We start from the raw sequence: 54,054 nt of genomic DNA, 5'->3' as shown, positions 1-54,054 counted from the left end.
TTGGAAGAGGAAAAATTTCGGCGCTTAACCGGAGTTAAACGCAGTACATTTGAAAAGATGATAAAGATATTGAATGAAGCAGATAAATGTAAGCAAGGGAAAGGAGGTCGGAAACCCAAGCTGGGTTTAGAAGATCGCTTATTAATGGCCCTTGAGTATCTACGGGAATATCGCACTTATTTTCATGTTAGCCGAAGCGATGGGGTGAGTGAGAGCACCTGCTATGAAACGATTAAATGGATAGAAAATACGCTAATAAAGCATCCTGATTTTGCACTCCCTGGACGCAAAGCTTTATTAAAAAGTGATAGGGAGTATGAGCTCGTTCTTATTGATGCCACAGAAACGCCGATTGAACGTCCCCAAAAAAACAAAAGCAGTTTTACTCAGGAAAAAAGAAACGACCCACCTTAAAAACCCAAGTGATCGTCGATAAAAAAAGCAAAGCAGTCATCTGTACAAGCTTTACTCATGGGAGGCGTCATGATTTTAGGTTGTTCAAAGAGTCTGGCGTGCGAATACATCCTGAAATCAAAACAGTGACAGATACAGGTTACCAAGGGCTTGGCAAGATCCATTCAAACTCGGCGTTGCCTAAGAAAAAGACAAAGAAAAATCCCTTAACAAAAGAAGATAAACGCAACAATCGTGAGTTATCAAGCCAGCGTGTATTAAACGAAAATGTCATTGGTATGATTAAACGATTTAAAATCGTATCAGATCGTTATCGAAACAGGCGAAAACGTTTTGGATTACGATTTAATCTGATTGCAGCAATTTATAACATGGAAATTAGATAAATCAGAGTTTCCGAAGAGGTCTAATGAAAAGTGACTGGCAAGTTCCGCGCGCTTATGACTGTCTCCAGCCTGTTCCAGAACCCAGTTATTAAGCTGTTGTTTATCATCAAACTCATGAAATGTTTTATCACCACCTGGTTTGTATAAAATAATTTTTCCGTTGGCACCGTGAACCAACAGCATATCGTTTGCCGGATAGCCATAAATATCAAAGGTAGATAGGCTATTTTTTTGCGGTCAGAAAATTTTTTTCCAATTCTACCATGGAAATTTTCCGATCGTTCAGGGTGTCTCCTGCAGTTGTCTTCAGTACCAGCGCCAGCCCTTGCGCAGATAAATTCCCAGTCTCGTGCTGATGTCTGGCTGAGGCGATAAATAATCTTTTATTCACGATGCGAAAAGTATCTTCATTCGCTCTCCAGAATTCACGGAGTTTATCTATATATTTCTTGCTAAAGTTACTTTCGATTACTATTTTCATAAAATCAACGGGCAACAGGCGAACCTCATTGTGTTTGCCAAATTGTTGCTACTGAGTTCGTCGGAATTAAGGCGATCTTCGGCACCAAAATTGCCTAACAAACGTTCCGTTAATGTTTTTGATTCCACGGGAATACCATTATGCTCCCAGCCAATAAAAGTTTCAGATGAACTGGATGCATAATTAAATCTGTTAAAAAAAGTTTTATTGGGATTAATATCTAAACCATATTTTTCTTTAATAGCATCTTTGAGATATTTTGCGGCTGATGGGATTATTTGTGGGTAATTCTCTTTCAGTCTATTTACTTTTTCGATATAGCTTTTTCTGTCCCTGAGCAACAAATCTTCCTGAATAACGCCTTCAGCAGGCGCTGAGCAAGATGTACCAGCATTATATTCGCTGTAAGGTACCATATGCCATTCGGTTGTTAAGGCAAGAGCATCCTGAGATGGTTGCACATTAGTAGGTTTAGTTTGCATGTTTTTTTCTCTTAATATCAGGACTTACAAAAGCGTCGTTCCCTGTGAGGGATTTTTCAATTGCTGATAGAAAGAATCACCAAGCACTCCAAATTTAACTTGATGGAGAGTTCGTTTATTTTTTCTATTTATATCAGCGAGGTGTATTCAAAATAAAAAAGCACAAGTGATATGATTTGAATACATGCTTTACGGTGTTGACAGTGTTCAAGACCGGTTAATTGTTTAGATTTTCTTCTTACCATCAACCTATGGATCGTAAATACGGTAATCAATAATCCAGTGGCCTTGTGTGTTTGCATCAACATAGACACAAATTACCACCCCAATTCCCTTAATAATTCCCTTATATTACCACCTAACCAACTCAATGTGATGCAGGAAATTTTTATCAACGATATAGTAATCTTGTCGAACACGAGACAGCCATCATCATAAAGAAAGATCGAATCACGTATATTGCCCCACAGGAGTTGAGGTGTTATTTGTCGTTCCAAATCGGTTTATCGCATCGAACCGTCCAGTTTTTTTAACTGTTCGCATTAATGGTAGCTCGAATCTCCTCAGTCGTCACCGTTTCTAATTTATCAGTACAGATTCCTTCCATCACGGTGATGGTTGTTGCGTTCAGAACAAATGACTTGAAAGGCTATACTTCCTTATGCGCAATTTTATTTGTACCATGGATATGAGTTTGTACCAGTAGACGTTAAGCATCATTCCTCCATATTGTACAGTGAATAACCAGGCGGTACTCTAATCTAAAAGGCTCCCTCGGCAATTTTTTTTCTAATAGGGGCATCTAAAACCTTGTGAAGTACCACTTTAATGTGCGCTGATAGCCTTATTTTTTACACTGGTAGAGACAAACACGGGCCAATCTTAGAGGTGCCATCAGCGACGAAGGCAAAACACTGGCGTAGGCAAAGTAATTGATAGCCTGTAGCCATTCCACTAAATGATAAAAAAAGCATCCACCCGCGGGTGGATAATGCGAAGTGATGTACAATCCCAGATCATAAAAAATCCGCCATAATGAAATTTGGCACATAACTTTAGGATAAACGATGGCTAATTCCTCATTTTTTCTACAAGACAGTAATAGTAGACGTTTACTGATAGCCTTTATAATCACCACCTTATTTATGGTTGCAGAAGTCATTGGCGGTTTACTCTCTAGCTCGCTAGCACTATTAGCGGATGCGGGTCATATGGTAACTGATGCGATGGCGTTACTGCTCGCACTGGTTGCCGTTCACTTTGCACAGCGTAAACCCAATATGCGCCATACTTTTGGTTATCTGCGTTTGACCACCGTAGCGGCGTTCGTTAACGCCGGCGCTTTATTTTTGATCGTTTTATTGATTGTCTGGGAAGCGATGCACCGTTTTGTGGAACCACATGACGTACTGGGCGTTCCTATGCTAATAGTTGCTATCGCTGGATTTTTTGCTAATCTCTTCTCTTTCTGGATATTGCATCGTGGCACGGAAGAAAAAAATATCAACGTACGCGCTGCAACTTTGCACATACTTGGCGATTTATTGGGTTCAGTAGGTGCGATTGTCGCTGCGATTGTGATCCTAATGACGGGTTGGACACCGATAGATCCTATCTTGTCTATCTTAGTTTCAGTACTAGTATTACGTAGTGCCTGGCGTTTACTGAAAGAAAGCTTTCACGAATTGCTCGAAGGTGCCCCGCACGACGTAGATATCGATAAATTACGTCAGGCATTGTGCACTAACATCGATGAAGTTCGTGACGTTCATCATGTTCATTTGTGGCAAGCGGGTGAACAGCGTTTAATGACGCTACACGTGCAGGTTGCTCCACCCAATGATCACGATGATTTATTGCAGCGAATTCAACAGTATCTGTTAACACACTATAATATTGCCCACGCCACTATCCAGACAGAATATCAACATTGCAAGAAAGCAGATTGTGATATCGGCCAGTTAGTTAGCACTACCTGTAAGGTACATCATCATTAATTGACATTACGTCGAGCCATTACTTATCACTAATGTTACATGATAGGATGAAACCTTGTTCAAGCACACCTCAGCCCACCATCTTTGGCGGGCTTGTGGGCGGTGCTTACGACGATTTCGAACAGGTTCAATCAAAATCACTCAAATTAATGTCACGGTGCTTGCTACAGTTTTACTAAATAGACCTTTTGCATACCTACTGCGTGGTATGAACTCGGTGTTACATGGTGCTCACAATCCTCATGTTTGCGTGTGTACACTGCGGTTACTGTGCTTCGGGTGCATCGACTTCGCATAACGAATTACGGTTTTACAAGAAGTCTAATGTTTATTGACGCCCTGAATGACCAAAACCACCAGTGCCACGCTCACTATTGGTAAATTCTTCAACAATATTAAATCCAGCCTGTACCACAGGCACCAACACCATTTGAGCAACACGCTCACCAGGCTCGATAGTGAAAAATTTTTTACCGCGGTTCCATATAGATACCATCAATTGCCCTTGATAATCTGAGTCAATTAATCCGACCAGATTACCTAAAACAATGCCGTTCTTATGGCCTAATCCAGAGCGCGGCAAAATCATGGCAGTCAAGCTGCTGTCGGCGATATGAATAGCTAATCCGGTTGGCAATAACGTGGTTTCTCCTGGTGCTAAATCTAACGCTTCATCTAAACAGGCCCGCAAATCCAGCCCCGCCGAGCCGGCAGTTGCGTATGTCGGTAAGGGAAATTCTTTACCCATTCTAGGATCCATTATCTTAACGTCGATTTTTTTCTTCATAACGGCTAATAATCTCATCTAATAAACGTTGACCGAGGAGAGATTTATCGCTGTGCGATAAACGTTTTTCTCCTGTCGACCAAAAAAGGTGCAATGCATTGGTATCACTATTAAACCCATTTTTTTCAAGGGATACATCGTTAGCACAAATAAGATCCAGATTTTTTCGTACCAATTTTTGTCGAGCGTATTCTTCCACATTATCGGTTTCGGCGGCAAATCCAACGACAAATGGACGGTCATCCATCATTGATGCTACACCAGCAACGATATCTGGATTTCTGACCATTTTTAGCATGATTTCTTCGCCCTGTTTTTTGATTTTTTTATCTGATACCTGTTCAACACGATAATCAGCGACGGCGGCACAAGAAATAAAAATATGTTGTGTTGCCGCGTTTCGCTGCACAATTTGCTGCATCTCCAATGCATTGATCACATCAATACGTTTTACGCTTGGCGGCGTTGCTAAATGCACCACCCCAGAAATCAAGGTCACTTGTGCTCCACGTTTTGCCGCTGCTTGAGCGATAGAAAAACCCATTTTGCCTGAACTTTGATTACTGATAAAACGTACCGGGTCCAGTGCTTCACGTGTTGGTCCAGTAGTAATCATGATGCGTAGCTTCTTTAAGTCTTGCTTGCTAAAAAAATGACTCTGTACTAGAGCAACTATTTCACAAGGTTCAAGCATCCGACCAGGGCCAATATCACCGCAAGCTTGACTGCCACTACCTGGCCCCCACAGTAGAATCGCGCGACTTGCTAGCACTTGTAGATTAGCCTGAGTAGCGCTGGCATGGTACATCTGTTGGTTCATCGCGGGGATAGCGGCAACGGGAGCAGAACTGGCCAAACAAAGGGTTGTCAACAGATCATTCGCCATACCGGCAGCAACACGTGCCAGTAAATCCGCGCTAGCCGGCGCTATAACGATAAGATCAGCCCATTTAGCTAACTCAATATGCCCCATTGCCGTTTCTACGGCCTGATCGAGCAAATTGTCAGCGACGGCATAACCCGAAACCGCCTGTAATGTGAGTGGAGTAATAAAAGCCTTAGCCGCTTCGGTCATTACAACACGTACTACTGCACCCTTATCACGTAAACGGCGCACTAGCTCTGGGCATTTGTAAGCAGCAATCCCTCCACTAATACCGAGCACAATACGTTTGCCAGTGAGTTCGGTACGATTGTCGACGAACTCCATCATCACAATTATCCTTATCAGAGAAGAAAGAAACAATATGTTAGCATAATCGTTGAACAAATTTGCGAGGTACTTCGCATGTTCCTGTTAGGAAGATCGTCCTGGAAAATGTTCAATGTCATACTTATCAACCGATAATATTGAATCAATGTGGTGCTAAAAGGTCTTGAAGAGTACCGAATAATATTGAAAAGTTGCGGTGCGTAAAAAAACAGGAGTCATGGATGGACAGATGGTCTGGTGTTATGCCACCTCGGGAAAAATTACTAAAATTTGGGGCGGTGGCACTGACTGATACGGAACTGTTGGCTATTTTTTTGCGTACTGGAATGTCAGGACTGCACGTGGTGGCGATGGCTGAAAATCTGGTTACAGAGTTTGGTTCATTGTACAGTTTGATGTCTGCCGACTATCAGACGCTCTGTGCTCAAAAAGGGATGGGAAAATCTAAATATACGCAAATTCAGGCAATATCGGAGCTGGCGCGCCGCTGCTCCGCTTCCTATTTGGCGAAAGAAAGTGCGTTGTGTAACACTAAAGTCACCCGTGAGTTTCTACAAAGTATTCTTTCTCATCGCGATCGTGAAATTTTTTTAGTGATGTTTCTGGATAACCAGCATCGTGTTATTCGCCATGAGGAATTGTTTGCTGGTACCATCAGCAGTGTTGAAGTTCATCCACGAGAAATTGTGCGGGAAGCATTAAAATTTAATGCTGCAGCATTGATTTTGGCTCATAACCACCCATCAGGAAGGGCGGAACCGAGTAAAGCCGATCGTTTGATGACTGCACAAGTGATTAAAGCTTGTTCGCTGTTAGATATTAGGGTGCTAGATCATTTTGTTATCGGTCATGGTGAATGTGTCTCCTTTGCTGAACGTGGTTGGATGTAAAGATATTTTTCGCTGTCCTTCGAAGGTGTTTGCTCGTTCGGGACTTGAGCACTGACGTTGTAAGGCGTATACTACGCGACTTTTAGGAACTCTGGGTTCGGTGTGAAGGATCTATCTCTAGGTAGGTTTTTGACCCGTTTGGCTGTTTCTGATTTGATTAGACCTTTTGCGAAACTGTAGCGGAGGGAGAAAAGCATACGAAGTACAGCAAGCGGAATGTATACAGCAGAATACATGAAGATTGGGGATGCCTTGTGATGCAGGATCCACATTACGCAGCAAGTGGCCGGTTTCAAGTAGCCTTCGGCTTTTAGGTAACTTTCAGCTTTCGCAAGAGGCCTGTTCTAAAACCTGATGAGGCAGCTATATTCTGCTGTGAAGCTCGATCTGATTTGATTTTTGGAGAAATAAATATGTCTCAAGTCTGCCAAGTTACTGGCAAACGCCCGATGAGCGGTAATAAACGTTCTCATGCGATGAATGCGACTAAACGCCGTTTTCTACCTAACTTACATCGTCACCGTTTTTGGGTTGAACAGGAAAAACGCTTTATCACTTTGCGTGTGTCTGCTAAAGGTATGCGAGTTATTGATAAAAAGGGTGTCGAAACGGTTTTAATCGGCCTCGGCATCATCTCCGATCCCACAAAGAAAAATCTTGGAAAAAAAAGTATTGAGGAGCTGAATCATGGCTAAAAATGCTCGTGAAAAGATCAAACTCGTTTCTTCTGCTGGTACGGGGCATTTTTATACCACCACAAAGAACAAACGTACTAAGCCGGAAAAATTAGAATTGAAGAAATTTGATCCTACTGCAACTGTCCGTCGACACGTAATGTATAAAGAAGCGAAGATTAAGTAGTTTTGTTGGCGTAATGAAAACCCGGCCTTGGTCGGGTTTTTTTTCCATGTAGCATCAGTGTTATATTAGACTTTTTGCAAAACTGTCTGTTTGTTATGTGAAGTAAAAGCACACAGCAACCGCTGTGTACATACGAGTACGTGAGGATTGCTAGTATCACGTAACCTTGCATGCACACCATAGCGGGTTATGCGAGGTTTATTTTTTCTTAGAGCCTATTTAAAATCGTTATGAGCCACTATGTTACTTAGTATCCTTTATATTGTTGGCATCACCGCGGAAGCGATGACAGGTGCATTAGCTGCCGGTCGTCGTCAGATGGATACCTTTGGTGTCGTTATTATTGCTTCTGTAACCGCTATAGGCGGGGGATCAGTTAGAGATATGTTGTTAGGTCATTATCCTTTGAGCTGGGTCGAACATCCTAAATACATTGTTATTGTTGCCGTTGCCGCAATCATCACTACTTGGGTTGCCCCCCTGATGAAACATCTGCGGCGGCTGTTTCTGGTGCTTGACGCCATCGGATTAATTGTGTTTTCAATTATTGGTGCCCAGGTTGCTCTAGATATGGGGTACAGTAACATTATCGCAGCTATCTCTGCGGTGATCACCGGTGTTTTTGGCGGTGTATTACGTGATATGTTTTGCAACTGTATTCCCTTAGTATTCCAGAAGGAGATTTATGCGGGGATATCTTTTGCTGCGTCATGGATTTATATAGCACTTCAGTACACTGTTTTGCCACACAACTGGATTGTCTTTATTACCCTGGTAGTGGGGTTGAGCGCCCGATTACTTGCATTACGATTTCGTTTAGGCTTGCCTATTTTTAATTATGAACATCAGGATAGATAGATTCTTCGCTGTTTTTCAAGCTAGTTGTCGCCTTATTTCTAATTTTATGCAGCATTTGCTTCCGGATACAGCATCACTTCATGAATAAAATTCCAGTTACGACAGCCTTTGCTCCAACGTTCGGGTTTTTTAGCTCGAGCTAATCCATAGACGGCTTTCCGTTTGGCTGATATTTCTCTGTCTGCTCCCCTATGACGCTCATCTGGAGTAACCTATTTGATACCACTGTGTTTATGCTCAAGGTTGTACCAGTCCACGAACTGGGTTACCCAGGTTCTGGCATCATTGAGCAAGGTAAAACCCTCGGGCGGCCACTGGGGGCAATATTTCACCGTTCGAAACAATGATTCAGAATAAGGGTTATCATTACTGACTCGCGGGCGGGAATATGAACTAATTACCCCCAGATCGCACATTTTCGCCAACAGGGTATAACTGCGCATGGGACTACCATTAGCTGAGTGAAGAATAATTTTTTTGTCAGCGCATTTTTCTCTCCAGATGCATCGTTGCAGTAGCTCTGCAGCCTGTTCGCCGGATTCTTGTTCAAAAACATCTGCCCCCACAATTTTCCGACTGAAAATGTCCATCATCATGTAGAGGTAAAGATGCCGGCCTTTTATAGGTGTTGGTAAATAACTGATATCCCAGGACCATACTTGATTCGGTGCTGTCGTTTTTTGTGCGCATGGGCGCTTATAACTTCTCTCTCGACATCTAGGAGTGAACAATTTGTTAGCTTTGAGCACCCGATAAAACGTAGACTCAGATGCGATATAAATTCCCCTGTCAGCAGCAGATTGCGAAGAACCCGGCGCTGACTGAAGAAGTAGAACGGCCGATGATGGTTTTGATTTCTGCACAACGATAAAACAATAGTGGTGAACGGGCACTCTCGTCCACAGTGGAAAGATGGCCTTACGTGCTGCGGTTTCTGGCGTTGGCTTTGCTATTTTGTCGAGACAAGCCTGCCAGTCCAGTATTACCGATGGACGCTTAATGGAGGTTGAATTTGAACAGCCGGCGGCCCCATTACAATTGTTCGTACTTTATTCAAATCGTCGCTATTTGCCGGTAAAGACAAGGGCGCTTATTGATTTTATGCATCAGGGATTGGGTAACATATTAGAAGTAGTCAGATAGAATAGACTCCGCTTAGCCTGTTCTTCGTTCCATTGGCCCGTGCTGTACTATACCGCACCGCTATAGTAGTACAGGTTCCATCAATCGAAACACAAAGGTCAGCAAGATCAGTCAGGCTTTATCTTTTGTGTCCAGGCATAGTGTGATCGAAATGGAGGATGCAATGGGAAGATGTAATGCACGACGATAAAACTGATACCTACGCAAAACGATTTAATCCGGTATTTAACTACATCGAACGCCATCTAGATGATTCGCTCTCGTTGGAGAAGCTTAGTGAAGTGGCAAACTTTTCGCCGTATCACTTTCACCGGCAATTTTCCAGCTACTGCGGTATTCCGGTCTGGCGTTATATCCAATTGATGAGGCTAAAACATGCTTCGTATAGGCTGGCATTCAATCCGTCACGAGTTTCGCACTGTAATAAATGATGGTAAAAAGAGAGTAGAAAAAAAGATAAGAATGGTAATGAGATGTCAGGTTATCCATGTACGAAAGACCTTTATAAAGCATTTTTACAAGGGAGTATGGCAGGGGCCGTATAAGTTGATTATGAAAATCAGAAATAACATATTGATATTAATTAATATTTATTAACAAAAGTGATCACGTTACATGGCGCCTGCTATAGTGTGAGATATTCTGGTCTGGCGTTGTCAGAAGTGAGCCCGTCGAGGGTATCCCATGATAGCGTAATTCGCAGGTTAAAGAGCCGCTGTTTTCGTCCCAAAGAGTTGTGGCAACTTGTCACGCCCTCGATTGAGCGGGGAGCGCCTTGTTTACTGATTGCGGATGATACTGTGCTAGCAAAAAAACGGAGTAAGAAGATAGAGCTGTTTCATTGATGTAAAAGTTTGAATTTAATCTGACATTTCAATATATTTAATATTAAATGAAGGCGTGTTAGAAATGAATCAAACAGCAAAAATAATCAAACCGAAACTCGGCTTACTTGACCTGGCAAAACAGCTGTGTAATGTTCAGTCAGCGTGTAAAGTCATGGGCTACAGCAGAGACAGTTATTAGCGTTTTAAAAAGCTGTATGAGCAGGGAGGTGAGCCAGCCTTGGTGGAAATAAGCCGTAAAAAACCACTCGAAAAAAATCGAGTGGAGCCGCATATAGAACAAGCGGTGGTGAATATGGCTTACGACTATCCTGCTTATGGTCAGCACCGTGTGGCGAATGAACTTAACCGACAGGGGATAATGATTTCCGGCAGTGGTGTTCGCTCGGTTTGGTTGCACCCTTATATCTTGATTATTAACTTTCAAAGGTTGATGATCCCCAACTGATCATTGGGATGTCACCGGAGAGTTTGTTTGCGCCCTTAGGCTTAAAGCTTGTGCAGTCAGATAAAACCCCGGTGACATATTTATCGTCGCCTGTAAGACCGAACGGTATCTTGTGCTAAGAGCACGTATTTATAAGGAAGGTCGGGGCGATCATTTAATTATCTGTTTTTCATGGGAGAATCAGCCATGGACAAGACCGCAGTGGGTATTGATGTTGCCAAATTAAAATTCGATGTTGCAGTGTGGGTAGAGAGAAAAAAGTATAAAACAAAAGCATTCCCGAATACCCCCTCTGGATTTAGCCAACTACTGAAATGGCTTATCCCTTACGGGGATTGTCATATTTGTCTCGAAGCCACAGGGAGTTACAGTGTTCCACTGGCTATGTTCTTAGTTGATAATGGCATTGACGTCAGCCTAGAAAACCCATCACGTATTCATGCCTTTGGTGAGAGTGAACTGAGTCGGAACAAGACGGATCAGGGGGATGCAAAAATGATAGTGCGCTACTGCGCACTGCATACACCTGTCCTCTGGACTCCTCCTCCCTTGAGCGAACGTCAATTAACCGCGCTAGTACGCCATCTAAAGAGTTTAGAGGAAATGAGGCAAATGCAAGAAAATCGGCAATCAGTGGCTGACGATGTCGTTCAATCCTCACTGCTTGAAATCATTTCTGCACTTAAACAACAAATCCAGGCCACCAAAGAAAAAATAAAAAACCATATCGATAACGATCCTGACTTAAAGAAAAATAAAGCGTTGCTGGAGAGTATTCCTGGTATCGGTGAAATACTAAGTGCCAGTTTGCTGGCGTATGTGGGTAATGTGTCAAAATTCACTAACAGTAAGGCAGTGGTGGCCTATGCCGGGCTTAACCCAAAACTTTGTGAATCAGGTTTATTTAAAGGACGGAGCCGCCTATCAAAACGGGGTCATACCGAGCTCAGGAAAGCGTTGTATATGCCCGCTCTGGCTGCCCTTTCTTGTAATCCGATAGTGAAAGCACAGTGGCAACGACTCGTATCACGCCATAAAGGGGGTAAAATGGGCGTCTGTGCGGCAATGCGCAAATTACTCCAACTGGCGTATGGTGTGCTGAAATCAGGCATCCCATTCGATACAAAAATAGCACTTGCATCATGATGGGCAAGACGGTATCTGTTAAGCAGAAAATCCGTGATGTTGTCCGAAAAGGGCAGCACTGGGATTGGCCCACATTGGTGAAAGAAAAGGTAAACCCGATTCTTCGCGGATGGGGGAATTACTTCAAGACAGGTAATTCAAGGAAGCATTTCTTGAGCATAGCGAATTACACGATATGGACACTCTGCATCATGTTGCGGAAGAAGCACAAGAAACGGGGTAAGGGGTGGAGGGACCACCCGCCGTCCTGGTTCTACGATTACCACGGGCTGTTTAAGCTGTACAGCCTGTCCGTAACCGGAGATGAAGGGAGTCGGTATGCCCGACCTGTGCCGTCGTAACGCTGTGGAAAGAAGACAGTCGGAAAGCCGTGTGCGGGAAAACTGCAAGCACGGTTTGACGAGAGGTCGCTGGGGAGATGATGTCAAACCAGAGACCTACTCTACTGTTTTATAATCTTGTTGTAAATGTTTATGTTTTCATGGTATGTGACTCCGTTGGTTTATGATGCGATGCTAAGTTCTTTTTCGTGGGTGAAGTGCCCATTCCAATGGGTTTTCATTGGCAACTTATTTTTGCGGTAGAGGTCAAACAATCGGATTGCCCCTTTGCGCAGTAAAACGGGTTGGTACTTGATAAAGTCATCACCGCTATGAATGCTGATTTTATGTTGATGTTCCGTCAAATATCGGTCACGCGCATAAGAGGTTGCACGCCAGCGGATATGGGATTTACTTTCGTTATAAAGCCAATTTCTTTCTGCCAAACAGTGATTAATCTGTTGTATATTAATACCGTTGAGCATTTTGCAAAACTGAGTGGTCGTTATTCCTTCCTTAAACAGGTTCTTCAACTCCTTTAATTCCGCTTCCTGTTCTTTGTTCACTAAGGCTAGCCTGGTTTTTTCACGAAACTGCTCTGCCCATGCCATAGCCGCAACAGGGGGATCTTCGAAATTAGGCAATACGCAGATAGGCCGTGTTGTTTTCTGTTCCAGCTCACGCCAGCGAGTGGCGACTTTATAGCGTAGCGAAATGCTGTAGCCCATGACCAATGTCATGGTTAAATCTTGGTCAAGTAAATATTCCTGATAAGTGCGACCACTGGCGTCTTTGTAATCGGCCGAAAACTCGGCCGATTGAATGTTGATCGATTCGAACATTTTTCGACAATCATCGAGAACATGTTTATGCTGTTTATCCGTTAGTTGAGCAATTTCACGGCTAGACATTTTTACCTGTTGATAGATAGTGATGACATTTGACATAGAGAAATTCCTTATCTTGAATTTATGTGGTGATTAACTCATCAGTGAAGTGTGATTTGCGGGCACTTCCCACCCGATAACCGAAAAGGTACCCATCTTGGGATGATTCCAGCGTGTTGTATGTTTATTAACCGACTGACTGTCAATTGGTTCCTGAACGCTTTAAGCTCTTCACCTTCTACCTTGTAATAATGCTTGCCCTCAATGAATCTCTCCTTATTCCGTTTAAAATTTTGCTGAATGTTATTACCATCAGTGCCGTAACCTTGTGCCAACAGTTCGGTGCTGATGACGCGCTGCTTGTGGTAGATGATCACCGGTAAGTTTTCGGGATTTAATGGGGCTTGTTGATGAATATCAATGATATTTGGCATGCAAAATTCCTCACAAATGAATTGCGATTCATAGAATCCCGGTACGTTACCGGGATGAGAGATTAATTACGTCTTGGTGTTGCGCCAGTGGGGAGCTGGGCTTTTAGGCTTCTATTAACAAAATTGGCGAATACCATCCCATCTTTGAAACGATCACAAAGACGATAGGCTAAGGGTGAATTTAGTTTTACTAATGCTGGATATATTTCATGCCGCCACGCATCAGAAATGGCGGTAAAATGTTCCATAAATGCTTGAATATGATAGCAATCTATTTCAATCTGGGTGGGTTTGCTATTGTTCTTGGATATTCTTGAAGTATCGTATAACTCAGCTTCCATGCGATTAAATTCCGCAATGTAGGCTTCTTTGAATATTGCCGCTTTCTTTCCAGTGAATCCCATAACCAAAAACATAAAGCCGTCCTTGGTCATTTCGTACATGGGGCGTTTTTCACCTTTGGCATCTGTATATTCAACGGGCGTAAAATTACGCTCGTTAAATTCAAATGAACAATTCAAAGTATCTACTTTTTTGAGCACATCTTTGTGTAGCTTAGAGAAATAGCCAGCTACAGCTTGGGAGGTAGTGACAGCTTTGCCGTTATTGATAATAACTTCTGGAGTTAGTGCTAAAAGTTGAGTAGTCATGATTACATCCTTACTGTTTGTTCAAATTACCCATTGTTCAGATGGGTGGTCGGGTACTTGAACACCGCAGTAAGACGGCCAGCATTTTTCCCTCCTCGGCAGAGGTATTGTATAGCTGCTCGCTACCCGACCATAACAATCTATGGACGAAAAAAAACCGCAAAGCTTTCGGGCGCGGGATTCCGCTTACTGGGTGTGTTCAGCACCTGTAGCGAATATAGCCCACAGTTGTTCCTTTCGTCAATACGATAATTAAGTTAGACTTGCAGCATAGCTAAAGGAGGAATTTTCTATGGCACAAGTCGCATTTAAATCTAAGTTTAATGTTACAGTGACTCATGAAGACCGTATATGGATCGGCGTTTGTGATGACCTCGGCCTTGTAACCGAAGCTAACAGTTACGAAGAATTAACCTCAAGAATATGGAAAATTGCGCCTGAACTTTACGTTGAAAATGGATTTGGAGACATATCCGATCAAATCAGGATCACTTTTCTGCAAGAACAAGAGTCAATTTTTCGGGTCGCATTGTAGCTCATGGGACAAGGTATTTATTCACAGTTGCGGGATGTTTTGCTTGATCACCATTGTCGTTTTATCCGACAAGGAAAAGGCAGTCACGAGATCTGGAAAAGTCCGTTAAACAATAAAAATTTCAGTGTTCCTGTTACTATTTTTTCTAAAAATACAGCAAATGCAATTCTCCGTCAGGCAGGAATAAACACCAAAATATAATATCGGCTAGGATTAAAATCCCGCATCTCATTCTACAGATACATGTAAAATATAGCCCACAGTTGTTCCTTTCATTGACCTGTTAAACCCGTGCATTTTCTTTCGTCTCCTGTTCGGCGATAAGAATTTGTCTGAATTTGTTGAGTGCGTGGTTGTTATAGCGAAACGCTTGCACTTGCTTATCACTGTGACGAGATTTATCCAGATAAAATTCACCGTATTGCTCGGTTTTCATGTCATTGTCGTTGGCGATACGCCCAATTTTGTTTGCCGACATATCAAACAGTTTACCGATTTCACCTGCTGTATAAAGCTTTTCGATAAGTAAAGGAAGGGGGACAACCTCACAACCGGCCAACGGATTAATCAGCCCGGCAATAACAACTTGTCGTGATAGAGAGGAGAGATCTGTGGCCCATGCAAATGTTTTTTCTGCCACCTCCATCGCTATCTGCATCGCTCTTGCCTTTCGAAATTCCGGTAATCCACTGCCTTCGTCACGGTGGGTCCTTTTTATATGATAACTACCTTGCTGGCGCAGTGCGGGCAAGACTTCTTCACATAACCAGTCCTGAATACGCTCAGCGGAGGGAAGGTTGCTTTTCAGTATCAGACGGTAGGCATCGGCTTCGGTGGCAAAAATAATCCCCTTTGGTCGTGACCCCAATCCTAATTCCGTTAATTCAACGGAATTAATTTTAATCAATGATTTACAATGATTTTTTAATGCTTGATGCGGGTCTGTGTACCCTAGTACTTTTGCGAGTTCCACCGCAAAAAATACAGGTTTATCATTATACAACATGCCCTTAAGTTCAATATTTGAATCTGCGGTTTTAAAGATCATGAGTTGCGTTTGGCTATCTGTGGGCATAGCAAATTCTCCGTATTAAAACGACATGAGTTGAAAAAGTATTCATTGGCTAACAGGCAGAAATTTGTAGAAGGGAAGGTTTCAATAGGTCTACACTAGTGCTTGTTGCACACGATCTTTTCTAACGTTGTTTGGCGACAGCTAGCTAACCGTAGTAAAGTATGGGTGTAAGAAAACCGCATAACCGGGGTCTGCGGTTTATGAAGCAGGTGACTCAACTTGCTAAGCCTAGAGGGGTGCTGTCAGCTTAATGCAACATCATGCTATCCAGCTCTTCTTCAGAAAAGCCCGTTATCTTTTTAATGATGTCACGGCTCACATTACTGGCAAGAAGCTGTTTAGCCATTTTTAGAGAAGCTTGTCTTTCACCCTGTTGCATGCCCTGTTGCATGCCCTGTTGCATGCCCTGTTGCATGCCCTGTTCTATGCCCCGTTTTTCGCCCCGTTTTTCGAGTTGTTGTGCAAATGTCATAATGTCTTCCTTTGCTTGTGGAACGGAATTAAGCCACAGTGCTAATGACTTGTCCAGATCATCTGACTCTGCCAAATCACTGGCTCTACCACATATTTCAATAAAGTACCTCAGTACGTCTTTGAAATAGTCACGGCTCACTTGTGTGTAAATTGTAGTCATTTTCTCTTCAGATAACAACGCCTCTAACCAGGTGAGGGGAGATTGCTTTTCGCGGTAGTGTTTGAATAAGATTTCCATCACTGACGCTAAACCATGTGTATTTATTTCTTCATCTGACATGACCGTTAAATCAATCAGTTGAAAGGGTTTCAGTGCCAATTTTTTTGCTAATTTTGGCTCCTCAAAACATTCCCAGATTGCTCGTGAGTGGGGATAAGGCGATTTTCCTCCGTGATAGAGCACTAAAGGCAACACAATCGGCAATTTTTTATGACCCTGCTTTAAGTGGTAGTTCATCAACTCGACAACGTAACAGAGGATACGAAATGCCATCATTTCATCATCACTGCTTTGATGTTCCGCCAAAATATAGATGTAGCTCAGTTGGCCTTTAATCTTACAACTGAAAACCACATCGCTATACAGCGTATCAGGCCATTTAGGGGATAACTCGTTGGGTACCATCTTTAACGTGGAGATATCAATTAATTTCAGGATCCTCTTTGGAAGATGTGCCTTCAACCAATCCAACGTAATCTGTCGATGCTGTAGGGTGCCTTTAAATAGTTTATCATGAGGTTTCGATATGTCAGGCACGGCATGCTCTCCCTGGGGTTCTCTCTACAATGTGGCGTCGATATTATCGACAGGCAACTCTACGCGTATTTCATCCGGTAGACGATCACTTTTTTTCAGCGGCGTTATCTTCATGCCACTTTTCCATACGTTTTAATCTGTTCGATTTCATCTTCAAGTTCTTGCAGAAATTTGCGCACTTCTGTTTCAATTTCCTTGCCCAGTGCCTCATCAAAGTGAATGCGCTTTTTGAAGTAGGCTAATGTGTCAGGCAGTCGATTATCATAGCTGACAAAGTCACACCATCGACGCCCCGTACACAGCATTTGTGCATGCATTTGCAGGCGGTATTTTTTTTCTGGTTCACCTGTTCTTATCGTTTTCAGATGTGTCCAGGTTTTTGGGCATTTGATTTCGATGAGGCCATCCTCATTAACCAGTCCGTCGGGACTGGCGGCAAACCCCTCAATAGTGGGGTGGTCGACGAGACCGACCTCCGTGACTTCTACTGCAAATTCACGCAAGATGTAAGCCTCACGGGCGACGGGTTCCAGTGCCGTCCCGTGCTTCATTTCAGGTGTGACAAAGGTGTCTTCCCGTTTCCCCGTCAGACGCTGGCAAATCAGCTCGGCCCTGTATTTTTTTCGCGTTGCGGCGTCGCCTGTTTTGACTTTTGCCATCACCTCTGCCAATTTGCTGGCTGTGACCTTGCCACAGCGGGCAGCAAACCACTCGTCTGTTCGTTGTTCCATTTTTTACCTCGATAGCTGTGTTATCCGTAAAGACTGAGTTTGATTTAAAAGGGAATGGGTTCATCAAACGCAATCGGTGGCGTGGGGTTACATTGCTGCTGTGACACCGCCTTCATAGACGCCTGTCCCCACAACTGCTGATTTTGTTGCCGCTGCTGTCCTTGTGGTTGTGTTCCACCCGCTTCGATAAAACCTAATCGGGCATTGTTCAGTTCCAGGACGATCGCTTGCCCGTTTTTTCCTTCGTAGGTGTCGATTTTGATGCTTTCACCGAAGAGCTCAACGATGGCGCCTGGGTTGAGTGTTTCGCGGTAAAAATCTGCTTGATTGCCGGCTTTGGCGAACAGTACCGCCTGGTAGTTAGTGAAAGCATGGGTTTTTAATTTGCGATCGTAGTATTTAACGCCACCCCGTAGGGCGAAGCCGATGGCGTCAGTGGCCGCAAATTCTCTGGCGGCCTGTTGGAGTTTGAGGGTGATGGTATGTGCCATTAGGCTGCCTTTTCTAAGGTTGCTGAGTGGGTGAGATAAATGTCGTTGGCTTTTTGTGCTAAATCAGGCTGCTGGATAAGCAACTGGCTTAGTCGGTTATAAGCCCCCTGTAAGGCCACTTTATCCTTGCATTGATGCGCCCAGTGGGTGAAATCGGTGAGGTATTGTTCTGGGGTGCGTGCAGCGGTGGGCTTCGTTTGTGGGGTCCCCTTGTTTTCTTGCTGCTTGTAAGCTTCGGTGTCGGCATCTTTGGCATCATCAATCGCAAACAGGCCGTTCAGGCAGTACTTGCGCGCGTAGGAGCTGGTTGCCCCGGTCAGCTGTGCCGCATCCATGCCTTTTTTGTTCAATTCTTCCCGTGCAATTGCGGAGGCCTGAAACGAATTTTCACCGTCCGTCAAGGTTGCAGTCGCTTTGACGTAATAGCGATCGCCCATTTGTACGATTTCATCACTTATTGATAAAAACAGGTCGCCCAGCAGCGGTTTAACGCCTTCCAAAATGTCTTCACAGCTGCGGTAGTGGTATTTGCCAAAGGTATTATATTGATTTTTCGGTGCATTGAGTTCACGTTGAATAGTCGCTAGCTTAAGATAAAATGCTTTATTCTCCATAATAGACCTCATTGTATTCATCACGGTGGTAGAGCCGTTCTTTGGCTAACATCCACTTTGCTTTTGAGATAAAAATGCTGAAAAATGCCTCATCGATGTCATCGGGTTCAGTGTCAGCCAAGGCGAGGGACAAAGCCTCACTATCAAAATGGGGCAATTTTTTAAAGAGCTGGGCGATGTGGTCAAAGGTGAAATATTTGTCCCACTCTTCCGCCTGTTCATTAATGTTGTGCCAATCTTGATCACTGAACGTGTTCATTATTTTTCGTGCTTCAATAAGCGTCTCGGGTGTCATGCCAGTCGCCCTCTGCTTTTACAATACGCTTGAGACATGCGGGCATAGCCCCGCTCGCTGTTAAGGAAAACTCGCTTCACACCGTTGATCATGATGATTAATGCGTTATCTTGGATAGTAAAAATCATGGTTCACCTCGTTGGTTGAGTGTTTTTTTTAGCCAGATAAAAAGGTCAATGAATTGATTGCGTTTGGGTTTTTCCGCAGGCGTGCTGTGAGGCCATGCAGTGATAATCCATGGGTGCATACGGTGCTCCTGAAGGTTTTTTTCCACGACAAGGCCACCGACAAAAAAGGTCAGTGGCCTGGAGGAAAAGGGGGGAAAAAAGAAAATTAATGCGGTGTTTGCGGGGTGTTGAGCTGTAATGCCATCGCGGTTTTAAGCTGCTCAGATTGTGCACCGAAAATGGCTTGCACGCCGGAACCGAGCACAATCACCGCCTGTGCACCCAAGGTTTTGAGTGCCTGTTGATTCACCTGTTTGCTGTTTTTCACACTGACCCGTAATCGGGTGATGCAAGCGTTGAGAGCGGTAATGTTGTCTTTGCCGCCAAAGGCCTGGATAAGCAACGGGGTGATAGGGGTATCCTGCTGCACGGAGGGTAATAAACCGGCTTCACGCCCCGGGGTTTTGAGGTCAAAACGTACAATCAGCAGGCGAAATAACCCGTAATACAGCGTGGCATACGCGAGGCCAACGACCGGAAACAGCCACACACGGTTGGCCTGCGGACTGAGCACAATAAAATCAATCAGCCCGTGTGAAAAACTGGTACCGTGACGCATTTCTAGCGCAATTGCCAGAGAAAAGGCCAAGCCTGACAGCAGGATATGCATGACATACAACAGCGGAGCAACGAACATAAAGGCAAATTCAATCGGTTCGGTAATGCCGGTTAAAAAGGAGGTTAATGCGGCAGACCCCATGAGTGCGCCGATTTTCGCTCTGTTCTCCGGTTTGGCGGTGTGCCAGATAGCCAATGCAGCGGCGGGCAACCCGTACATCTTAAACAAAAAGCCGCCCGCCAGTTGCCCTGCGGTAGGGTCGCCGGCGATATAACGGGGGATATCTCCGTGAAAAACCTGCCCTGTGGCATTGGTATACTCCCCGATTTGCATATGAAAAGGCACATTCCAGATATGGTGCAAGCCCAAGGGGATCAGCGTCCGTTGCACCATGCCGTGCACACCAAAAGCCAGCTCAGGATTTTGCACGGTCGCCCAATGTGAAAAGGCCTCGATACCCTGTCCGACAGGCGACCATATCAATGCCAATAGCAAGGCAACAGGGATAGCCACGAGACCCGCAATAATCGGCACCGTACGTTTACCGGCAAAAAAGCCCAGGTACGCGGGGACACGGAGGTTATGGAAGCGATTAAACAGCACAGCGACGACCCCGCCCATCACCATGCCACCGAATACACCGGTATCAACAGAGGGTGCCACAATCGCCAACATTTTTACCATGATGGCGTACGCGACAATCACCGCCAGGGCGCACACGCCGTCATTTTGAGTCAAGCCGAGCGCGACACCCAGAGCAAACAGCAGCGGCAGATGAGCAAATACGGTCCCGCCGGCCTCGGCCATCAGATGTGAAACGGTGACAGGGAGCCAAGCAAACCCCGCAGACCCTAAACCGAGCAATAACCCAGCGACTGGCAGAACAGAAACGGGCAGCATCAAAGACTGCCCCACCTTTTGTAGATGAGCAAAGCTTTGTTTTAACATGATAGTCACTCCAATAGGTAGGACAGCCTGGGGCTGTGTTGTAATAAAACCGCTGCTAAGCAGAAACGGTAATAGCCTTTTTTGTTCGGCTTGTTCCTTGCACAGAAAATAACCAGGCTCTTGGCATCAGCCGATTGTACATACTGTCCTGCGGCTTTTGACGTAAAGGGAAGGCCGTCGCTAGAGCAATTGCCCGATCTACATCCGAGCGAGGTTGAGCACGCACTATTTTTGCGTGATCGCCCCCTCTCCGATCAAGGCTATTTTCGATCGCCTCACGAGAGAGGGCTTCCGCTTTACGGCGTTGATGTCTGCGGTATTTGGCATTACCGCCATACATTGCTTTGCGTTTCGATGGCTTGTAAATAATCGTTGCCATAACTTACCTCCGATTGATTTCTGGATAAGCTGGTGACACAACCTATTCAGAAATCAACGGGTGAACGCAAGGGTGCACTTTGTCAGTGCTACCAAATTCTAAATTGTTAAAGAGCATCCGCCTGTGCGGGGTATATCGGGCATTCTATTTCGCGAATCATTCCGATTTTCATGCGCCTCGGACGGCTACTTCGTGGGCTTTCCTTGCCTGCTTCGCGGGGGTGCTTGCCGTGTTGATAAAATATATGATAGTACGAACGATTATTTTAGTTAATCGCGTGTTCGATAAATATTTATAGCTTGTGCGATTCAATAAGAATGCAACACGTATTTATTTTCAAAAATACGTCTATTTTTCGATTGGCTGTATCTTATTACTTGAATTTGTTGCGTTTGTGTAATGAAGGTTTTTTGAAAAATACAAGGTCGGAAAGGAAGCCCACTCAAGCGAGTGGGCTGAAAAAAATAAAGTTTAATCAATTATGCCGGCAACATAATATACTTTTCCTATTATTGTTAACTCCTTTTTAGGGACAATCACTTCTGGATAATCAGAAGGGTTATTACTTTTCAAACGTATTTTTTCTTCAGGGAGTTCGAACAGTGTACGAAACATGCCAATACCACCAAAAGAGACAGCATAAATTTTTCCATTTTTAATATCCGTATAACTCGTATCCAATGTCACCATATCTTTTTCATTGATAGCAGGAGACATACTGTCGTCTTGCGCTACGATGGCGATAGAGTCATCAACCGAAACCTGAGCATTCACTGCAACTATTTTAGGAAGCCAAAACATAGATTCAAAGTCCTTTTTACCCCCTACGCCGGGGGTAAGCACCCACTCTATGCGGTTATATATTGTTAATGGATACACATCCTTTTTGGCTCTTTCTTCTGGATCATAACAAGCGACAGTATTAGAAATTGACAGGGGCATATCGACACCCAGAGTCGATTTCATTTCACCGATCCCTTCAGCAAGCCAGTGGGGGTTAATATTTAAAACCCGGGCTATCCTGAACAATCTTTTTGAACTGGCTCCTCCGCCGCTTGCCAAGCGCCACACACTAGATTGTGCCATGCCTACTGCTTTGGCTAAAGAACCCTGTGTATATCCAGCTTCCTTCATAGCTAGACTCAATCTTGCTGAAAAGTCCACGTGATTACCCCTCTTTTATTAACTCTTATGATTGTATCGCTTACACGATATTCAATCAAATCGTAATAACGATTGACATTTAACTTGGTTTATGACTAAAATCGCTTTTTAAAAGATAGGAAACACGATTTATGAGAAATATAGGGTTAGAGAAAGCGATTGCTTTTGTCGGTAATCAAAGAGTTCTAGCTAACAAGTGTGGCAAGGCTCAATCAACAATTAGTGACTGGTTAAACGGGAATAAACGTGTAGCACCAGAAACCGTCCCTGCCTTAGTGAAGGCCACAGAGGGGAGAGTATTGGCTTACGAGTTTCGCCCTGATTTACCCGACCTTTTTCCACGTCCAAGTAAAGTATCCTGACTTTATTACCACCAATTCTCTCACAATCTGAGTAGAAATATAACCACAGAGGAAGCATTGGAATCATGGATAAACGCGCATTAATTAACCGGATGTGTGAACATATTGAAGGGGGAAGGAGTGTCGCAGCGGCTTATCTCGGTGTGTCTGAAGCCAAGTTTAACAATCGGTTATACGAAAGCAAAGGTTGTCGATTTTTTAGCGTTGATGAATTACTGGCCTTGCAAACGTTGAGTCAATCAACCCTGGTCGCGGAGTACTTCGCCGAGCGATCAGATGCACTCGTCGTCCCCATCCCTTCAGCCGATGAGGTCGATACGGTAGAACTGCATCACATGGGGTTACGCACCACAATTAAGCGCAGTGCAGTAGATAAGCTGATCCTGGATGCGATTAACAATGACGGTGCGGTTGATGAAAAAGAAAAGCAGAAAATCATTGAGGCTCACCGTAAACACATGGCAATGCGAGATTCTGAAATCAAAGCCACCTTGCTGGTTTACGCTAAGTAAAAACACCGCGACTGCAGATCAGACGAGTACGACGAAAATTTCGTCGTTCAAAATAAGAACAAAACAGGATAGGTTTTGAAAACGATCAAGAATGCGGCATAGGAAATAGAAAATGAGCATGAGCCAAGCTGGACAGGGTAACGACAGGGCAATAGACAGACAAGAACAACGTGTGGCGAATATTGATGAGGGCTATACCCGTTTGGCTAACGAATTATACGAAGAGCTTATTGGTGCTAATTTGACACGAACTCAAGCGAAGGTCGTGCATGCTGTTTGTCGTAAGACGTATGGTTTCCACAAGAGTATGGATAGGATCACAGATAGCCAGCTAGCCGATCTGTGTCGGATAACGCGTCCAAAAGCCAATGTGGTCAAAAATGAGTTAATCAAAATGAGGGTGTTATTGAGCGAAGGGAAGAAAATGGGTCTTAATAAGAATTTGTCGGAGTGGATCATCGCGAACTGCTCTCAAATTGAGAACACTGTACCTAAAACAGGAACAATAAAAAATGTTTCCAACACGATAACAGAAAGTGTTCTCAAAACGATAACAAAGGTGTTCCCAATTCGAGAACACACAAAAGAAACTATTACAAAAAAAAGGAAAGAAATTATAACCCCTTTATCCCCTTTCGGGGATGAGCGTGTAAAAATGGTTTTTGCGTTCTGGCAAAAAAATCTGGTGCACCCCCAGGCCAGGCTGGACAAAAAACGCGCTAAGCGCATTCAGGCGCGGCTGAAAGAAAAATTCAGTGCGGAAGACCTCTGCCAGGCGATAACCGGTGCGACCTACGACCCTTGGTTGATGGGCAAAAACCCTGAAAACAAGCGCTACGACGGCATCGATACCGTGCTACGGGATGCCGCGCAGGTCGAGCGCCTGATGGGACTGGCGGGTAATCACTATGCCAAGGCCCTCGCCCACGGTAAATATTCAGCGACTACCGCCAGAAACATCCAGAACTTACAAAGCTGGATAAGCAGCAATGAGAACACGGGGGCACCTTTCTGATGAACGAGGGAGAAAAACCACAATTCGCGCAATCGATGACGGCGGTAGGGGAAATATACGGCCGTGAGATATCAGAAATCATGGTGGGTATTTACTGGAACGCGTTGAAAAACTACGAGATGACCGACGTTCAAAAAGCCTTTCAGGGGCATACGCGTGACACGGACAACGGTCAATTTTTCCCCAAGCCTGCCGACCTCATCCGGCATATCGACGGCAACAAGGACGGCAAAGCGTTAAGAGCCTGGTCGAAAGCCTACCAAGCCATTCGCCGTTACGGTCGTCGTAACAGCGTGGTGTTTGACGATGCATTAATCCATGCGGTGATAGAGGACATGGGCGGCTGGATAGATTTTGCCGGGATGAGTGAGGAGGACGCGCCTTTTCGTGCCAGAGAATTTGAAAAAAGGTATCGCTCTGGGTTATTGACTGGGGTGGGTAACTACTTGCCGGTACTCATTGGTATGGACGATGCGCACAACATACTGGGCGGCTTTCAGGAAAAGCCGGCCCCTTTTTTCATGGGTGATACGGCGCGATGCCAGTTGGTGCTGAGTGGTGTTCCCGCCCTTGAGTTGAAAGGGGTAGCCTGATGGACGCTTTTTGCCTGCATGAAGCAAGCCCTGGCATCGGAGACGTAGAAAGGCGGCAGGAGGGAGATAATCATAACGGAACAGGAGGCAGCATGAACGTCGCACAACTTAGGCTCAATAATGAGCAGTATCACTGGGTTAACCACTGGCTGGAACGCTGGGGTGCTTGGGTGTACAGCGGCAGACTTGAGAAGCCACAGAGTAGCATCATCGCCCACTACATGGCGAAGGTAAATCCGCAAGAAAGCCCTACAAGACTAATGTGCAACGATGATGACGGATTATTGATCTCTCGGGTAGTCGATACGGTGATGCGCGTTGATATCAAGGCATTTAAGATTGTGCTCAGTTATTACGTACAATGCACATCAAGGCGTGCGATTGCCAATTATTATCACCACTGTGCCTCGCCCCGTAAAATGAATGGACGAGGGGGAGACAGAGTCAAGAAACCTTCGTTTGGAACCTGTAGGAATGAAATCGACGCTATCTTAGAGGCGGCGGTGTGGCTTTTATATCAACCTCTGCAAAAGGCTTTTGACTCGCGCAAACCAGTCGCCAAAATACATAAAACCGCATAAATATGTTGACTTTTTTTAGCCATTTAGCCACTATTGCAGGGTACGTTGCCGTGTCTGTGTATTGATAACGGGTAATAGTAAAGCCCTGGCCTTCGCTGTCGGGGTTTTTTGCATTTGAATTTGACGAAAAAGATATCTGGGGTTATATTCAGCTCGTAGCCGCAAAATCGGCTATCGGGCGTAGCAACCTGGATATCTACTCAGCGCACAACCGCGTTATGCGGTTTTTTTATGTGCACAGTCACACTCTAAATTACGGTGGACTGGACAGGGGAGCCGTAAGGCTCGCCGGTACTTGAGTAGACCGGTATTGCTACACCCGTTCAGTTCACCACCAGTAAGCGTAGCAACTTCGGTGGTGATGGTTAACCAGATACGCAAAAGGTGAAGCTATGACTACTCAACCCATTCAAACTGTTAGTTTTTCATTTCACGAAATTTACGATGTACGAGTTCAGATAATCAATGCTGAACCTTGGTTCTGCTTGAAAGATGTTTGCGAAGTTTTAACTATTGCAAACGCTCATAGGGTGGCATCTGAAATGCTTGATGTAAAGGGGGTACGTAAAGCGTATACCCTTACAAAAGGGGGACAGCAAGAGCTGTCTTACATCAACGAACCTAATCTCTACCGCGTTATATTTCGCAGTAACAAACCAGAGGCTAAACAGTTTCAGGATTGGGTATTCAATGAAGTACTACCACAAATAAGAAAAACGGGGACATATCAAAATCCAGAATACCAACCTCAATCCCCCGCACTTCTCAATGACGCCGATTTAAATAACCTTACACGGTTAGTCTGGTGCATAAGTAATGGATTCAAGTTCAATCGGGCGTGGAGTAACGGTATCTGGTACGCCTTGCGCAAGGTAACAGGTATCCCCTCACCGAAACAGTTCCAGGTAGACCAGATACCTATGCTAGCTGAAGAATGCCGCCGTATCTACGCTATAACCAATCAATTTAAAGAGGTTATTTTTGAAGCGGAAAAGCAGGTTATCCGGCGTTGTCTCCGCAAGCGAGAAGAAGCCGAAACGGTAATCAGCGAAATGAAACAACTACTCAATGCTGCGACACAAAAGGATTATGCCACGCTCAACACCACATTGGCGAAATGGGAAGAACGTGAAATTACTGCATTCTTCCGGCGTGACCATGACTGTATGGCTAATTATTAATCGATCTTATACTCCTAGTACTTTTCCAAGAAGTTATCAAAAAGTAGAAAACTTGTAATTGTACAGTATTTCTGTACAATTACTGTGATTGATCTAATCTGGGAGTAGACGAAATGTTTAACACAACTTATAGCGCCGCCAGGAAAAATCTTGCTTCAATCATGACTCAAACCGTTCAGGATTGTGAACCCATACTGATAACACGGAAAAATGGAGAAGATTGTGTTTTGATTTCCAGTTCAGAGTACGGAAGTCTTAAAGAAACCGCTGATCTACTACTATGCTCTCCAGCAAATACCATGCACCTGCTAACATCGTTAGAGCAGGCGAGTAAAGGGGAATTGCGGGAACGTCAGCTTGATGAATAAGCTTTTTACTGACGAATCCTGGCGAGATTACCTTTACTGGCAACAAAACGATAAAAAGCTTGTTAAGAGGATTAATGAGCTTATTAAAGATATAGAGCGTACTCCTTTTAGTGGCATAGGTAAGCCTAAGTCTTTAAAACATAATTTATCTGGTTATTGGTCACGACGAATTAACGAAGAACACCGGCTTATATATAAAATAGACGATACACGTATAGTGATTATATCGTGTCGTTATCATTACTGAAACGTTAGCGTGATAAGCTATTGAACGACAAAATTTATTAGAATTAGATGTTAAAAACCTTAGTTAGTCGCTTTTACGTTGACTCGTTCATAAAAACGACTATTAACCTCATAAAAACTCTCACCCCCCCCAAAAAAATATGTTTATTTTATAAACAAAATAAAAAGTAGAAAAATGAATGTATTAGATACAATTGGACAAAAAATATTACATTTATCCTTGTTATATCCACTCCAAGAGAGTAACGTTCACTCAAAGTGACCTCGACTTCTTACTTTGTTGTCGTCGCCCTAAGTAGATTTGCCTGAATATATATGAGGGGGCTATGTATGATGGATGAAGTTAATTGCAGAAAAGAGACTGAGTCTCATAAGTTGATTGTAGAATCTCTTAATTCACTTTCATTTAGGTCGTTTATGGACATAAGTGAGCACTCTTGGGGAGTGAAAGATCGCGAATCTCGATTTGTTTATATGAATCCGGTAGCGTTGGATATGTGTAATATACCCGTTGGATTTGATGTTGAAGGTCGCCTGGATGATGAATGCCCTGCACCTTGGGCAGAATTTGCCTCCGACTTCCGAAAGCAAGATCGAGAGACTGAGAAAAGCGGAAAAAATGTAGCGATAATTACAACACAATACTACGGCAGGCAGCCGAAACTTGAACCTTATTATGCGGAAAAATCGCCGTTATACAATAAGATCGGCGAATGTATAGGTACCATTTGGTGTGCAAAAAAATTCAATTTTCTTAGCATTTCTCAATATGTTAATAAACTCACTCCCTCGGTATTGATATTGGAACCGCCTGTATGTGATACGTTTGATGATAAAGAACTTGAAGTGATGTTTTATCTACAACAGTCACTGCCCAGTAAGGTGATAGCCCAAAAGCTCAATATTTCTTACTGCATGCTCGAAGGATACAGAGGATCGATATATCAAAAGGCTGGTGTCAATTCAATGAAGCAATTTCAAGAATTTTGTGAATCAACTGGTTTTAATCGGTATATCCCAAAGGAACTTATACAGCCTGGTGTACAGTTTGTTTAGTTCTAAAATCTAAATGCGGCAGGGTTTTCTATTAAAGTAAGAGGATTACCTGTACCGTATCGCTATTCTACAATTTTTACATACTTTTTAAGGACAAAAGGATTAATGGACAAGGATAAACCTACCACTGACGATTACGTTGCCGAGCGTGTCCCTCTAACTGCACGCTCAAGCTTCCTCAGTGTTGCTTTGGTGCGTATTGGCATGACGACTGCGTTATCTCAATTTATGTTAGGTGCGATGCTGGGTAATTCGATGACCTTTGGTCAAGCGATGCTCGCTACCTTACTGGGTAGTTTAATTCTCGAATTTGTTAGCCTGGGGCTAGGGTTAGCGGGTTCTCACGAGGGATTATCGACGAGTCTTTTAGCACGCTGGTGTGGGTTTGGGCGTTTCGGGTCGGTGTTAATCGGAATACTGCTTACTATCAGTCTGGTAGGCTGGTTCGGTGTACAAAATGCCGTTTTTGCTCATAGTCTGGATTATGCGTTAGGGGGACGATTGGGGTTTACCTGGTCTGCTGTGCTGGCAGGAGGTGCGCTCACGGTATTGGTTGCCTTTGGGTTTCGCGCCTTAAGTTGGGCAGCAAAAATAACAGTGCCCCTTTTCTTTCTGGTAATAGGCTGGATTTCATTCGGTATTTTGCAGGAACACACACTCTCTCATCTTGTTACCCGTCTTCCTATGGGAGCACCGATGACACTCGGGGCCGGTGCCACTATTGTTGCCGGTGGCTATATGGTAGGGGCCCTTATCACCCCCGATATTAGTCGCTTCTGCCAAAACGGTCGGCATGTATTTTGGATGACTTTGATTTCTATCATTGTTGGAGAATTTATTGTCAACGGCATTGCCATATTGGTTGCTCGTGCACTCAATACCGCCGATGTCGTCACTATCATGACCCAAAGCGCGGGCTGGATAGGCTTGTTGACCGTTATTCTTGCGACGACCAAGAACAACGATGCCTGTTTGTATTCTTCATCACTTTCCTTAGCAAACGTTGTGGAAGGTGTCACCTGTAGGAAATTGAGTCGTACAAAGCTGACGATAATATTAGGTGTGATCGGCACCCTGCTATCAATGCTGGGAATTTTAGAGCGTTTTACGGGTTTCCTTATTCTACTCGGCGTTGTTTTTCCGCCTATTGCAGGCGTGATGCTGGTGGACTATTACATTTTACGTACCAGCCGTCACTTACTTGATGTAACACGCCAGAGACAGACGTTACCAGAATCAACACAATTAATGGGCTGGCCTGCTGTTGCTGCTTGTATTCTGGGCGCCATCGGGGGAATGACTATCGAACTCGGTATTCCGTCATTCAATTCGCTGATTATCGCCTGTGTCGTCTACGGTATTCTGGTTAAAGTCAGTGCGTTATTGAAAAAATAACAGCGTATTCCTCGGGGACGTGCAAAGGGACTCTTGCTTACAATGTCATCTGTTCCAGGCGACATCCATACAGTGCCGCCAATTTCTTTCGGGTTTTCTTCTGTGGTGTCGAATCTACGGATTCCCACTGAGAAACGGCTGATTGAGTAGCTTGTAGTTTTTCGGCAACCTCATACTGAGACATACCGAGATAAATGCGCCAGGCCGCGATTAGGCTAATGTCCTGATTAACCATGATTGAGATAACGTCATGTGGGATAATTTCATCATCGTGATGATCAGCTTTGTACGGCACAGACTCGTAATCATCATCAGTATTATCAACTAGCTTTTCATAATCAGTAACAGGTAAAAGCACATATAAGGGCTTGCCTGTTTCGTCGTTAATGTATTGTAATTTAGTCATTATGTTTATCTCAATTTTATAAGATATCAAGTTATAAATGTATACGAAGGAGCAAGTAGATTTACTCTCTTTTAATAGGTTTTTGACGCTCTGCGCTTAATTTGCTGTATTGTGCAGATTACAGGTTCACCGTCAGTGACTTCAAAGATTATCCTGTAGTTGCCTACCCGAATTCTATATTGATTATCAGTGGTTCGGAGCTTTTTTATATCGAGTTCAGTGGTTGGAAAGGTAGTCAATTTGCTAACTTTTTCACTGATGGCTTTTCGATAACGGGGATCTATCATAACAAGTTGTTTAGATGCTCGTCGCAACCAGTTTATCTTAACCATTGTTTCCTCATATTTGAAAAGCATATGCACTGATAATTAGACAATAAGTGAATATTCTGATTTTTTCAATATAAATCTAATTATTTTATTCCAAAGGCATCAGAGTTACTATTTATTAAACATTCTTTCGGCTATTTAAGGCTGCGCATCGCGTGGCCTTTTTTTATTTTAGCGCCTGCCAAATCAATATTAATCCCCCTTTAACGAAAGGCGTGGCGCTAATCCACTACACCGCATCTATCCCTACAGGGGACAATCATTCTCCCCTAGGGAGGTGGAGCTTCAGCTATGGAAAAACTGACCACCGGCGTTGCCTACGGGGCTTCAGCCGGTAGCATCCTGAATGGTTTGCTAAACAGCTACAGCCCGGAACAATGGAACGCCATTGGCGTGCTCGCGGGCGTCTCTCTGGCGGTGCTGACCTATTTGACCAATCTGTATTTCAAGATTAAAGAAGACCGGCGTAAGAGCGCAACAAGCCAATGAGCAAGCTAAGCAAACCCATGCTGGGACTGATTTTGGCAGGGGCGACAGCGACCACCATCCTTACACAATTTCTGCATGAAAAAGAAGGTAATCGGCTGACGGCCTATCGAGATGGCGCGAATGTGTGGACAATTTGCCGCGGTGCCACCCGCGTTGATGACAAGCCGGTAATGCAAGGCCTGCAACTCAGTGCAGAGAAATGCGAGCAGGTTAACAAATTTGAGGTGAATAAGGCGATTGCCTGGGTAGAACACCATGTTCAGGTACCGTTAACCGACGCACAGAAAGCCGGTATTGCTTCATTTTGTCCGTATAACATCGGTGCAGGCAAATGCCTTTCCTCTACCTTCTATCGCAAACTCAATGCCGGTGACTACCTCGGTGCTTGTGCTAAAATTAAACGCTGGCTATTTGACGGCGGTAAAGATTGTCGCATTCGAGCTAATAACTGTGCAGGTCAAGTGATGAGACGCGCGCAAGAAAGTGAACTCACCTGTTGGGGACTCGATGTTTAATCGCTTATTTTTTATCCTGATGAGTTTCATTCTGCTCGTCAGTCTGGTGGCGGTTTATTATCACACTGAATCAGCAAAAAAAGACAGTGTCATCAAAACGATAAGGGATGAGCGCGATAGCCTTTTTATCACTTTGCAAACAAAGCAAAAGCAACACCAACAAATAGCCGTACTCGATAACAAACACACCCAGGAATTAACCGATGCAAAAACTCAGCTCGCTGTCCTTGAACGTGATGTTCTTGCTGGCAAGCGTCGGCTGCAGCTCGCTGCCCGCTGTGAAACATTGCCCGCCACCCCCACGGCCACCCGCCTGGATGATGCTGCCGGTGCCCGACTTGACGACGCCGTTGTCAACGATTATTTCCGTCTCCGAAAAGGCATTGAAATAGTCACGCAGCAAATTGCAGGCTTGCAAGCGTACGTTACCCAGGTTTGTTTGACCCAATAAATAATCGAGAAGATGAACGTTGGGTTACGGTGTTAGCGCCATGCGCATTTGAAATGCGACCCCTTAAACTACCCGTTTTACTGGTTAACCCATGGCTCACTTCGGTGGGCTTTTTTATGTCTGTGCTTCACACGCGTATTCACACCAAGAACCTTTTCAGGAATGAACCTTTGAGGAAGCCAGTAGTGGTAGGCGTACTCTCTTGGACTGGTATTCCTGTGTGACAAGGGTTCATTACTGAACAGGAACCACGTAATGAAATCCCCCCTCGTTTTCATTGAAAACACCCCTATTCGCAGCAATGAGTATGGCACTTATCATCTCAATGATATGCATAAAGCCGCTGTTGACGCTTGTATGGCAAAGACATGGCAGGTACCTAGCCAATTCTTAAATACCGACGGTGTGGTTCAGTATATCGACGAAGTGACCAAAGTGCTAAAAAACACTTTGGAACAAAATCAAATACTTAAAACCATTCATGGCGGTAACAGTCGAGGCACCTGGGCACATGAGTTGATTGCTCTTCGCTATGCGGCATGGTCATCACCGGCTTTTGAGTTCAAGGTTTATCAAACCTTTCATGAGGTTGTCATACGTCGAATGAGTGTCATGGCGCAGCCTCACCGTCTTGATAGGGTGATATACCCATCTCGATAAATCCCCCTAACCCAAGGAATTCTCATCATGGCAAAGCCTGACTGGGAGGCCATCGAATCGGCTTACCGCGCGGGTGCGTTGTCTGTCCGTGCGATAGCAAAACGCTACGGCTTACCGCGCGGGTGTGTTGTCTGTCCGTGCGATAGCAAAACGCTATCAGGTACCTGAATCGACCCTCAGGAAATTTGCAGTAAGAAACGCGTGGCAAAGAGACCTGACCGAGAAAGTGGCGGCGGCCACAAAAGATAAAGTGGTGCGCAGTGCGGCTGTGCGCACTTTTTCTACTAAAAATACTGTGCGCACCGACCACGATATTATTGAACAAGCTTCGGATGAAGCTTTGTCTGTCGTTTTATCCCATCGTGTGGCCTTAGCCGGTTGGCGGCAGATTGCTAACCATCTGAAAGCCTTCCTCAGCAGTACCGTTATCACCGAAGACAACCATGCTGCTCTTGCCAGAACGCTCAGCGCCGGGGTGGATGCGCAACTGAAATTGATTAAAGGTGAGCGCGATGCCTATGGCTTGAACAACGAGACGGCGCCAGGGGCCGAGAAAGAGTTGGCACAATGGATGAAAGACCTCGCGGAAGGCAACGCCCATGGCATTCGATCCAACGCTGAAAACAAAATTAGCTGATCGCTTTTGGCGCTTAAACCACCTGTATTTTATTACCGATAAACACGGACGTAAAATCCGTTTTACGATGACGGCGCAGCAGCGTGCCTATTTCACGGGGATGCATACACGCAATCTGATTTTGAAAGCCCGTCAGCTGGGCTTTACCACCGAGGTGTGCCTTATCCAACTGGATGCCGCACTCTTTGAGTCAGCCAAATGTGCCTTGATTGCACATACCTTAAACGATGCCAAACGCCTGTTCCGCGAGAAAGTGAAATACGCCTACGACCATTTGCCTGACCTTCTTAAACGTGCTAATCCCGCCCGCAATGATTCCGCAGGCGAATTGGTGTTTCACAACGGCGGCTCACTGTACATCAGCACCTCCTTTCGCGGTGGCACCTTGCGCTATTTGCATATTTCCGAATTCGGCAAGCTGTGTGCCAAATTTCCTGAGAAAGCCCGTGAAATCGTCACTGGTGCCTTTGAAGCGGTCGCCACAGACTGCGTGGTCACCATTGAATCGACGGCAGAGGGCCGTGCGGGGTATTTTTTCGATTACTGCCAAACGGCGGAAAAAGCCTTACTCAGCAACAAACCCTTAGGCCCATTGGATTGGAAGTTCTTCTTCTTTTCCTGGTGGAACAATCCGCAGTATGCCTTGCCGGTGAGCAGTCCGTTGCCGCCGCGCTTGCAAGCCTACTTTAGCGAGCTGCAAACCAAACAGTCGATTAGGCTAACGGCGGAACAAAAAGCCTGGTATTACGCCAAAGAAAGCACACTGGGTGACGACATGAAACGCGAGTATCCGTCAATCCCGAGCGAGGCCTTTCAGCAATCGATTGAGGGCGCATATTACGCCAATCAGTTCCGTTATCTCTATGAGAATCAGCGCATTGGTACCTTACCGGCTAATCCGCACCTGCCGGTGCACACCTTTTGGGATTTAGGAGTAGGCGATGCCACGGTTATCTGGTTTGTCCGTGAGGTCGGCAGTGAATTTCACCTGATGGATTATTACGAAAACAGTGGCGAAGGCCTGCGGCATTACATGCAGGTATTGAAAGCCCGCGCCTATCACTATGGCGAACACTGGGCCCCGCACGATATTGATAATCGAGAATTAGCGGGCGACGGCAAAAGCCGTCGGCAACTGGCTTATGAAGGTTATGCGCTGGACGGTGACATTTACCGCATCAATTTCAAGGTGGTCCCCCGATTGCGTGTCGATGAAGGCATTGAGTCGGTACGGGAAATCCTGCCGCGCTGTGCCTTTGATAGCGTGACCTGTGAACAAGGCCTCAGTCATTTGGAGCGCTACCGCAAAGCCTGGGATAACCAGTACGGCTGCTGGAAAGACAAACCGCTGCACGATGCCAGTTCCCACGCCGCCGATGCCTTTCGTTATTTTGCCGTCGCCAAAAGAAATCACCGTCAGCTTCGGGGGCAGGTAACCCCCTTAAGACTGTAACGGCCCTCTACAGTCGCGTTAACAACCCATGAGAGTCAAACCATGTCCGATATTTCCACGCCCCATCTTGACTACAACAGCCTGCTAGCTGCCTGGGACATCAATGACGCCCTGATGGGCGGCACCTTATGCCTACGGCAACAGGGCGAAACCTATTTACCGCGCTGGACGAATGAAGATAAACACAGCTATCAGCAACGTCTCTCCGTCGCCACGCTGCTGCCGGCTTACGAGGAAACCCTCAAAAATAACTTAGGTCGTGTCTTTTCAGAACCGACCCAATTGAGTGAGTCCACCCCCGCCGTGATTGTCGAGTACTGCCAGGATATGGATTTGCTGGGCAACCGGCTGGATGTTTGGGCGCAAGCGTATTTCAGCCTGGCGCTGCAATACGGCGTGGCGCATGCGCTGGTTGACTACCCCCGTGTGGAAGCATTGAAAACCCGTGCTGAGGAAAAAGCCCGTGGCGCCCGTCCCTATGCGGTGTTGATTAACCCCCGCCAGGTCATCGGCTGGCAATCCAGCCACCAAGGAGGGCCGGTCCAGCTGACAGAATTGCGAATTAGAGAAGAGATTGTCGTCGAGACCGCCCCTTACCGCCAACAGAAAATCGCGCAAATCCGCAAGTTGACGCCCGGTCGGGTTGAACTCTACCGTAAAATCAGGCAAGCCGATGGCAGGGAAACCTGGATACTGCACGACAGCTGGGCAACCTCCTGCCCTCGCATTCCGTTGGTGACATTGTACAGCAAACGCACCGGTTTTATGTGTGGCGCCCCGCCGCTATTGAATCTGGCGTTACTCAATATCAAACATTGGCAAAGCCAGAGTGAGCAAGACAATATTTTGCATGTGGCCCGGGTGCCCATCCTCAATGTGTTTGGTCTTGAAACCGGCGAAAAGTTGACCATTGGTGCCTCAAGCGCGACACACTTTACTGACCGCACCAAACAGGGCAGTGCGTACACCGAACATTCGGGCGCCGCCGTAGGAGCAGGCAAAGAGGCACTGACGGATTTGGTCGAGCAGATGCGTCAAGCCGGTGGCAAGCTGTTGCGCAGTCAAAACAGTAGCACCAAGACCCTCGACCAAGTGAGCGAAGAGCGCCTACAAGAACAATCCCCGCTCTACACCCTGTCTAACTCGCTAGAAGATGCCCTCGATACCCTGTTGCAACTGATGGCAGACTGGTCAGGCGAAAAAGACGGCGGCAAGGTGGACATTCGCACCGAGCTTGAAACCACCCAGCAAGCCTTCAATGCCCCGGCCGCCCTGGCGATACAGGCACTGCGGCAAGGCGGGGATATTCGTCAGGTGGATGCCATCCGCGCCTTACAGGCACTGAACCTTATTGATGCCGATGCCAACCCGGAAACCCTGTGTGATGAACTTAACAATTTGCCACCGGATTTACTGTAACGCCCGCGTGGCATCGTGAGGTGACGCGCAGGCTGTATAAAAACACCCCGTTATCCTCATGCCATCAAACCGGTTTTTCTATTAAGGGGTTACCATGTCCACAGTCAACCAACGTCTGCGTGATGAAGCCCTGGCACACAGTCTGTTTCAATCACGCTATGCTCTCGGGGTGGTTAAAGAAAAGGTGGCACTACTCAACCAATATGATGCTGAACTAACCGCCCGACTTTTCGGGAAATTGGAGAAGGTTAATCCGCAACACATCGAAGTCAAACAGTTAGCCCGCTTGTTAGCCTGTGTCCAAGAGGTGAATCAGCAGGCAATGAGTACCCTGTATTTATCGCTCAGCGAGGAATTGCTAGCCTTTGCTGAGCACGAAGCGGGTTATCACTGCCGTCTCTTTGATACCCTGCTGCCTGATGGGGTGCTACACCGCTATCCCTTAGCGATTATCACCGCAGAACAGGTTTACGCGGCAGCGATGGCGCAGCCCTTTCAAGGGCGTTTACTGCGCGACTGGGTCAGTCATCTGGAAAGCGATCGCTTTCAGCGTATCAACAACGCGGTAAAAAACGGGTTTCTCTTGGGTGATACCGTCGAGCAAATTACACGCAAAGTACGCGGGAGCAGGGCAAAACAGTATCAAGATGGGGTACTGGACATCAGTCGCAAAAATCTCACCAGTGTGGTCAAAACCGCTGTTAACCATGTTTCAGCGGTAGCACGGGATAAATTTGCTGAAAATAACGCCGCAATGATAGACAGAAAACAGTGGCTCAGTACGCTGGATAACAAAACCTCATCACCCTGTGTTATCCGTGACCGTTTGTGCTACACCCTAGCCGGCCAGCCACTCGGCCACAAAATCCCCTATCTGCAAGGACCGGGACGCCTGCACTTTTGCTGTCGCTCAACGGAGACACTGGTCATCAAATCCTGGCGCGCCCTGGGCATTGACTTAGATGAGCTGGACCCGGGCACACGCGCCAGCCTGGACGGGCAAGTGCCTGCGGATACCACGTATTCTGACTGGTTACAGCAACAACCTTACGCGCGGCAAATCCAAGTCCTGGGTAAAACCCGCGCTAAAATGCTGCGAGAGGAGGGACGGCGTCCCGACGCATTTTTTAGCGACAAAGGGGAATGGCTCACGTTAGAACAGCTGCGCGAAACCCTCCATATAGAGTAAAAAATCAACATGTCAGCACAACTTAACATGTTCTCTCATCACGTAAAGTAGCAAAAACTGGACATTTTAAAATAGCGTTGATAACCAACTTCACACAGGCCACCCCAGGGTGGCTTTTTTTATGAACAGCTGTGAGCGGAAGCGACACAGCGCCCGGGTCGGATGACCGGTTAACCCAGCCTGCGGGCGGAGACAATAGCAATGAAATTGCACCTCGATACAGAAGGAAAAGCGGTACTGGAAAACGGCATGCCGGTGTATTTGCATGAGGACGGCAAAGCGATCCCCTTTGATGCGGTGGCAGCCTTGAACAAAATTAGCGCCCTCAATGGGGAAGCCAAAAGCCACCGTGAGGCCAAGGAAGCACTCGAAGCCAAGCTCAAGGCGTTTGCCGGCATTGACGACCCAGCGAAAGCCCGTGAAGCACTGCAAACGCTCACCCACATCGATCAAAAGAAATTAATCGAGGCCGGTGCGGTCGACCAGGTGAAAGCACAAATCACTCAAGCTTTTCAAACTCAGCTTGACGAGGCCAGCAGCAAAAATAAAACCCTGGAAGCCCAGTTGTATCAAGAGATGATTGGCGGACGTTTCAGCAGCTCGACGTTTATCCAGGATAACCTGGCGATCCCGGCGGATTTGGTGCAAGCCCGGTTCGGTCACGCATTCAGCATTGACGCAGGTAAAGTGGTCGCCACGGATGCGGCAGGCAACAAGGTATTCTCACGCCGTCAGCCCGGGGAAATCGCGGAGTTTGAGGAAGCCTTAGAATACCTCATCGAACAGTATCCGCACAAAGACCACATTCTGAAAGCCTCCGGCCACCGTGGCGGCGGTTCACAACCCACACCCCAGCAGCACGGACACAAAACACTCAAACGCAGCGCCTTTGATGCCTTGGACATCGGCAGCAAACAGGCCGCACTCAAAGACGGTATCTCGATCGTCGATTAATTACACACCTTACCCTTAACCCTGGAGCAACAGCATGGCAGGCAATACCTTAACGGGGTTGATCCCCACCATTTATACCGCATTAGACAGCGTTTCCCGTGAGCAAGTCGGTTTTATTCCCGCCGTCGCCCGTAACAGCAAAGCGGAAACCGCCGCCCTCGATCAAAATATCACCGCACCGGTGGCCCCCATCGCCAAAACGGTGGATATCGTGCCCGGTCCCACGGCAACGGGGAAGAACAACTGGCTGTCGGGTCGGCAGGCACCTATAACCTGCTGCTGGCTGACCAGTTCAAACAAGCCTTTCGTGCCCTGGCGAACGAAGTCGATCGCGATTTAGGGGCACTGTACACCGGCTCAGCGCGGGCTGTCGGAAAGGCAGGGAGCACTCCCTTTGGCGTCAAAGAAGACCTGGCCGATTTTGCCGATGCGCGTCGCGTGCTGGAAGATAACGGGGCCCCGACTACCGATTTACAAATGGTCTTGGGGTCAGCGGCTATTTCCAACATTCGCGGCAAACAATCCGTCTTGTTTAAAGTCAACGAAGCGGGCAGCGAAGCCCTGTTGCGGGAAGGGACCATCGGGCGTATTGAAGGCTTTAATTTGCACAATTCCGCGGGCATCAAACGGGTCACAGCAGGGACCGGCAGTGGTTTTCTGGTCAACAAAGCGGGCGGTTATCACGTCGGCAATCAGCTCATTGCCATAGACAGTGGAACTGGCACAGTAAACCGAGGGGATATTGTCACCTTTACCGGCGATATGCATCAATACGTGGTGGCAGCGGCCAGCGCCTCGACTATCACCCTGTCTGCGCCGGGCTTGTTGGAAGACCTGGCGGACAACACCGTCGTCACGCTGGTTGGTCACTACACCGCTAACATGGCATTCGATCGCAATGCGTTCCTGCTGGCGTCACGGACACCGGCGATGCCTCAAGGCGGGGATATCGCCGATGATGTGATGAATGTCACCGATCCGGTCTCCGGCATGACTTTCCAAGTGGCGCTCTACCGTCAGTATCATCAGATACGCTATGAAGTCGGGCTAGCCTGGGGTGTTGCGGCAGTGAAACCGGAGCACAGTGCGCTGATTTTAGGCTAAGACAGCGGCGTGATAGCCACTTTATGTTAGGAAAACAGCATGACCAAAAGCAAAAAAGACACTGTCGTCACCCAACCACCTTCAACTTTAATCCCAATGATACACCCGCTCCCACGTCACCCTGATGATCCAATAACCGCTAATGTGCATTCCGATGAAGTCACACGCTGGCTGAATGAAGGATGGCAACACAGTGAACAGGAAAAATAACATGCTCATCACGGATATCAGCTCCCCCGAGAGGGAAAGTTATGCCAGTGTCGCCGATTTACGACAGCTGGCGAGTAAACGAGGCGATCCGCTTCCCACGGAGGACGCTGCCTGTGAAAGCTTGTTGATAAAAGCCATGGATTACCTAGCAGGACTGAACTGGCAAGGCAAACGTACCACCGCCTCTCAGCCCCTGGCCTGGCCGCGCTCAGGGGTTATCTTCGATGGCTATTTATTACCCGAAAATATTATTCCATCACAACTCCTTCAGGTGCAATGCCGTCTGGCGTTGACGGCACAGGCTATCGATTTGACGCCTTCGTTTTCGGGTGGCAAGGAAGTGGTTCAGGAAAGTATTGCTGGAGCTGTCAGTGTGACCTATGCGTCGGGTTCTGCTTCGTCACCTCATTTTAGCTGGTTGCCTGGCTTACTGCGCGGCCTTCTCATCAGCAGCAGACAGAGTCAGCTCGTCAGGGGGTGATGACATGGCGATCAATTATGCAGGCTTACGCCGTACTGCCGACCGTGTATTGCGTGACAATGGCGCCCCTTATACCCTACAGCGAGGCGGGGGTGTGCAGGTCATCAAAGGCGTTGAAGTCGCTGTTCCGCGGGAGAATCACAGGTTGACGGGCGTCATTACTCATTACACCAAGGGTGAAACAGAGGGCACGCTTATCCAACAGGGTGACAGTAAAATGATGGCGACAGCTGAAACGGAAATTCGTCAGGGCGATCGCCTTCTTATCGAAGGCACAGCCTATCGGGTGATACAGGTCACGCCCGTGAAACCCGCTACGCTGCTGCTGTGTTACCAATTGCAACTGAGGGCCTAATATGGAGGATAACAAACGCTTTATGGCCTCCATGACTGCCTTTGTCAACCAGAGTAAACAGGCGCATCAGGCACTCCCCCAGGTGCTGGGCATGAAAATATTGGCAAGATTGGTGACGATGTCACCAGTGGGTAACGCGGACACCTGGCAAGGCAAAGCGCCACCAGGCTATACCGGTGGTCGATTTCGCGGCAACTGGCAGGTGACCTTTGATGCGCCCGCAGAAACGGAAACCGGATGCATTGACCCCCGTGGCAATCTGACGCTCACTGAGGGAATACAGCGATTAACGCAGTTTAATCAGGGAACTCAGGCCATTTATTTCAGCAACACCGTGCCCTATGCTTATCGGTTAGAATTCGGTCACTCGAAACAGGCCCCCAACGGTATGATTAGGGTGACAGCGGAAGAATTTCAGACGCTGTTTAACCAGGCGGTTAAAGAGGTTAAAAAATGAGCACGGGGCGTGTCATAGCGCTACTTGAACACCATTTGGGCGCCTGGGCAGCACAAAAAGGGTTTCCCGTCGCCAGTCAAAACGTGCAGTTTAGCGACACCGGCGGCTTGTATTTGCAATCGCATCTCTTGCCTGCGACCACGGAATGCCTGGATTTGGCGCAAGTTTCACGGGTTTATCACGGGGTCTATCAAATTACCCTCTGTGCCCCGACGGGCAGCGGCCAGGCTCAGGTACAGGCTATCGCTGATGACCTCATCAGTCTGTTTGATTTGGGCACCCTTTTAACCGATGGCATTATCCGCTGTGCTATCATCAGTGTCCCTACAGTATTTACGGGTATCACCCACTGTCACACCTACAGTCTACCCCTCAGTATGCGCTATCGGGCGTATGTGATCTGATTGGCAAACGGCATTATTTTGATCAACTGACCTCAACAATTATTTCGTTATTACTTTATTTCTAAACATCATCTTATTATCTTAACACTCGGAGACAGCTTATGGGCTTTGCCTTACCGAATGGTGCCCAGGTTTACCTGGCCTCAGACTACGAAACCGCGCTACCGTTTACGGCTATCACGAATGCTGCCCATGCGATGCTCACAGTAGTCGGCAACGATAAAATTAAAAAGGATGACCTTGTTCACATTTCTTCCGGCTGGACGGGACTCAATGAACGGGTTGCTCGCGTGTCGGCGGCGACGGCAACCAGCATCACCTTGGAAAATATCGACACCCGCCAGACCACGCAATTTGTTGCCGGTGGTGGAATGGGCAGCATCCGCAAAATAAAAACTTGGACAGAAATTCCGCAAATCAAAGAGGTGTCCAGTTCTGGTGGCGAGCAACAAACGGTCAGCCTGCAATTTTTATCGGATACAGTGCAACGTAATGTTAACACCGTGAAAGCCCCGCGCACCTTGACCTATACCTTGGGACATGATCCTGCTTTGGCGATTTATCCGCTATTACGGGCCGTCGATCAGGGTCAAGCAATCGTCGCCTTCTCGATGTTCGTCCCGGGCCCGAAAGAAAAACGCTACTGGTCAGCCACGGTGGCCTTTAACGACGTCCCCCATACCGAAGTCAATGCCGTTGAAACCGTCTCGCTGGTCCTGAATCTGCAGAGTCCCGCGATGACGTTTTACAAAGAACCCGCCTAAGGATACCCCATGTCGATTGAATTTACCTTACAACCCCAGCCACGCTTTAAAGCCGATGTGGCTATTCCACGCGCGGGCCTGGAGGCCGGTATCGTGACCTTTACCTTCAAACATGTGCCACTCAACGAGATGGCGGAGCGGGAAAAACGCAAAAACCAAACGGGATTGGATTTTGTTGAACACATTACCGCCGCCTGGGCGCTGCCCGATGAGTTAAATCGTGACAATTTGACCAAATTGGCGAATAACTATCCCCAAGCCATTGAAGCCATCATTCACACCTTTTACCGTGAGCTCTTGGGTCAACGCGAAAAAAACTGAGGGCGGTTGCGACGGCGCTCTACACCCCAGCGCCTTGTGCGGAAGAATTAGCCAGCGCAGGCTTACGCCCTGAGGATTTTAACGCACAGTGCATTGAAGTCTGGCCTGACATCTGGCCGTCTTTCCTCGTCATGCGGGCGATGTCGACCCAATGGCGCACGGGGATGGCGGGTCCGACTGGCCTGGATTATGGCTGCCTACTCCACGTGATGACTCTACTAGGCGTAGAACCCCGCGCAACCGTTTTTGACGATATCCGCACCCTGAAAAGTATCGCCTTGTCCCTTATTCACAAGAGGCATTCAACATGACAGAGATTGCAACGATTTCGCTACGTGTCGACACCTCAAACCTGGAAAAAGGGGACAGGGCACTCGAACACTTTGGCGACACGGCGGCGCGTACTGCCACCCGAGCCGAGGATTTCAATTCATCGTTTACACCGGCTACCCGTACGCTCAATGCGTTCGGCCATCAAACAACCCAGGCCAATCTTAGCCTGCAACAACAGCGTGATGAGCTGCACCGCTTATTGGGTAAAATTCATCCGGTCACCGCGGCCTTTGGCAAGCTTGATGAGAGGGAAGCGCAGCTCAGGCGGTATAAAAACTTGCCGTTCCTTGACAAGGACACCTTTGACCAAGCCGCCCGGGCAATTCATCAGGCGCGTGATGAACTCGCTCAAGCTGCCCAAGCGAGAACCGCTGAAGGTCGTGCCGCGGCGGCGCAAGCCGCTGCAGACAAAGTCGCCGCTCAGGCAAAAAACGCCTTTATTGCTAAACTGCGTGAACAAAGTGAATGTCAGGGGAAAACCACTGCGGAGATTTTGGCCTACAAAGCCGCACAATTGGGCGTCACCCAACAGGCTGCACCTTTCATTGCCACACTCAGGGAACAAGAAAACAGCTGGAAAAAAGGCACGATATCGGCGGGTCAATACCGGATGGCATTACGTCAATTGCCGATGCAGTTTACCGACATTGCGACCTCGATTGCCGGGGGGATGCCGCTGTACCTGATTGCCATTCAGCAAGGAGGACAAATCCGGGACAGCTTTGGTGGCATCGCCAATGCACTCAAAGCCATGGGACAGTGGCTGACACCGACCAAAATCCTGCTCGGGGGCGCCGCGACCGCGCTGGCAAGCGTCGGACTGGCCTACTACCGGGGTGCACAAGAAAGCAGCACCTTCAATAAGCAGCTGATTTTGACCGGCCAGTATGCGGGCAAAACCGCCACTCAATTACAACAGTTGGCTAAACGACTCTCCGGTGACGGGTTAACCCAATCGGCGTTATCGGCAGCTCTGGCACAGGTGGTGGGCAGCGGCGCGTTTGACAGCACACAAATTGAACAGGTCAGCGTGGCGGCCGCCAAAATGGCCGCGGCAACGGGGCAATCCGTCGATGACACCGTCAAACATTTTACCCGCTTACAGGAGGAACCGCTTACTGCGGTCAAAGCATTAGACAAGCAATTACATTTTCTGACGGCTTCCGAGTATGAACAGATAGCCGCGCTGGAACGTGCGGGCAATACTCTAGGTGCAGCACGCCTGGCGATGGAGGCCTATGCCAATGCCCTGAAAACCCGGGCGGATGACATCGTCGCCAATCTGGGTACGATGGAAAAAGCCTGGTACAGCCTGAAAAACACCGCCAAAAGCGCCTGGAATGCGATGCTGGATATCGGCAGAGAGCAAAGCCTGAGCAATCAAATCGTTCGGGTGGATGCTCAGTTAAATGACCTCAAAAAAGGTTACTTTAACCGCACGATGATTCAGGGGCTAGAACAGCAAAAAGCACTGCTAACGGAGAAGAAATTTCAGGCAGACCTTGCAGCTGCCCGCCAAACCGCCGAGCGCCAGGCCGAAGCCATCGAAAAAGCGTCGCTGCAACGCCAAGACCACTGGCGTGAACGCTATGCCAACCAAGCCCAGCAGCGCAGCAAAGAGCTGAAAAAATTTAACGAGATTGCTACCCGATTCAGCCCGCAGGAACAAGCGCGTATCCGTGCGGCTATCGAAGCACGATTTCCCGACGAGAAGCGCAAAAAATCACCCCCTATCCGCCAGGCAACAGGCCGTCCAGCCGCAGTCTACCGTGATGATGCCGCTACCCGCGCCTTACTGGAAAGCCGCCAGCGGGTCGCGATGTTACGTGAACAAGCCACGCTCACCACCTCGATGAGCGAGCAGGAAAAGCAGCAGGTGAGATTCACGCAGCAGATAGCGGATTTAAAAACCAAATCGTTATTGACTGCTGACCAACAATCGCTACTAGCTCGTGCCAAAGAAATCAATGCCAGCCTGCAACTGGAAGCTCAGCTATCCCGTGAGAATAGTCAGCGGCAAAAAGCACTCGCCGCACTCAAACAGATGGAAGACACCAGCCAGTCTCTTGCCCGTCGTAACGCTCAGCAGCAGGCCAGGTTTGGCCTCACCGATAAACAGGCCAGGTGCGTTGACCAGACCTTTCAGCTGGATAATACCTATCAGAAACAAAAAGAAGGCATCACCGATGCCGAACAATTAGAAAAAATCACCGCCGCCTATCTCAGAGCAAAACACACGTTACAGGCGGGTTTTCATCAGGAAAAGCGAAACGAAGGAAACTGGCTCGCGGGCATGAAACAAGGAATAACCGAATACGGTGAAACCGCCCATCATGTCTTCGCTGCGACGCAAACACTGGCTAGCACCACCCTGGGCAACCTGTCCTCGATGATGACCGAATTGACCACCACCGGTCAGGCGAATCTGAAAAGCTTTGCCACGGCATTTTTGACAAATATCGTCGATATCATTAATCGATTACTGATTGCTCAAGCAATACAGGCAGCCATGGGCTGGATAGGGGGGTCGTTTACCACGAACCCTGTAAATGCAACCAGTCACAGCGCCATGGGAACCGGTGTAATGGGCATGAACACCCGCTGGCAAAGCACCGTGCCCAGCCATGCGAGCGGTGGCTACACCGGGGAAGGCGACAAATACCAGCCTGCGGGTATCGTCCACAAAGGCGAATTTGTGATGACTAAAGACGCCACCGAGCGTATTGGCGTCGATAATCTTTATGCCCTTATATCTTGATTATTAACTTTCAAAGGTTGATGATCCCCAACTGATCATTGGGATGTCACCGGAGAGTTTGTTTGCGCCCTTAGGCTTAAAGCTTGTGCAGTCAGATAAAACCCCGGTGACATATTTATCGTCGCCTGTAAGACCGAACGGTATCTTGTGCTAAGAGCACGTATTTATAAGGAAGGTCGGGGCGATCATTTAATTATCTGTTTTTCATGGGAGAATCAGCCATGGACAAGACCGCAGTGGGTATTGATGTTGCCAAATTAAAATTCGATGTTGCAGTGTGGGTAGAGAGAAAAAAGTATAAAACAAAAGCATTCCCGAATACCCCCTCTGGATTTAGCCAACTACTGAAATGGCTTATCCCTTACGGGGATTGTCATATTTGTCTCGAAGCCACAGGGAGTTACAGTGTTCCACTGGCTATGTTCTTAGTTGATAATGGCATTGACGTCAGCCTAGAAAACCCATCACGTATTCATGCCTTTGGTGAGAGTGAACTGAGTCGGAACAAGACGGATCAGGGGGATGCAAAAATGATAGTGCGCTACTGCGCACTGCATACACCTGTCCTCTGGACTCCTCCTCCCTTGAGCGAACGTCAATTAACCGCGCTAGTACGCCATCTAAAGAGTTTAGAGGAAATGAGGCAAATGCAAGAAAATCGGCAATCAGTGGCTGACGATGTCGTTCAATCCTCACTGCTTGAAATCATTTCTGCACTTAAACAACAAATCCAGGCCACCAAAGAAAAAATAAAAAACCATATCGATAACGATCCTGACTTAAAGAAAAATAAAGCGTTGCTGGAGAGTATTCCTGGTATCGGTGAAATACTAAGTGCCAGTTTGCTGGCGTATGTGGGTAATGTGTCAAAATTCACTAACAGTAAGGCAGTGGTGGCCTATGCCGGGCTTAACCCAAAACTTTGTGAATCAGGTTTATTTAAAGGACGGAGCCGCCTATCAAAACGGGGTCATACCGAGCTCAGGAAAGCGTTGTATATGCCCGCTCTGGCTGCCCTTTCTTGTAATCCGATAGTGAAAGCACAGTGGCAACGACTCGTATCACGCCATAAAGGGGGTAAAATGGGCGTCTGTGCAGCAATGCGCAAATTACTCCAACTGGCGTATGGTGTGCTGAAATCAGGCATCCCATTCGATACAAAAATAGCACTTGCATCATGATGGGCAAGACGGTATCTGATGCGCGGTTATGCGGAAGGGGGCCCGGTCAGTCATCGCCAAACAAAATCACCGTGCCCCCCCTTCATTGGGGAGGCAAGGGAAAGCTACAGCGGTAGCAATCAACGTGGGGGATATTAATATTTTGAATCAAGGGATGGGACAGCAATCCAGCCCAAGCACACAGGATAGCGCCGCTCTGCGAAAACAAATCAAAACGGCGATTACGTCGACTATCAGTGAACAGCTCAGTAAGCCCGGTACGCCCTTATGGCTGGCTGTGCAGGGGCGGGGGTGATCAAATAACCCATTGCCTAATAATCAAGAGAACATTTTTTAGGTAATATGAGGGCATTTTGTATAGCAGGGGCCGTATAAGTTGATTATGAAAATCAGAAATAACATATTGATATTAATTAATATTTATTAACAAAAGTGATCACGTTACATGGCGCCTGCTATATTAGCGAACAAGGGGAGGAAGCGGTTCGTTCGCTTTTCTGTATTCATCTTTATATTTGTTATATGCATCAGCAGCTGCACCGATGACACAGATACCTGCAGGAACAGCTGTAACGGCGGCCCCGATAGCAGCTCCGGCGATCGCGCCACCAGGCACAGGCACTACTCCCGCTCCAATCATGAATCCCAGACTAGCCCCAGCTGCAACAAGCGCCAGTGCATGGGGGAGGATCTTTACACCCTCAACGAAACCTATACACAAAGCCTTTCCAACATGCGTTATTTTTCTTATAAATATCTTCAGCTTAGAGAATGAAGCTGACTTTTTATTCATGGCAGGTTCTGACGCAATATTTCTCAGGCTCGAGGGAGAGGGAGCACCACTCCTCTGAGGAGACCCAACAACCCCAACAGACCCAAAATCTAATAGTTCAAATGTACCAAGACTCCCAGTATATGACGATGCATTTGCACCAAGGGTAGATGCCATATTTTTTCTCTCAATAATTAGTTATATAATAATTATTATAATCAATGATAAACATAAAAGCATCTATTAGTTAGACACACAGGACGATTGCGCTATGTTATTTTTATTTTAAAAATCAAGTAATTAAAAAATAGTACGCTCGCTACGCAATTTTAAAATTAGTTAATAATCATATGGTTATAAAACATAGCGCGATTGCCCTATAGATACACAACGCTAATATTGACATGCCTTGACACAAATAAGGTCACGAGGCAATTTATTGAATCATGGCAATTAAAACATTCAGTTGGCGTACTCAAGGTACACCGGAAGGCAGCTTTTTACATCGCGTCAGGGTGGCGCAGTTCGGTGATGGCTATAAACAGGTCGCAGGCGACGGTATCAACCCCGAAAGCCAGTCATGGCCTCTGACTTTTCAGGGCACTGAAAAAAACATGCTGCCATTGCTCACCTTTATTCGCCAACACTGTACACAGCCTTGCTTATGGACGCCACCCTATGGGGTGCTGGGTCTGTACCGTGTGGCAGCAGATTCCATCAGAGTCACCCCCTTGGGTGGCAATATCCTGTCCATCAGCTTTACCTTTGAGCAAACCTTCCAGCCTTAGTAGCACATAACCCCACTAGCGAGTAACACCATGACAACCCACATTGACCTGCAACGTCTGTTGCCAGGCAATCGCATTCGTCTGTTCGAAGTCGATGGCACGGCGTTCCAGGCAACTATTTTACGCTTCCACGCGGATACCTTAGCCCATACACCGGAAGAACTGACCACCGCTGCAGCTGATGAAACCAAGCTCAACGCAAAATCCATCTGGTGGCAAGGTAAGGAATATGCTCCCTGGCCGGTACAGATAGAAGGACTGGAAACCGCCAGTGATGGACAACAAGCACAGCCCAGATTAACCGTTGCCAACCTCGATGGCAGCATCACTGCGCTGTGCCTGAAATTTGACGACATGGTACAAGCCAAGGTGATTATTCACGACACCTTCAAACATTATCTGGATGCGCGTAATTTTCCACAAGGCAATCCTGAAGACGATCCGACACAAGAAAAAGTCCAGGTCTACACCATTGACAGTAAATCCATGGAAACCAGCGAGATGGTTGAGTTTACCCTCTCCAGCCCGGCGGATTTGCAAGGGTTGTTAATTCCTACACGGCAAATTCATTCGCTGTGCACCTGGGCGATGCGTGGTGACTACCGCAGCGGCAGCGGCTGTGATTATGCGGGTAGCCAGTATTTTGATGAGCAGGGTGATCCCACCGATGATCTGACCCAGGACAGATGCACTGGCCGGTTAGTGGAATGTAAAAACCGTTTCGGCAGACATAATCCGTTACCTTTTGGCGGGTTTCCAGGCTCCGCGCTGATCAAGAGGTGAGGATGCGTAAAAAAACGCTACAGGCGATGCTGGCTCATGCTGCTGCCGCTTATCCTTTTGAGTGTTGTGGTGTCATCGCACAGCAATCACGGCGAGAACGTTATTTTCCTTGCCGCAATTTAGCCGCTAAACCAACAGAACAGTTTTATCTCGATCCTCAGGGTTACATGGAGGCCGAAAATTGGGGCACCGTCATGGCGATCGTGCACAGTCATCCCGATGCCACGAGTCAACCCTAGGAGCTGGACAGAGCACAATGTGACCATACCGAACTGCCCTGGCATATCGTCAGTTGGCCCGAAGGCGATGTGCGCACCATTCAGCCACGGGGTGAGCTACCACTGGTAGGGCGTGAATTTGTCCTTGGGCATACCGACTGTTGGGGGTTGATACTGTCTTATTTTCGCCAGACGCATGGCATTGAATTGCATGATTATCGGGTAGATCACCCTTGGTGGGAATCAGGTCAGGAAAACAGGTATCTGGATAATTGGTATCAATGTGGATTTCGTGAATTTAGCGGAGAATACCAGCCAGGTGATGTAGTGATGATGCAGGTATCCGCACCGGTCGCCAATCATGCGGGAATTTTGCTGGCAGACGGCATGTTACTGCATCATCTGTATGGTAAACCCAGCCAGCGCGTGCCTTACGGCGGGTATTGGCAAGAGCGTACGGTGAAAGTGGTGAGGCATCGGACACTGCAACATCATTTAGCGTGAATTATATTGCATGTAGTATGCTAGATTGGATATTATCATATCTTATATCATATTGAATTAAAAGAGATTAAAATGCATCAATCACCTAGTTGTTCTTTTCAACCCCAGCCCCCCGGCAATACCTCAACTAATCAACTTCTTCCTCGTCTTCCTGCTAGCCTAAGGAATATTGAGAGTATTGGTAATCAAAATATAAACTTAACACCGCCTGGTCTAACGGTTGTATCGACAAGCAATTTTCAATTACAGGAGGGCGAATTGGGCGAATTGATTGCAAATGTCGCTTTGGCTAATTATTCCTATATGAGAAGTGAGGGAGACTTAAAAGATTATGGTCCAAACTGGACACTGCAAAAAGAACTTGCCAACAGTTTGGCTACAAAGGAACTAACGTTTAACGCTGCTAACGGCATGTTAATGGATAAAAGTTCAGGATTGGTTGCTTATGTGTTTTATAACAAAAATGATAAAGAAATACGCGTTGTTTTTGGTGGTTCCAGTAGTGGTGAAACTGCTGGAGAAATTTTAACACGCTCTTGGGGCAATGCGGTGAGCACCTCACAACAATGGATAAACAACATAACCAACGCAATAGACAACAAAATGCCTAGAAGCTATTGTCAAGCAGCAATCTTAACAGGAAGGCTTATCAATATCTTGAATACGGATCCTCGATATGAAGGTTTCAATGTATCGACGTCAGGCCATTCTAAAGGAGGTGGAGAAGCTGCTTATGCTGCGGTGATGAACTATACAGAGGGAAAACCAATAAAAGCAGAATGTTTTTGTAGCGCAAAATGGGGTACGGCTACTCAGAAAGAAGTGTGCAGGAAATTGGGGACTCTAGACCACGCTAAAAAAGGGACAGCGAAGATAAGACATTATCTGATCGAGGGAGATGTAATAAATACTGTTCAGCGATGGTTTAGTTGGTTAATTCATGTAGGTAACAATACTACTTTGCAGACGAACGTTTCTAGGAAAAACGCGGGGGCAGCTCGTCACGTTCATTTTTTTGAACACGTTCTATCATATAGCAGGGGCCGTATAAGTTGATTATAAAAATCAGCAATAACATATTGATATTAAATAATATTTATTAACAAAAGAGATCACGTTACATGGCGCCTGCTATATGGTGTCGTCAATGGGATTTAGATACGATTACCTTGATATAGCTGTAAGATTTAATTTTGATTTCTTAACGGATACATTGAGGATTAAATCTACAGAGTGGCTCATATTTGTATGCCAATTAAAATTAAATCGTGCCGCTATATCAATACCCGCGTGTTTTGCCTGTGGAACAAATTGAATCATTGTCACTCTTTGACAGTGAAACTTATGCGGCTTTTAAAGTTAACAAACCAGCTTTACCTATCGTGGCAAGTAAGACAGAGTAAACAGCGTCTCCCTACCTGATATTCAAGTGTTCTCGCTGAGGGTTCTGTAACATTCGTTATATTTTATTACGTAATTCTATTGTACATAATATGATCAAACAGGGCATTATTGTTGATAATCCATACAATTAAGAGAGATTAACATTTTATTGTACCTGCCGTACGCTAGACCCTTATACCCGATTTCATTCCCGCTTAGTATTACAAAGCAAGGTGGCTATTTAGGGGGATTGAGAAAAAGTCGTAATGTTGAGGATATGCCAGCCAATCCTCTAGTGAGAGCTGAAAGCGAGAGTTTAACTGGTAGAAATGAGCTTAGAGCTTCCAAAAAAAGACCTGTAGATGATCGTACTCATCAATCAGCAAAACGTATAAAACCTTCTGATTCTCCAAATTCCTTCGATGAAAAAGCAAGCTCACTAGTTAGGGTTTCTAATAGGAAGGCTAGCTCTCCTTTGAATGATCCATTTATGCGAGCTCAAATAAAAAAAATACAAAAATTACAGGCGAGCCATAAAGATAACGTTATTCATCCGGTTAGTACCGAAACTGGTCTCTGTAATACACCTAGGTGTTCATTTAACAAAAAAATACAAGAAAAATTTGTCGACCTCATAGAGCCTTATCCAACATCAACTCAAAAGTTTGTTCGCAAGAAATTAAATCTAAAATCAAGCACTGTTTCTAACTGGCAAAAACCTAAAAAAGAATAAACTCAAAACCTCAGGATTAATATCACATTAACTCTGAACAAGGGCTGCCCCTGCAGCCTTTTTTATTTTTCGGGAGCCAATACCATGGCAGGATTCCACCAACCGTTACGAACAATCCGCCTGTACGGAAAACTCGGGCACCTGTTTGGCCGTGTACATCAACTCGCGGTAGAGACGCCGAGAGAAGCGATCAAAGCGCTGTCGGTTATCCTGCCTGGGTTTGAGCAATTTATGTTACGCAGTCAAGCACAAGGCCTGACCTTTGCAGTATTTAACGGCCAGCGTAATATTGGCAAAGAGGAATTAGCCAGCGCCCACGGCAGCCAGGATATTCGCATTGCCCCGGTGATTATCGGCAGCAAACGGGGCGGCTTGTTTCAAACCATTATCGGTGCGATGTTAGTGGCGGCGTCATTTATCCCCGGCGCTCAATTCTTAGCCCCTGTGGGCATTTCCATGATGGTCGGCGGGGTTATCCAGATGCTGTCACCACAACAAAGCGGGTTATCACGCCGTGAGGACCCTGATAACAAGCCGAGCTACGCCTTTGGCGGCCCCGTCAATTCCACTGCGCAAGGCAATCCGGTGCCGATCGGCTACGGCAAACGGCGTATCGGTGGCGCGGTGATTTCTGCGGGCATTTACGCGGAAGACCAGATGTAAAAACAAACAAACAGAGAACACAATCCAGGTCGCCAAGGCGATCTTTTTTTATGGATAAATTATGGTCATCACAGGAAACAAAGGCGGTAGCCAGCTTTTATTAACATGAGCAAAATCTTCGATGCTGACCCAGTCTTCTTAACCACTGAGGACCGCACAGAACGTTATCATCAAGATTCCAGATTTGTCCAAAAAGGGTTTGTGGCAGTCTTGATAACGGGTTCCCACCGGTCATAGGGATTTCTTCCCCTTTCAACTCGGATGAGTTGTTGATGGAAGTAGCGTTTTATCCGCCCTGTTAAGGTAGAATGATCTATTTCGCCGGTAATAACATCAACACCATTCGGGAAGAATTGATCGTGGATTTTTTCTGAATCCCCATATTTTTTGATCAATTTTTCGCTTAATGGGGTCCCCTTGGTACGTACTGTTACCATGGGAGTGAGAGGCAGTGTTGGGTTGCGACTACAGTGCCCTATAATCATGCTAAAGTGTTGTACAGCGTCGTCCTTCTGCCCTAATTCTTTGTTATGGGAGATATTCAGTTCTTGTATATTCTTGTGCATTAACATAGTAGTGAGGGAGGATAAGAACTGGTCGGTCAGGCCGGTATTAGATATATCCAACTTCGTTAGATTATGTAACGTTGCTAAATCAGCCAATGCTTTTGGACTAAGGCTTAGAGGATTATTACTGAGATCTAAAGACACTGTTTCTAATGGGATAGGTGGTACTCCTGTCAGTCCAAGGCCTTCAAGACGGACATGAAGCTCTCCCCCTCGTTGCTTACAAACTATAAGATCACCTACTACCATTTCACGTATGCGTCGTTGTTCTGGATCTTCCGCTTCATTTATGAATTTATTGCATGACTTCTGATATTTCTCTGATACTTCTGGTTTATCTGCTTCTCCAGTAGTGAGGAGGGGGGGGGATGGATATAATGCTAAAGCACCATGAACGTGAGAGAACATTAGTTTTTATCCTTATTCAGATGAAAATGATTTCTAAATACAACGCGAAATTAATTATTAGCTAATTTATTATTTAATTCTAACGAAAACAAGACCCCTAATGTAAGAGAATATTAAAGACAAAGGACAGGGATTTTTGAACGGAACCCACCGGCTGAAGCCGGTCAGCCTTACTAAAAGTTATATACCCGTGATCAATGAAGATGCTTGATTTTGAAGTCGATAAGGATCATGCTCATAGCCATGAAAATAGAGCTGACTGCTGACCAGAAAATTACCCTCGAAGCCCAACATCGTCAAAGCCATGACCGCCGTGTCTGTGACAGGATCCGGTGTGTTTTGTTGTCCGCAGACGGCTGGACTCCCCCTATGATTGCTCACTCACAGCTCATTAATGAAACCACGGTGCGGCGCCACCTTACAGACTATCATAAACTCAACAAGCTCAAGCCTGAAAATGGCGGCTCCGATGGCTATCTCAATGCGGAACAGACCACGTCGCTGGTTGAACATCTCACCCAGCCGCTCTACCACCACAATCACCAAATTGTGGCCTATATCGCTGG

Annotated in this window: 69 protein-coding genes and 7 pseudogenes (2 of these 76 cut by a window edge); 53 read left to right on the top strand and 23 right to left on the bottom strand. The window is 46.5% G+C overall.

All coding sequences use genetic code 11. The features are described from left to right. Positions 1-800 (top strand): IS5 family transposase gene (locus AAHH42_RS10400; RefSeq protein ID WP_240313793.1). Its coding sequence is split into 2 segments (ribosomal slippage): positions 1-364 and positions 364-800, totalling 825 coding nucleotides (it extends 24 nt beyond the left edge of the window); the frame shifts between segments, so codons are not numbered across the junction. On the opposite strand, the gene AAHH42_RS14850 is transcribed toward AAHH42_RS10400, so the two are convergent. Genes AAHH42_RS14850 through AAHH42_RS10390 form a run of 3 tightly spaced genes read right to left on the bottom strand, consistent with a single transcriptional unit; the run spans position 753 to position 1,763 of the window. Continuing rightward, positions 753-983: a dermonecrotic toxin domain-containing protein gene (locus tag AAHH42_RS14850; protein ID WP_119797232.1), complete on the bottom strand. Its 231-nt coding sequence runs from the start codon at positions 981-983 to the stop codon at positions 753-755. The genes AAHH42_RS10400 and AAHH42_RS14850 overlap by 48 nt on opposite strands. A gap of 40 nt (positions 984-1,023) precedes the next feature. Continuing rightward, complete coding sequence (locus AAHH42_RS10395; RefSeq protein WP_162859982.1) at positions 1,024-1,296, bottom strand: dermonecrotic toxin domain-containing protein; 273 nt, start codon at positions 1,294-1,296, stop codon at positions 1,024-1,026. After that, complete coding sequence (locus tag AAHH42_RS10390) at positions 1,278-1,763, bottom strand: dermonecrotic toxin domain-containing protein (protein WP_072551101.1); 486 nt, start codon at positions 1,761-1,763, stop codon at positions 1,278-1,280. The genes AAHH42_RS10395 and AAHH42_RS10390 overlap by 19 nt, the downstream gene beginning before the upstream one ends. A gap of 1,067 nt (positions 1,764-2,830) precedes the next feature. Here AAHH42_RS10390 and zitB point away from each other — a divergent pair. Further along, positions 2,831-3,760, top strand: a complete 930-nt coding sequence (gene zitB / locus AAHH42_RS10385; protein ID WP_072551102.1) for a CDF family zinc transporter ZitB — start codon at positions 2,831-2,833, stop codon at positions 3,758-3,760. 328 nt (positions 3,761-4,088) lie between these two features. Here the strand turns inward: zitB and dut are convergent, their stop codons facing one another. Continuing rightward, the gene (dut, locus tag AAHH42_RS10380) at positions 4,089-4,547 is read right to left on the bottom strand and encodes a dUTP diphosphatase (protein WP_072551103.1); all 459 of its coding nucleotides are present in this window, start codon (positions 4,545-4,547) and stop codon (positions 4,089-4,091) included. Beyond that, positions 4,525-5,757, bottom strand: coding sequence for a bifunctional phosphopantothenoylcysteine decarboxylase/phosphopantothenate--cysteine ligase CoaBC (gene coaBC / locus AAHH42_RS10375; protein ID WP_342222062.1), 1,233 nt, complete (start codon positions 5,755-5,757; stop codon positions 4,525-4,527). The genes dut and coaBC overlap by 23 nt, the downstream gene beginning before the upstream one ends. 224 nt (positions 5,758-5,981) lie before the next feature. Here coaBC and radC point away from each other — a divergent pair, with 224 nt between their 5' ends. The 4 genes from radC to AAHH42_RS10355 all read left to right on the top strand — a co-directional run bounded on the left by radC (position 5,982) and on the right by AAHH42_RS10355 (position 8,369). Continuing rightward, on the top strand, positions 5,982-6,650 hold the full coding sequence (gene radC / locus AAHH42_RS10370; protein WP_342221070.1) for a RadC family protein: 669 nt from the start codon (positions 5,982-5,984) through the stop codon (positions 6,648-6,650). A 413-nt stretch (positions 6,651-7,063) separates the two neighbouring features. Next, positions 7,064-7,345 carry a 50S ribosomal protein L28 gene (gene rpmB / locus AAHH42_RS10365; protein WP_083429672.1) on the top strand — a complete coding sequence of 94 codons (282 nt, stop codon included), beginning with the start codon at positions 7,064-7,066 and terminating at the stop codon, positions 7,343-7,345. Next, positions 7,338-7,511, top strand: a complete 174-nt coding sequence (gene rpmG, locus AAHH42_RS10360; RefSeq protein ID WP_072551106.1) for a 50S ribosomal protein L33 — start codon at positions 7,338-7,340, stop codon at positions 7,509-7,511. Before rpmB ends, rpmG begins: the two co-directional genes overlap by 8 nt. A gap of 240 nt (positions 7,512-7,751) precedes the next feature. Further along, entirely contained in the window at positions 7,752-8,369 is a 618-nt protein-coding gene (locus tag AAHH42_RS10355; protein ID WP_342221069.1) for a trimeric intracellular cation channel family protein, read from the top strand. A gap of 44 nt (positions 8,370-8,413) precedes the next feature. Here AAHH42_RS10355 and AAHH42_RS10350 read toward each other — a convergent pair. Further along, positions 8,414-9,034 (bottom strand): annotated as a pseudogene (locus tag AAHH42_RS10350) (transposase); the annotation flags it as partial. Positions 9,035-9,266: 232 nt separating this feature from the next. Between AAHH42_RS10350 and AAHH42_RS10345 the strand changes: the two are divergent. The 6 genes and pseudogenes from AAHH42_RS10345 to AAHH42_RS10320 all read left to right on the top strand — a co-directional run. Next, positions 9,267-9,512: pseudogene (locus AAHH42_RS10345) on the top strand (LysR substrate-binding domain-containing protein); the annotation flags it as partial. Between the two features lie 176 nt (positions 9,513-9,688). Further along, positions 9,689-9,916: pseudogene (locus AAHH42_RS10340) on the top strand (AraC family transcriptional regulator); the annotation flags it as partial. Between the two features lie 198 nt (positions 9,917-10,114). Then, a pseudogene (locus AAHH42_RS10335) lies at positions 10,115-10,354 on the top strand (hypothetical protein); the annotation flags it as partial. Between the two features lie 67 nt (positions 10,355-10,421). Next, positions 10,422-10,754: pseudogene (locus AAHH42_RS10330) on the top strand (helix-turn-helix domain-containing protein); the annotation flags it as partial. 222 nt (positions 10,755-10,976) lie between these two features. Continuing rightward, a complete protein-coding gene (locus AAHH42_RS10325; protein WP_342221038.1) occupies positions 10,977-11,951 on the top strand; it encodes an IS110 family transposase in 975 nt (324 codons plus the stop codon). Then, positions 11,948-12,292: a group II intron maturase-specific domain-containing protein gene (locus AAHH42_RS10320; RefSeq protein ID WP_240313809.1), complete on the top strand. Its 345-nt coding sequence runs from the start codon at positions 11,948-11,950 to the stop codon at positions 12,290-12,292. The genes AAHH42_RS10325 and AAHH42_RS10320 overlap by 4 nt, the downstream gene beginning before the upstream one ends. Before the next feature lie 161 nt (positions 12,293-12,453). On the opposite strand, the gene AAHH42_RS10315 is transcribed toward AAHH42_RS10320, so the two are convergent. The 3 genes from AAHH42_RS10315 to AAHH42_RS10305 all read right to left on the bottom strand — a co-directional run bounded on the left by AAHH42_RS10315 (position 12,454) and on the right by AAHH42_RS10305 (position 14,242). Then, complete coding sequence (locus AAHH42_RS10315) at positions 12,454-13,218, bottom strand: Rha family transcriptional regulator (RefSeq protein WP_342221067.1); 765 nt, start codon at positions 13,216-13,218, stop codon at positions 12,454-12,456. A gap of 41 nt (positions 13,219-13,259) precedes the next feature. Then, entirely contained in the window at positions 13,260-13,592 is a 333-nt protein-coding gene (locus tag AAHH42_RS10310) for an ORF6N domain-containing protein (RefSeq protein WP_072550976.1), read from the bottom strand. 62 nt (positions 13,593-13,654) lie between these two features. Then, positions 13,655-14,242 carry a Rha family transcriptional regulator gene (locus AAHH42_RS10305; protein WP_083429657.1) on the bottom strand — a complete coding sequence of 196 codons (588 nt, stop codon included), beginning with the start codon at positions 14,240-14,242 and terminating at the stop codon, positions 13,655-13,657. A gap of 292 nt (positions 14,243-14,534) precedes the next feature. Between AAHH42_RS10305 and AAHH42_RS10300 the strand changes: the two genes are divergently transcribed. Together AAHH42_RS10300 and AAHH42_RS10295 are read left to right on the top strand one after the other, a co-directional pair. Further along, complete coding sequence (locus AAHH42_RS10300; protein WP_072550975.1) at positions 14,535-14,777, top strand: DUF1902 domain-containing protein; 243 nt, start codon at positions 14,535-14,537, stop codon at positions 14,775-14,777. Between the two features lie 3 nt (positions 14,778-14,780). Beyond that, positions 14,781-14,978: a type II toxin-antitoxin system HicA family toxin gene (locus AAHH42_RS10295; protein WP_072550974.1), complete on the top strand. Its 198-nt coding sequence runs from the start codon at positions 14,781-14,783 to the stop codon at positions 14,976-14,978. A gap of 82 nt (positions 14,979-15,060) precedes the next feature. On the opposite strand, the gene AAHH42_RS10290 is transcribed toward AAHH42_RS10295, so the two are convergent. The 9 genes from AAHH42_RS10290 to AAHH42_RS10250 all read right to left on the bottom strand — a co-directional run bounded on the left by AAHH42_RS10290 (position 15,061) and on the right by AAHH42_RS10250 (position 22,491). After that, the gene (locus AAHH42_RS10290; RefSeq protein ID WP_342221066.1) at positions 15,061-15,852 is read right to left on the bottom strand and encodes a BRO-N domain-containing protein; all 792 of its coding nucleotides are present in this window, start codon (positions 15,850-15,852) and stop codon (positions 15,061-15,063) included. A gap of 247 nt (positions 15,853-16,099) precedes the next feature. Next, the gene (locus AAHH42_RS10285) at positions 16,100-17,083 is read right to left on the bottom strand and encodes an Rpn family recombination-promoting nuclease/putative transposase (RefSeq protein WP_342221065.1); all 984 of its coding nucleotides are present in this window, start codon (positions 17,081-17,083) and stop codon (positions 16,100-16,102) included. Positions 17,084-17,193: 110 nt separating this feature from the next. Further along, positions 17,194-17,814 carry a lambda exonuclease family protein gene (locus tag AAHH42_RS10280; RefSeq protein ID WP_342221064.1) on the bottom strand — a complete coding sequence of 207 codons (621 nt, stop codon included), beginning with the start codon at positions 17,812-17,814 and terminating at the stop codon, positions 17,194-17,196. Positions 17,815-17,858: 44 nt separating this feature from the next. Then, on the bottom strand, positions 17,859-18,305 hold the full coding sequence (locus AAHH42_RS10275) for a hypothetical protein (protein ID WP_342221063.1): 447 nt from the start codon (positions 18,303-18,305) through the stop codon (positions 17,859-17,861). Further along, positions 18,305-18,919 carry an ERF family protein gene (locus tag AAHH42_RS10270; protein WP_342221062.1) on the bottom strand — a complete coding sequence of 205 codons (615 nt, stop codon included), beginning with the start codon at positions 18,917-18,919 and terminating at the stop codon, positions 18,305-18,307. The genes AAHH42_RS10275 and AAHH42_RS10270 overlap by 1 nt, the downstream gene beginning before the upstream one ends. Then, positions 18,909-19,214 carry a hypothetical protein gene (locus tag AAHH42_RS10265; RefSeq protein WP_342221061.1) on the bottom strand — a complete coding sequence of 102 codons (306 nt, stop codon included), beginning with the start codon at positions 19,212-19,214 and terminating at the stop codon, positions 18,909-18,911. The genes AAHH42_RS10270 and AAHH42_RS10265 overlap by 11 nt, the downstream gene beginning before the upstream one ends. 333 nt (positions 19,215-19,547) lie before the next feature. Further along, the gene (ptsG, locus tag AAHH42_RS10260; protein WP_342221060.1) at positions 19,548-20,948 is read right to left on the bottom strand and encodes a PTS glucose transporter subunit IIBC; all 1,401 of its coding nucleotides are present in this window, start codon (positions 20,946-20,948) and stop codon (positions 19,548-19,550) included. Positions 20,949-21,003: 55 nt separating this feature from the next. Then, a complete protein-coding gene (locus tag AAHH42_RS10255; protein ID WP_342221059.1) occupies positions 21,004-21,327 on the bottom strand; it encodes a hypothetical protein in 324 nt (107 codons plus the stop codon). A gap of 471 nt (positions 21,328-21,798) precedes the next feature. Continuing rightward, entirely contained in the window at positions 21,799-22,491 is a 693-nt protein-coding gene (locus AAHH42_RS10250; protein WP_119797344.1) for an XRE family transcriptional regulator, read from the bottom strand. Positions 22,492-22,622: 131 nt separating this feature from the next. On the opposite strand from AAHH42_RS10250, the gene AAHH42_RS10245 reads away from it, so the two are divergent. From AAHH42_RS10245 to AAHH42_RS10200, 10 genes are all read left to right on the top strand, one after another. Beyond that, complete coding sequence (locus AAHH42_RS10245; RefSeq protein WP_119797343.1) at positions 22,623-22,853, top strand: transcriptional regulator; 231 nt, start codon at positions 22,623-22,625, stop codon at positions 22,851-22,853. Between the two features lie 65 nt (positions 22,854-22,918). Beyond that, positions 22,919-23,365, top strand: a complete 447-nt coding sequence (locus AAHH42_RS10240) for a YmfL family putative regulatory protein (protein ID WP_119797342.1) — start codon at positions 22,919-22,921, stop codon at positions 23,363-23,365. Positions 23,366-23,477: 112 nt separating this feature from the next. Beyond that, positions 23,478-24,380, top strand: a complete 903-nt coding sequence (locus tag AAHH42_RS10235) for a replication protein (protein WP_342221058.1) — start codon at positions 23,478-23,480, stop codon at positions 24,378-24,380. 104 nt (positions 24,381-24,484) lie between these two features. After that, a complete protein-coding gene (locus tag AAHH42_RS10230; RefSeq protein ID WP_342221057.1) occupies positions 24,485-24,973 on the top strand; it encodes a DUF6475 domain-containing protein in 489 nt (162 codons plus the stop codon). A gap of 92 nt (positions 24,974-25,065) precedes the next feature. Next, positions 25,066-25,554 carry an antiterminator Q family protein gene (locus tag AAHH42_RS10225; protein WP_119797733.1) on the top strand — a complete coding sequence of 163 codons (489 nt, stop codon included), beginning with the start codon at positions 25,066-25,068 and terminating at the stop codon, positions 25,552-25,554. 392 nt (positions 25,555-25,946) lie between these two features. Next, positions 25,947-26,735, top strand: a complete 789-nt coding sequence (locus tag AAHH42_RS10220; RefSeq protein WP_119963777.1) for a BRO-N domain-containing protein — start codon at positions 25,947-25,949, stop codon at positions 26,733-26,735. A gap of 113 nt (positions 26,736-26,848) precedes the next feature. Next, positions 26,849-27,103, top strand: a complete 255-nt coding sequence (locus tag AAHH42_RS10215; protein WP_119797339.1) for a type II toxin-antitoxin system Phd/YefM family antitoxin — start codon at positions 26,849-26,851, stop codon at positions 27,101-27,103. Then, a complete protein-coding gene (locus AAHH42_RS10210) occupies positions 27,096-27,350 on the top strand; it encodes a Txe/YoeB family addiction module toxin (protein ID WP_119797338.1) in 255 nt (84 codons plus the stop codon). The genes AAHH42_RS10215 and AAHH42_RS10210 overlap by 8 nt, the downstream gene beginning before the upstream one ends. A gap of 329 nt (positions 27,351-27,679) precedes the next feature. Beyond that, positions 27,680-28,405, top strand: coding sequence for a helix-turn-helix transcriptional regulator (locus tag AAHH42_RS10205; RefSeq protein ID WP_240313861.1), 726 nt, complete (start codon positions 27,680-27,682; stop codon positions 28,403-28,405). Between the two features lie 105 nt (positions 28,406-28,510). Further along, complete coding sequence (locus AAHH42_RS10200; protein WP_342221056.1) at positions 28,511-29,800, top strand: cytosine permease; 1,290 nt, start codon at positions 28,511-28,513, stop codon at positions 29,798-29,800. A gap of 37 nt (positions 29,801-29,837) precedes the next feature. Here AAHH42_RS10200 and AAHH42_RS10195 read toward each other — a convergent pair whose 3' ends face one another. Together AAHH42_RS10195 and AAHH42_RS10190 are read right to left on the bottom strand one after the other, a co-directional pair. Beyond that, positions 29,838-30,206: a helix-turn-helix domain-containing protein gene (locus AAHH42_RS10195; RefSeq protein ID WP_072551175.1), complete on the bottom strand. Its 369-nt coding sequence runs from the start codon at positions 30,204-30,206 to the stop codon at positions 29,838-29,840. Between the two features lie 71 nt (positions 30,207-30,277). Next, on the bottom strand, positions 30,278-30,538 hold the full coding sequence (locus AAHH42_RS10190; RefSeq protein ID WP_072551174.1) for a type II toxin-antitoxin system RelE family toxin: 261 nt from the start codon (positions 30,536-30,538) through the stop codon (positions 30,278-30,280). 288 nt (positions 30,539-30,826) lie between these two features. On the opposite strand from AAHH42_RS10190, the gene AAHH42_RS10185 reads away from it, so the two are divergent. From AAHH42_RS10185 to AAHH42_RS10100, 18 genes and pseudogenes are all read left to right on the top strand, one after another. Further along, positions 30,827-31,024: a class II holin family protein gene (locus AAHH42_RS10185; RefSeq protein WP_342221055.1), complete on the top strand. Its 198-nt coding sequence runs from the start codon at positions 30,827-30,829 to the stop codon at positions 31,022-31,024. Then, positions 31,021-31,539 (top strand): lysozyme, encoded by a 519-nt coding sequence (locus AAHH42_RS10180; protein ID WP_342221054.1) that lies wholly within the window; start codon positions 31,021-31,023, stop codon positions 31,537-31,539. Before AAHH42_RS10185 ends, AAHH42_RS10180 begins: the two co-directional genes overlap by 4 nt. Further along, positions 31,532-31,990, top strand: coding sequence for a lysis protein (locus AAHH42_RS10175; protein WP_342221053.1), 459 nt, complete (start codon positions 31,532-31,534; stop codon positions 31,988-31,990). Before AAHH42_RS10180 ends, AAHH42_RS10175 begins: the two co-directional genes overlap by 8 nt. 255 nt (positions 31,991-32,245) lie before the next feature. Further along, positions 32,246-32,650 carry a KilA-N domain-containing protein gene (locus AAHH42_RS10170; protein WP_342221052.1) on the top strand — a complete coding sequence of 135 codons (405 nt, stop codon included), beginning with the start codon at positions 32,246-32,248 and terminating at the stop codon, positions 32,648-32,650. A 27-nt stretch (positions 32,651-32,677) separates the two neighbouring features. Further along, a complete protein-coding gene (locus AAHH42_RS14845) occupies positions 32,678-32,818 on the top strand; it encodes a hypothetical protein (protein WP_425286293.1) in 141 nt (46 codons plus the stop codon). Continuing rightward, positions 32,775-33,287: a hypothetical protein gene (locus tag AAHH42_RS10160; RefSeq protein ID WP_342221051.1), complete on the top strand. Its 513-nt coding sequence runs from the start codon at positions 32,775-32,777 to the stop codon at positions 33,285-33,287. The genes AAHH42_RS14845 and AAHH42_RS10160 overlap by 44 nt, the downstream gene beginning before the upstream one ends. Further along, the gene (locus tag AAHH42_RS10155; RefSeq protein ID WP_342221050.1) at positions 33,250-34,740 is read left to right on the top strand and encodes a terminase; all 1,491 of its coding nucleotides are present in this window, start codon (positions 33,250-33,252) and stop codon (positions 34,738-34,740) included. Before AAHH42_RS10160 ends, AAHH42_RS10155 begins: the two co-directional genes overlap by 38 nt. Positions 34,741-34,782: 42 nt before the next feature. After that, on the top strand, positions 34,783-36,159 hold the full coding sequence (locus tag AAHH42_RS10150; protein ID WP_342221049.1) for a DUF4055 domain-containing protein: 1,377 nt from the start codon (positions 34,783-34,785) through the stop codon (positions 36,157-36,159). 94 nt (positions 36,160-36,253) lie between these two features. Beyond that, a complete protein-coding gene (locus AAHH42_RS10145; protein WP_342221048.1) occupies positions 36,254-37,348 on the top strand; it encodes a hypothetical protein in 1,095 nt (364 codons plus the stop codon). A 201-nt stretch (positions 37,349-37,549) separates the two neighbouring features. Then, positions 37,550-38,302 (top strand): DUF6651 domain-containing protein, encoded by a 753-nt coding sequence (locus AAHH42_RS10140; RefSeq protein ID WP_342221047.1) that lies wholly within the window; start codon positions 37,550-37,552, stop codon positions 38,300-38,302. 34 nt (positions 38,303-38,336) lie between these two features. Further along, positions 38,337-39,406, top strand: a pseudogene (locus AAHH42_RS10135) (P22 phage major capsid protein family protein). A 39-nt stretch (positions 39,407-39,445) separates the two neighbouring features. Then, entirely contained in the window at positions 39,446-39,616 is a 171-nt protein-coding gene (locus AAHH42_RS10130) for a hypothetical protein (RefSeq protein ID WP_342221046.1), read from the top strand. A gap of 1 nt (position 39,617) precedes the next feature. Continuing rightward, positions 39,618-40,097 (top strand): DnaT-like ssDNA-binding protein, encoded by a 480-nt coding sequence (locus AAHH42_RS10125; protein ID WP_342221045.1) that lies wholly within the window; start codon positions 39,618-39,620, stop codon positions 40,095-40,097. A gap of 4 nt (positions 40,098-40,101) precedes the next feature. Then, entirely contained in the window at positions 40,102-40,452 is a 351-nt protein-coding gene (locus AAHH42_RS10120) for a hypothetical protein (protein WP_342221044.1), read from the top strand. A 1-nt stretch (position 40,453) separates the two neighbouring features. After that, the gene (locus tag AAHH42_RS10115) at positions 40,454-40,909 is read left to right on the top strand and encodes a hypothetical protein (protein WP_342221043.1); all 456 of its coding nucleotides are present in this window, start codon (positions 40,454-40,456) and stop codon (positions 40,907-40,909) included. After that, complete coding sequence (locus AAHH42_RS10110; protein WP_342221042.1) at positions 40,906-41,313, top strand: phage tail terminator-like protein; 408 nt, start codon at positions 40,906-40,908, stop codon at positions 41,311-41,313. The genes AAHH42_RS10115 and AAHH42_RS10110 overlap by 4 nt, the downstream gene beginning before the upstream one ends. A gap of 101 nt (positions 41,314-41,414) precedes the next feature. Then, positions 41,415-42,077, top strand: coding sequence for a phage tail protein (locus AAHH42_RS10105; protein ID WP_342221041.1), 663 nt, complete (start codon positions 41,415-41,417; stop codon positions 42,075-42,077). A 9-nt stretch (positions 42,078-42,086) separates the two neighbouring features. Further along, complete coding sequence (locus AAHH42_RS10100; protein WP_072551181.1) at positions 42,087-42,398, top strand: phage tail assembly chaperone; 312 nt, start codon at positions 42,087-42,089, stop codon at positions 42,396-42,398. A gap of 19 nt (positions 42,399-42,417) precedes the next feature. On the opposite strand, the gene AAHH42_RS10095 is transcribed toward AAHH42_RS10100, so the two are convergent. Beyond that, positions 42,418-42,558, bottom strand: coding sequence for a hypothetical protein (locus tag AAHH42_RS10095; RefSeq protein ID WP_342221040.1), 141 nt, complete (start codon positions 42,556-42,558; stop codon positions 42,418-42,420). Between AAHH42_RS10095 and AAHH42_RS10090 the strand changes: the two genes are divergently transcribed. From AAHH42_RS10090 to AAHH42_RS10075, 4 genes are all read left to right on the top strand, one after another. Then, positions 42,491-42,709: a DUF1799 domain-containing protein gene (locus tag AAHH42_RS10090; RefSeq protein ID WP_342222061.1), complete on the top strand. Its 219-nt coding sequence runs from the start codon at positions 42,491-42,493 to the stop codon at positions 42,707-42,709. The genes AAHH42_RS10095 and AAHH42_RS10090 overlap by 68 nt on opposite strands. Then, on the top strand, positions 42,706-45,489 hold the full coding sequence (locus AAHH42_RS10085) for a phage tail tape measure protein (RefSeq protein ID WP_342221039.1): 2,784 nt from the start codon (positions 42,706-42,708) through the stop codon (positions 45,487-45,489). Before AAHH42_RS10090 ends, AAHH42_RS10085 begins: the two co-directional genes overlap by 4 nt. A gap of 206 nt (positions 45,490-45,695) precedes the next feature. After that, positions 45,696-46,670 (top strand): IS110 family transposase, encoded by a 975-nt coding sequence (locus AAHH42_RS10080; RefSeq protein ID WP_342221038.1) that lies wholly within the window; start codon positions 45,696-45,698, stop codon positions 46,668-46,670. A gap of 28 nt (positions 46,671-46,698) precedes the next feature. Next, a complete protein-coding gene (locus tag AAHH42_RS10075) occupies positions 46,699-46,965 on the top strand; it encodes a hypothetical protein (protein ID WP_342221037.1) in 267 nt (88 codons plus the stop codon). Positions 46,966-47,130: 165 nt separating this feature from the next. Here AAHH42_RS10075 and AAHH42_RS10070 read toward each other — a convergent pair whose 3' ends face one another. Then, complete coding sequence (locus AAHH42_RS10070) at positions 47,131-47,619, bottom strand: hypothetical protein (protein ID WP_342221036.1); 489 nt, start codon at positions 47,617-47,619, stop codon at positions 47,131-47,133. Positions 47,620-47,888: 269 nt separating this feature from the next. On the opposite strand from AAHH42_RS10070, the gene AAHH42_RS10065 reads away from it, so the two are divergent. The 6 genes and pseudogenes from AAHH42_RS10065 to AAHH42_RS10040 all read left to right on the top strand — a co-directional run bounded on the left by AAHH42_RS10065 (position 47,889) and on the right by AAHH42_RS10040 (position 52,514). Next, entirely contained in the window at positions 47,889-48,230 is a 342-nt protein-coding gene (locus AAHH42_RS10065) for a phage tail protein (protein ID WP_342221035.1), read from the top strand. A 30-nt stretch (positions 48,231-48,260) separates the two neighbouring features. Beyond that, positions 48,261-49,013, top strand: coding sequence for a phage minor tail protein L (locus tag AAHH42_RS10060; protein WP_342221034.1), 753 nt, complete (start codon positions 48,261-48,263; stop codon positions 49,011-49,013). Positions 49,014-49,015: 2 nt separating this feature from the next. Beyond that, a pseudogene (locus tag AAHH42_RS10055) lies at positions 49,016-49,735 on the top strand (C40 family peptidase). Between the two features lie 72 nt (positions 49,736-49,807). Next, positions 49,808-50,791 (top strand): hypothetical protein, encoded by a 984-nt coding sequence (locus AAHH42_RS10050; RefSeq protein ID WP_342221033.1) that lies wholly within the window; start codon positions 49,808-49,810, stop codon positions 50,789-50,791. 604 nt (positions 50,792-51,395) lie between these two features. Next, on the top strand, positions 51,396-51,851 hold the full coding sequence (locus AAHH42_RS10045) for a hypothetical protein (protein WP_119797218.1): 456 nt from the start codon (positions 51,396-51,398) through the stop codon (positions 51,849-51,851). 84 nt (positions 51,852-51,935) lie between these two features. Then, on the top strand, positions 51,936-52,514 hold the full coding sequence (locus tag AAHH42_RS10040; protein ID WP_072551114.1) for a tail assembly protein: 579 nt from the start codon (positions 51,936-51,938) through the stop codon (positions 52,512-52,514). A gap of 170 nt (positions 52,515-52,684) precedes the next feature. Here AAHH42_RS10040 and AAHH42_RS10035 read toward each other — a convergent pair whose 3' ends face one another. Further along, positions 52,685-53,488, bottom strand: coding sequence for a hypothetical protein (locus AAHH42_RS10035; RefSeq protein ID WP_342221032.1), 804 nt, complete (start codon positions 53,486-53,488; stop codon positions 52,685-52,687). 243 nt (positions 53,489-53,731) lie between these two features. Between AAHH42_RS10035 and AAHH42_RS10030 the strand changes: the two genes are divergently transcribed. Then, on the top strand, positions 53,732-54,054 hold the 5' portion of the coding sequence (locus tag AAHH42_RS10030) for a winged helix-turn-helix domain-containing protein (protein WP_342222060.1). The gene runs 388 nt beyond the window's last position; the window shows 323 of its 711 coding nt (coding positions 1-323); the start codon lies at positions 53,732-53,734; its stop codon lies beyond the right edge, outside the window.

Origin of the sequence: Candidatus Fukatsuia endosymbiont of Tuberolachnus salignus (genome assembly GCF_964030845.1) — a bacterium.
Taxonomy (GTDB): Bacteria; Pseudomonadota; Gammaproteobacteria; order Enterobacterales; family Enterobacteriaceae; genus Fukatsuia; species Fukatsuia symbiotica.
The sequence above is the reverse complement of the archived record's forward strand: the minus strand, read 5'-3'. Positions and strand labels throughout refer to the sequence as shown.

Coding starts and splice junctions, on each gene's coding strand:
- AAHH42_RS14850 (WP_119797232.1), bottom strand. CDS start 983: ATGCTGTTGGTTCACGGTGCCAACGGAAAAATTATTTTATACAAACCA.
- AAHH42_RS10390 (WP_072551101.1), bottom strand. CDS start 1,763: ATGCAAACTAAACCTACTAATGTGCAACCATCTCAGGATGCTCTTGCC.
- zitB (WP_072551102.1), top strand. CDS start 2,831: ATGGCTAATTCCTCATTTTTTCTACAAGACAGTAATAGTAGACGTTTA.
- dut (WP_072551103.1), bottom strand. CDS start 4,547: ATGAAGAAAAAAATCGACGTTAAGATAATGGATCCTAGAATGGGTAAA.
- coaBC (WP_342222062.1), bottom strand. CDS start 5,757: ATGGAGTTCGTCGACAATCGTACCGAACTCACTGGCAAACGTATTGTG.
- radC (WP_342221070.1), top strand. CDS start 5,982: ATGGACAGATGGTCTGGTGTTATGCCACCTCGGGAAAAATTACTAAAA.
- rpmB (WP_083429672.1), top strand. CDS start 7,064: ATGTCTCAAGTCTGCCAAGTTACTGGCAAACGCCCGATGAGCGGTAAT.
- rpmG (WP_072551106.1), top strand. CDS start 7,338: ATGGCTAAAAATGCTCGTGAAAAGATCAAACTCGTTTCTTCTGCTGGT.
- AAHH42_RS10355 (WP_342221069.1), top strand. CDS start 7,752: ATGTTACTTAGTATCCTTTATATTGTTGGCATCACCGCGGAAGCGATG.
- AAHH42_RS10325 (WP_342221038.1), top strand. CDS start 10,977: ATGGGAGAATCAGCCATGGACAAGACCGCAGTGGGTATTGATGTTGCC.
- AAHH42_RS10320 (WP_240313809.1), top strand. CDS start 11,948: ATGATGGGCAAGACGGTATCTGTTAAGCAGAAAATCCGTGATGTTGTC.
- AAHH42_RS10315 (WP_342221067.1), bottom strand. CDS start 13,218: ATGTCAAATGTCATCACTATCTATCAACAGGTAAAAATGTCTAGCCGT.
- AAHH42_RS10310 (WP_072550976.1), bottom strand. CDS start 13,592: ATGCCAAATATCATTGATATTCATCAACAAGCCCCATTAAATCCCGAA.
- AAHH42_RS10305 (WP_083429657.1), bottom strand. CDS start 14,242: ATGACTACTCAACTTTTAGCACTAACTCCAGAAGTTATTATCAATAAC.
- AAHH42_RS10300 (WP_072550975.1), top strand. CDS start 14,535: ATGGCACAAGTCGCATTTAAATCTAAGTTTAATGTTACAGTGACTCAT.
- AAHH42_RS10295 (WP_072550974.1), top strand. CDS start 14,781: ATGGGACAAGGTATTTATTCACAGTTGCGGGATGTTTTGCTTGATCAC.
- AAHH42_RS10290 (WP_342221066.1), bottom strand. CDS start 15,852: ATGCCCACAGATAGCCAAACGCAACTCATGATCTTTAAAACCGCAGAT.
- AAHH42_RS10280 (WP_342221064.1), bottom strand. CDS start 17,814: ATGGAACAACGAACAGACGAGTGGTTTGCTGCCCGCTGTGGCAAGGTC.
- AAHH42_RS10275 (WP_342221063.1), bottom strand. CDS start 18,305: ATGGCACATACCATCACCCTCAAACTCCAACAGGCCGCCAGAGAATTT.
- AAHH42_RS10270 (WP_342221062.1), bottom strand. CDS start 18,919: ATGGAGAATAAAGCATTTTATCTTAAGCTAGCGACTATTCAACGTGAA.
- AAHH42_RS10265 (WP_342221061.1), bottom strand. CDS start 19,214: ATGACACCCGAGACGCTTATTGAAGCACGAAAAATAATGAACACGTTC.
- ptsG (WP_342221060.1), bottom strand. CDS start 20,948: ATGTTAAAACAAAGCTTTGCTCATCTACAAAAGGTGGGGCAGTCTTTG.
- AAHH42_RS10255 (WP_342221059.1), bottom strand. CDS start 21,327: ATGGCAACGATTATTTACAAGCCATCGAAACGCAAAGCAATGTATGGC.
- AAHH42_RS10245 (WP_119797343.1), top strand. CDS start 22,623: ATGAGAAATATAGGGTTAGAGAAAGCGATTGCTTTTGTCGGTAATCAA.
- AAHH42_RS10240 (WP_119797342.1), top strand. CDS start 22,919: ATGGATAAACGCGCATTAATTAACCGGATGTGTGAACATATTGAAGGG.
- AAHH42_RS10235 (WP_342221058.1), top strand. CDS start 23,478: ATGAGCATGAGCCAAGCTGGACAGGGTAACGACAGGGCAATAGACAGA.
- AAHH42_RS10225 (WP_119797733.1), top strand. CDS start 25,066: ATGAACGTCGCACAACTTAGGCTCAATAATGAGCAGTATCACTGGGTT.
- AAHH42_RS10220 (WP_119963777.1), top strand. CDS start 25,947: ATGACTACTCAACCCATTCAAACTGTTAGTTTTTCATTTCACGAAATT.
- AAHH42_RS10215 (WP_119797339.1), top strand. CDS start 26,849: ATGTTTAACACAACTTATAGCGCCGCCAGGAAAAATCTTGCTTCAATC.
- AAHH42_RS10210 (WP_119797338.1), top strand. CDS start 27,096: ATGAATAAGCTTTTTACTGACGAATCCTGGCGAGATTACCTTTACTGG.
- AAHH42_RS10205 (WP_240313861.1), top strand. CDS start 27,680: ATGATGGATGAAGTTAATTGCAGAAAAGAGACTGAGTCTCATAAGTTG.
- AAHH42_RS10200 (WP_342221056.1), top strand. CDS start 28,511: ATGGACAAGGATAAACCTACCACTGACGATTACGTTGCCGAGCGTGTC.
- AAHH42_RS10195 (WP_072551175.1), bottom strand. CDS start 30,206: ATGACTAAATTACAATACATTAACGACGAAACAGGCAAGCCCTTATAT.
- AAHH42_RS10190 (WP_072551174.1), bottom strand. CDS start 30,538: ATGGTTAAGATAAACTGGTTGCGACGAGCATCTAAACAACTTGTTATG.
- AAHH42_RS10185 (WP_342221055.1), top strand. CDS start 30,827: ATGGAAAAACTGACCACCGGCGTTGCCTACGGGGCTTCAGCCGGTAGC.
- AAHH42_RS10180 (WP_342221054.1), top strand. CDS start 31,021: ATGAGCAAGCTAAGCAAACCCATGCTGGGACTGATTTTGGCAGGGGCG.
- AAHH42_RS10175 (WP_342221053.1), top strand. CDS start 31,532: ATGTTTAATCGCTTATTTTTTATCCTGATGAGTTTCATTCTGCTCGTC.
- AAHH42_RS10170 (WP_342221052.1), top strand. CDS start 32,246: ATGAAATCCCCCCTCGTTTTCATTGAAAACACCCCTATTCGCAGCAAT.
- AAHH42_RS14845 (WP_425286293.1), top strand. CDS start 32,678: ATGGCAAAGCCTGACTGGGAGGCCATCGAATCGGCTTACCGCGCGGGT.
- AAHH42_RS10155 (WP_342221050.1), top strand. CDS start 33,250: ATGGCATTCGATCCAACGCTGAAAACAAAATTAGCTGATCGCTTTTGG.
- AAHH42_RS10150 (WP_342221049.1), top strand. CDS start 34,783: ATGTCCGATATTTCCACGCCCCATCTTGACTACAACAGCCTGCTAGCT.
- AAHH42_RS10145 (WP_342221048.1), top strand. CDS start 36,254: ATGTCCACAGTCAACCAACGTCTGCGTGATGAAGCCCTGGCACACAGT.
- AAHH42_RS10140 (WP_342221047.1), top strand. CDS start 37,550: ATGAAATTGCACCTCGATACAGAAGGAAAAGCGGTACTGGAAAACGGC.
- AAHH42_RS10130 (WP_342221046.1), top strand. CDS start 39,446: ATGACCAAAAGCAAAAAAGACACTGTCGTCACCCAACCACCTTCAACT.
- AAHH42_RS10125 (WP_342221045.1), top strand. CDS start 39,618: ATGCTCATCACGGATATCAGCTCCCCCGAGAGGGAAAGTTATGCCAGT.
- AAHH42_RS10120 (WP_342221044.1), top strand. CDS start 40,102: ATGGCGATCAATTATGCAGGCTTACGCCGTACTGCCGACCGTGTATTG.
- AAHH42_RS10115 (WP_342221043.1), top strand. CDS start 40,454: ATGGAGGATAACAAACGCTTTATGGCCTCCATGACTGCCTTTGTCAAC.
- AAHH42_RS10110 (WP_342221042.1), top strand. CDS start 40,906: ATGAGCACGGGGCGTGTCATAGCGCTACTTGAACACCATTTGGGCGCC.
- AAHH42_RS10105 (WP_342221041.1), top strand. CDS start 41,415: ATGGGCTTTGCCTTACCGAATGGTGCCCAGGTTTACCTGGCCTCAGAC.
- AAHH42_RS10100 (WP_072551181.1), top strand. CDS start 42,087: ATGTCGATTGAATTTACCTTACAACCCCAGCCACGCTTTAAAGCCGAT.
- AAHH42_RS10085 (WP_342221039.1), top strand. CDS start 42,706: ATGACAGAGATTGCAACGATTTCGCTACGTGTCGACACCTCAAACCTG.
- AAHH42_RS10080 (WP_342221038.1), top strand. CDS start 45,696: ATGGGAGAATCAGCCATGGACAAGACCGCAGTGGGTATTGATGTTGCC.
- AAHH42_RS10075 (WP_342221037.1), top strand. CDS start 46,699: ATGCGGAAGGGGGCCCGGTCAGTCATCGCCAAACAAAATCACCGTGCC.
- AAHH42_RS10070 (WP_342221036.1), bottom strand. CDS start 47,619: ATGGCATCTACCCTTGGTGCAAATGCATCGTCATATACTGGGAGTCTT.
- AAHH42_RS10065 (WP_342221035.1), top strand. CDS start 47,889: ATGGCAATTAAAACATTCAGTTGGCGTACTCAAGGTACACCGGAAGGC.
- AAHH42_RS10060 (WP_342221034.1), top strand. CDS start 48,261: ATGACAACCCACATTGACCTGCAACGTCTGTTGCCAGGCAATCGCATT.
- AAHH42_RS10050 (WP_342221033.1), top strand. CDS start 49,808: ATGCATCAATCACCTAGTTGTTCTTTTCAACCCCAGCCCCCCGGCAAT.
- AAHH42_RS10045 (WP_119797218.1), top strand. CDS start 51,396: ATGCCAGCCAATCCTCTAGTGAGAGCTGAAAGCGAGAGTTTAACTGGT.
- AAHH42_RS10040 (WP_072551114.1), top strand. CDS start 51,936: ATGGCAGGATTCCACCAACCGTTACGAACAATCCGCCTGTACGGAAAA.
- AAHH42_RS10035 (WP_342221032.1), bottom strand. CDS start 53,488: ATGTTCTCTCACGTTCATGGTGCTTTAGCATTATATCCATCCCCCCCC.